The organism is Opitutus sp. GAS368 (assembly GCF_900104925.1).
GTDB lineage: Bacteria > Verrucomicrobiota > Verrucomicrobiia > Opitutales > Opitutaceae > Lacunisphaera.
The window spans coordinates 453,911-508,910 of record NZ_LT629735.1 but is presented as its reverse complement, the minus strand read 5'-3'; the positions used below and the strand labels follow the sequence as shown (position 1 = coordinate 508,910).

Genomic DNA, 55,000 nt, shown 5'->3' with positions numbered 1-55,000 from the left:
TGAAAATTACTTTGATGCGATATATTACTATGTCAAAGCAAATAATTGGAACTGCAATGTAGGAGCCTATTTACAGGCGATATTGATGTGCTTCAAGCAATTGCGTCTGATCGCCTGCAAGCAGACTCATACAACAGAAATCAAGCCTGATCGATTTTCTGAATCCGGGCGAGATGCCGGCCGCCTTCAAAAGCGGTTGAAAGCCAGACTTTGACGATCTTCAGCGCTTCTTCTTCGCTGACCGTGCGCTGACCGATCGAAAGACAGTTACCGTCGTTGTGCGAGCGATTCCAGATCGCGACCTGTTCGTTCCAACAGAGGCCGCAGCGCACGCCCTTCACGCGGTTCGCGACGATGGCCTCGCCGTTGCCCGAGCCGCCCAGCACAATGCCGCGCTCGACGTCACCCCGGGCGACCGCCTCGGCGACCGGCCGGATGAAGTCCGGGTAATCGCACGGCGCATCCGAGTTGGTGCCGCAGTCCTTCACGGTATGCCCCTCGGCGAGCAGCTGGGCCTTGATCTTCTCCTTGTAAGCAAAGCCGGCGTGATCGGAGCCGATGGCAATGGTGAATTTTTTCATAACGTCTTTAGGAAAACCGAACACGGTTGGGTTGCGACTGTCGTTATTCCGGCCACCTTTGCCTTCCGCAAACCAAAATCCCGCCATGCGCCCCCTGCTCCTCGCCGTATGTCTCGTTTCGGCCGCCCTGCTGGCGGCTTGTTCATCCACCCCCGACTCCCGCATCGCCCGGAGCCAGGCGGCCTTCAACCAATACCCCTCCGCCGTGCAGCAGAAGATCCGCGCCGGCGAAGTCGACGTCGGCTTCACGCCCGAAATGGTGCTCCTCGCCCTGGGCGAGCCGGCGCGGCAATTCACCCACCAGTCAGAGACGGGCACGGCCGAGATCTGGATCTATCATGACAACGGTCCGCGCTTCAGCTTTGGCATCGGCGTGGGCTCGTTCGGCCGCCACTCGGCCACCAGCGTCGGGGTGAGCTCTTCCACCGGCGGCTACGATCCCGAGGAGAAAATGCGCGTCGAGTTCCGCGACGGCAAGGTGACCGCCATCGAATACGTGAAGCGCTAGTTTAAGCATGTAGGGTCGGCGCTTGCGCCGACCTCGTGCAGGAGGTTGCCGCAAGCAGCGACCCTACAAATCAATCCGCGTCGATCACCCGCAGGAACGCCGCCGTGTCGGCGAAATTGGCGAATACGGCGGTGGGCGCATGCGCGGCCAGTTCGGCCACGCTGAAACGGCCGGTGGCCACGCCAATCGTCCGCGCCCCGATGACCTGACCGCACTCGATGTCGTGCGGGGTATCGCCGATGATGAAGGTGTTGGCGGGGTCGAACTCCACGGCATGGCGCTCCTTGGCGCGGCGCAGGGCGTGCGGGCCGAGATCGTTGCGCCGCGGGCTGTCGTCGGCGAAAGCGCCGAACTCAAAGTAGTGCCAGACTTTGTAGTGGGTGAGCTTGAACTCCGCGCCGCGGCGCAGGTTGCCGGTCAGCAGGCCCTGGGCGAGGTCCTGGCGGTGATGCAGTCTCTCCAGCAGTTCCAGCACGCCGGGCAGCACCTGGCCCTGTTTGCCGTCGCGCAGCTCCTGCGGCAGCAGCTCGAGGTAGGTCTCCAGGTAGTCGTGGGAGTTCTGCGGCGTATCGGGCAGGCCGACGTGCCGGAAAACCTCGCCGGTGATCCAGCTGTCCGTGCGGCCGGCCCAGTCGATCCGGCCGAGGTCACAAGTCACGCCGAAGCGCTTGGTGAGCGCCTTCTCCATGGCCCGCACGCCCGCGCCGTGCGAGACGATGATCGTGCCGTCAATGTCCCAGAGGATGAGTTTCTTCACGGATGTCGGGAGGGAATGCATCTGCGGGCGGGCGGCAAGCGCGATATGCCGCCGCGAGGGCCGTGGCCGGGCCGGCGCGGATGATTCCCTTCCATTCCGTTACGAAGTCCCCGTAACGGCCGCTGGTGAAATCCGTCAAAATGGATAACACTCAATCAAGGAATCCTATGAAAACACTCGTTTGCACCCTGGCCCTTGCGGCCGGATTTGTTCTCGCCGGTTGCTCCACTCCGGCAACCCGTATCAGCCAGAATCCGGCGGCGTTCGACCGGGCCACGCCGGAGCAACAGAGTCTCATCAAGCAAGGCAAGGTAGGCATCGGCTTTGACGAGAGTCTGGTCCAGCTGGCCTTGGGCGTGCCCGACCGCATCACCGACCGGACCTCGGTCCACGGCAAGACGGTCACCTGGCACTACGTGGATTACGAAACCGATGAGGGCATGCTTCTCTACCGCGGCTGGTATCATCGCGGATTCTGGGGCGGACCCTACGCCTATTACGCCGACTTTCCGAACCGCCGGGCGCGCGACCACTTCAAGGTCATGTTCAGTGAAGGCAAGGTGGTCTTGATCGAGGAGGAAAGGTAAGCGGCCGCAAGAAAGGCATCGCCCGCGAGAAAGGCGCCGGAAGGAGCCTGCGCCATCACGGTTACATGCCGTGGATGGCGCTTTTGCTGACGGCGAGGCCGGCTTCCTTGATCGCCTCGCTCATCGTGGGATGGGCGTGGATCGTGCGGCCGAGGTCCTCGGCGCTGCCGCCGTATTCCATGTGGGTGACGATTTCCGAGATAAGCTCGCCGGCGTTGGCGCCCAGGATCTGCGCGCCGAGGATCTTGTCCGTCTTGGCATCAGCGATGATCTTCACGTAGCCGTCCGTGGCATCGGCGGCGATGGCGCGGCCGTTGGCGGCGAAGTTGAACTTGCCGATGTTGACCGCGATGCCCTGGGCCTTGGCCGCATCCTCGCCGAGGCCGACGCTGGCGACCTCGGGGTGCGTGTAAACGATGGCGGGAACGAGATCCCAATTCACATGGCCGGCCTTGCCGGCGATCCACTCGGCGACGGCGGCGCCGTCCTCCTCGGCCTTGTGCGCGAGCATCGGGCCGGCGACGACGTCACCGATGGCCCAGATGTTCTTGGCGGTGGTGCGGAGATGGGTGTCCACCTTGACGCGCTTCTTCTCGTCGAGTTCGACGCCGGCCTTGTCGAGGCCGAGCGAATCGGTGTAGGGGCGGCGGCCGACGGCCACGAGGACCTTGTCGGCGGGGAAGGAGAGCTTCTCGGTGCCGCGCTCGGCCGTCAGGACACCCTTGGCGAAACCGGTGACCTTGGCGCCGACCTCGATCTTGAGGCCCTGCTTCTGCATGAGGCGCGTGAAATTGCGGACGATGTCGTCGTCGTAGGTGGCGATGATCTTCGGCAGGAACTCGACGACGGTCACGTCGGCGCCGAGGCGCGACCAGACCGAGCCCAGCTCGACGCCGATGACGCCGCCGCCGACCACGATGAGCTTCTTCGGCACCTCGGGAAACGCGATGGCGTGGTCGCTCGAGACGACGATCTTGCCGTCGAACTTCATGAACGGCAACTCGACCGGCGCGGAACCGGTGGCGATGACGATGTTCTTGGCCGTCACTTCGGTCACGCCCTTCTCGCCCTTGACGGCGACGGTGGTGGCGGAGGTGAAAGCGGCTTCGCCGGTGAGAACGGTGACCTTGCGGGCCTTGGCCAGCAGGGTCAGACCACCGGTGTTCTTGGCGACAACCTCGTCCTTGCGCTTCAGCATCGTCGGGAGGTCGATCTCGACCGAGCCGAGCTTGATGCCATGGGCGGCGGCGTGGATCTTGGCGAAGGCGACGTGTTCCGAGGAGTGGAGCAGGGCCTTGCTCGGGATGCAGCCGACGTTGAGGCAGGTGCCGCCGAGGGTGGCGCGTTTCTCGATGAGCGCGACCTTGAGGCCGAGCTGAGCGGCGCGGAAGGCGCACACGTAACCGCCGGGGCCGGCGCCGATGATGACGACATCGTAGGAGTCCATGGTTTGAATCGTTCTCGTTCTCTTACTCATTCTCTTTCTCGGGATCGTTCAGGAGAGAGAACGATCAGGAGAACGAGAAAGAGAACGATTTGGTTAGGCACCGATCAGGATGCGGGCGGGATCCTCGATGGCCTGCTTGACCTTGACGAGGAACGTGACGGCCTCCTTGCCGTCGACGAGGCGGTGGTCGTAGCTGAGGGCGAGATACATCATCGGGCGGATGACGACCTGGCCGTTGACAGCGACCGGGCGCTCGTTGATGGCGTGCAGCCCGAGGATGGCGCTCTGCGGGGCGTTGAGGATGGGGGTCGAGAGCATCGAGCCGAAGATGCCGCCGTTGGTGATGGTGAAGACGCCGCCCTCGAGGTCGGCGAGGGTGATCTTGCCGTCGCGGGCCTTCTTGGCGGCCTCGCCGATGGCCTTCTCGATGTCGGCCATGCCGAGCGTGTCGCAGTTGCGGATGACCGGGACCATGAGGCCCTTCTCGGTCGAGACCGCCATGCTGACGTCGAAGTAGTGGTTCTGGACGATGGTATCGCCGTCGATGCGGGCGTTGACGGCCGGCACTTCGCGGAGAGCGTGGACGACGGCCTTGGTGAAGAAGCTCATGAAGCCGAGCTTCACGCCGTTCTTCTTCACAAAGTCGTCCTGGTATTTTTTGCGCAGGTCCATGACCGCGGACATGTCGACCTCGTTGAAGGTCGTGAGCATGGCGGCCTCGTGCTGGGCGGAGACGAGGCGGCTGGCGATGGTCTGGCGCAGCTTGGTCATCTTCACGCGGGTCTGACGCTCGCCGGTCGCGACCGGGGCGGGGGCGGGCTTCGGCGCCGGCGCCGCGGCCGGAACAGGAGCGGGAGCGGCGGGTTTTTCGCCGACAGCGAGCATGTCACCCTTGGTGACACGGCCGGCCTTGCCGGAGCCGGCGACGGAAGCGGGATCGATGCCGGTTTCGGCGGCGATACGGCGGACGGCGGGGGATTGCTCAGCGGACTTGGCCGCGACCGGAGCGCCTTCCTTCGCCGAGGCTTCGGAGGGTGCTGTCGCAGGAGCGGCGACAGAAGCAGACTCATCGATTGAGGCCACAATTTGGCCGATCTTCACCTCGGTGCCAGCGGTGACCTTGAAGGTGATCTTGCCGGCGACCTCGGCGGTGCCCTCGGAGGTGATCTTGTCCGTCTCGAGTTCGAAGAGCGGCTGGTCTTTCTTGACGACGGCACCATCGGCGACGTGCCACTTGGACAACACGCCGGACGTGATGGATTCGCCCATCGGGGGGATTTTGACTTCAATGGCCATGGGGATGAGGGGGAAGTGCAGGAGGGGCTTTACGCCCCGATGGGATTGGTGCCGCGCCCGGGTCGGGGCGTAAAGCCCCTCCTACAGGCAAGCAGGGAGTTTGGTTTTAGAGGGAAAAGGCTTTCTTGAGGAAGGTGGCGAGCTGCATGCGGTGCAGCGCGAGCAGGCCGACGGCCGGCGAGGCGGCGGCCTCGCGGCCGGCATAGATCGCCTTGCGACCGAAGAGTTCCTCGAGGTGCGGGGCGATGTAGGTCCACGCGCCCATGTTCTGCGGCTCCTCCTGGCACCAGATGAGGCGGGCGTCGCGGCCGTAGTCATCGGCCAGCTCCGCCAGACGGTCGCGATGCAGCGGGTAGAGCTGCTCGACGCGGATGATGGCGGTGTTCTCGACCTGGTTCTTTTCGCGGTAGTCGATGAGGTCGTAGTAGACCTTGCCGGAGCAGAGGATGAGGCGGTCGCATTTTTTGGACTCGATCGGGTCGTCGATGATCTCCTGGAAGCCGCCGGTGGTGAAGTCGGCGAGCCTCGACACCGCGCCCGGGTGGCGCAGCAGGGACTTGGGCGACATGATGACGAGCGGCTTCTTGAACTCGCGCTTCATCTGACGGCGCAGGACGTGGAAGAGCTGCGCGGGCGTGGTGAGGTTGGCGACCTGGATGTTGTTCTCGGCGCAGGACTGCAGGAAGCGCTCGAGGCGGGCCGACGAGTGCTCCGGGCCCTGGCCCTCGTAGCCGTGTGGCAGGAGCAGCGTGATGCCGCTGGTGCGCTGCCACTTCGACTCGCCGGCGGCGATGAACTGGTCGAGGACGACCTGGGCGCCGTTGGCGAAGTCGCCGAACTGCGCCTCCCAGATGCAGAGCATGTCCGGGTAGTCGAGGGAATAGCCGTAGTCGAAGCCGAGCACGGCGGCCTCGGAGAGCAGCGAGTTGTAGACGCAGAACTTCGCCTGCTGGTCGGAGATCGTGTTAAGGGCGGTGAATTTTGCGTCGGTGTCGGTGTCGTTGAAGACGGCGTGACGGTGCGTGAACGTGCCGCGCTCGCTGTCCTGGCCGCTGAGGCGGATCGGCGAGCCGTCGAGCAGCAGCGTGCCGAAGGCCAGCGCCTCGCCCATGCCCCAGTCGTAGGGGCCGCCGTGCTTGTGCGCCTCGGCGCGGCCGTCGATGAAGCGCTTGATCTTGGCGTGGACCTTGAAGTCGGCCGGCACGGTGGTGAGCGCCTTCACGACCTGGTCGAGCGTGGCCGCGCTGACGGCGGTCGTGACCGGCGCGTGCGTGTAGGCCGGCTGGAAGACGGCGGTCGAGCCCTTGAACGGGTCGGTCGCGACGGTGTCGGCGGCGGCCGCGGCCTTGCGCTTCTCGGCCTTGGCGGCCTCGCGGGTCTTGGCCTTGACCAGGTTGTCGTCGAGCGCCCCGGAATACTCCGTCCGGATCGCGTCGCCCTCGGCCGGCGTGATGGAGCCCTCGGCGACGAGCTGCTTGGTGTAGATGGCGGAGACCAGCTCGTGGGCGGCGATCTTTTTGTAGAGCGTGGGCTGCGTGAAGGACGGCTCGTCGGTCTCGTTGTGGCCGTGCTTCCGGTAGCAATACATGTCGATGAACACGTCGCGCTTGAACTTCACGCGGAAGTCCACCGCGAGCTGCGCGACCATGCACACGGCCTCGGGATCGTCGCCGTTGACGTGGAAGATCGGGGCCTCGACCAGCTTCGCGATGTCCGTGCAGTAGCGCGTCGAGCGCGAGTCGGACGGGTCGGTGGTGAAGCCGATCTGGTTGTTGATGACGAAGTGGACGGTGCCGCCGGTGCGGTAGCCGGGGAGCTGGGAGAAGTTGAGCGTCTCGGCCACGATGCCCTGGCCGGCGACAGCGGCGTCGCCGTGGATGAGCACGGGCATGACCTTGCGACGCTCCTTGCTGTCGCCGCGGATGCGCTGGCGGGCGCGGGCCTTGCCCTCGACGACGGGGTTGACGATCTCGAGGTGCGACGGGTTGGCGGCGAGGCGGACCTCGACCTTCGCGCCGGTGGTGGTCGTGAGGATGGACTCGTAGCCGAGGTGATACTTCACGTCGCCGTCGCCCGCGACCGTGTCGGGGATGTAGTTCTCGGAGAACTGCTCGAAGAGCTGGTCGAAGGACTTGCGCAGGATGCTGCAGAGGACGTTCAGGCGGCCGCGGTGGGCCATGCCCATGACGATCTCCTCGATGCCCGACTCGGGACAGTGGTCGATGATGGCGTCGAGCGCCGCGATGGTCGTCTCGCCGCCCTCGAGGGAGAAGCGCTTTTGGCCGACGTATTTCGTGTGGAGGAATTTCTCGAACAGCTCGGCCTTGTGGACCCGGCGGAGGATGCGGACCTTGAGCGGCTTGGTGAACTTCGGCTGGAGGCGGGTGGACTCGATGCGTTCCTGGAGCCAGCGGCGGGCGTCCTGGTCCTGGATGTGGGCGTATTCCACGCCGACGTGGCCGCAGTAAATCTGGTGCAGCGCGGCGAGGATGTCGCGGAGCTTCATCTGGCCGCCACCGGCGAAATTGCTGACGTCGAAGACCGTGTCGAGGTCGGCGTCGGACAGGCGGAAGTGGCTCAGGGCCAGCTTGGGAGAGGGCGGGGGCGCGTCGCTGAGCGGGTCGAGGTGCGACTGGATGTGGCCGATGGCGCGGTAGGCGTTGATCAGGTAATAGACGCCGGCTTGCTTGGAGGCGTCGATGACCGCGCCGGACGGGGCGCTGGTCGGGGCCTGCCCGTTGCTGCCCAGCGCGAAGCCCTGGAAGAACGCGCGCCACGTCGGGTCGACGGAGTCGGGATTGTCGAGCCAGCGCTGGTAGTATTCCTCGATCACGCCGGCATTGGCGCGTTCGGATACGGTGACGGGATTCATGGAAATAATGGTTGAAGAGTCGTCGGGGGATGACGGCTTGCCTATCACGCGGGGTAATAGTAAGCGTGGGACATGAATGGGAGCATCGGCGGTCCGCAGAGACAAGGTGATTCAGGCCCAGAGGGCGGAGATGAAAGGGGAATAACGCCGGCCCAAACCACTGTGTAAGATAATTTAATTCCACACCCTAAAATGACCGAGACCAAAATCAAAGCAGCGCTTATCCAGCTCCATGCTGGGATTAAGAATTCTGATGGGCCGGCCATCTCCGCCGCCCTGACGGAGATCGAGGCCCTCCACTCGGCGCACCGGGCGGAACTGCACCCGCAGCTCGAGCATTTCCTGTCCGGCCGCAGCTACGCCAAGGCATTGGCTTATCTGGGCGGGGTTGATCAGCTGTCGGCCAAGCCGGCGTCGCCGCCTGGAGGTTGTGGGAGAGGGGGTAAGGCGTGAGCTTTGCATTTTGTAGGAGCCTGCTTGCAGGCGATGATGTTGAATCGCCTGCAAGCAGGCTCCTACACTAGCCTTGTTGGAGGGCCCGTCTCCTGACGGGCCGCGGCCCACGGGGACGCGGGCCCTCCACGAAACACCCCAACATGAGTTCCTCCGACAAGATTTCCACCGACGGCGGCCAATCACTTGGCTCCAATCCGTTCGCCAGCCTGAATCCAACCGGATTGCCCTCGAAGCCCGTTGCGCCAATCGCCAATCCGCAATCCGAGGTCCGCAATCAAAAGAACCGCGGCCGGGTCGACTTAAAGCGCACCACGGCCGGGCGCGGCGGCAAGACCGTGACGCTCGTCACCGGCTTCGTCGGCATCGGCCTGCCCGAAAAGGAGTCGCTCGCGAAGAAGATGCGCAACGCCTGCGGCTGCGGCGGCACGGTGAAGGACGGCGACATCGAGATCCAGGGCGACCAGCGCGAGAAAATTGCCGCGATCCTGACCGAGGCCGGCTTCCGGCCGGTGTTCGCGGGAGGCTGACTAAGAAACCCACACCGGATGCGTCATCGTTCCTATGAATAAGACCATGCTCACTCTCGCGTCCTTTGTATTGGTGGGCGCGGTGTTAGCTGATATCAGGGTTTATGTGCCGAAGGAGAGCGGAGACAGTGACATCGGTTTCGCTGATGCGACCGATGCCATGGCACATGCCTTCGCTACGGTCGATAGATTTGAGATTTACGAGGGCTGGCCGCGCGTAACCGTGAACGCCAAGAACATTCTGACCAGCCAACCGCAGGACGCACCGCCGCTTGAAATCGATGGCGAGTTATTCTACCAGCAGGCGCAGAAGCCGGCTGAGGGTGATGTGCTAACCTTGCGACGTCTAACGGGAGTCAAGTTATTGCGGCCGTGGCATGGAGTGAAACTTTGTGGCGGTTTCCATGCCGACTTTGCGGTGCGCTTCGAGTTGGAGGACGATATTTATAGCATCCTTTTCTGCTTTGGCTGCCATGAGGCGCGTTTAGTGCGGGCGCAAAGCGCCCGCAGTATGAAGCAAACAAAAGCGGATTTCAGGCTGACCACTGATCTTGCACCGGAACTATTCAACGAGTTGAGAGCGCTGCTGCTCAAATACCGGAAGCACGATCTCGTTCGGTCCTGAGGAATCAGGCCGCCAGCCCCGCTGCCAGCGCCAGCGCGGCTTTCGCGCGGTTCATGATGTAGAGGTGGTAGCCGGGGGCGCCGTGTGCGACGAGGTCGCGGATCTGCGTGACGGCCCACTCGTTGCCGACCGACTCGACGATCTCGGGCGCCTCGCCGGCGGCCTCGAGGCGCTTGGTGAGTTTGTGGGGCAGCGTGGCGCCGCACATCTCGGTGAAGCGCTTGATCTGCTTCAGCGACAGCACGGGCATGATGCCCGGCACGATCGGCACCCGGATGCCGCGGGCGCGGCACTTTTCCACAAAGCGGTAATAGACGGCGTTGTCGAAGAAGAGCTGCGTCGTGATGAACGCCGCGCCGGCGTCGACCTTGCGCTTCAGGTTGTCCAAATCGATCTCGAGCGACGGAGCCTCGGGATGTTTTTCCGGGTAGCCGCCGACACCGAGGCAGAAGTCCGCGTGGCGTGCCTTGAGCAAGGCGACGAGGTCGCTGCCGTAACGCAGGCCGTCCTGGTAGGGCACGAACTCGGTCTGGCCCTTCGGCGGGTCGCCACGGAGGGTCATGATGTTGCGGTAGCCACCGGCATGGAGCTGGTCGGCGACGCCGTTCAGCTCCTCGCGGGTGTGGCCGACGCAGGTGAGATGGGGCATGACCGTGAAGCCGATTTCGGTGCGCAGCAGCCGGCTGACCTGGGCGGTGCGTTCGCGCGTGCTGCCGCCGGCGCCATAGGTGACCGACACGAAGTCGGGCGCGATGCGCTTCAGGGCCAGGGCCGTCTGGCGCAGCGTCTCGACGCCGGCGTCATCCTTGGGCGGGAAAAACTCCAGCGAGCGCAGCGGGCGCTGCTGCACGAAGAGCTCGGAGATGGGCCGGTCGGCGGTCATTCAGCAATCAATGCATCCGAATTCGATGATACGTGTAAAGCCCCGATTGCGTCTTACTTGGCCGGCCCGGCCGGGACCGTGGCCTCGAGGATTATATGTGTCTCGGTCTCGGCCACGGGCTTGAGCGTGAAATACGGCGCCCGCCACCGCGCATGGGCCTGCATGAAGCTCGCGCTTGCGCCGGTCTTGCCGAGCACGAGGTAGCGCAGGCCGGACTTCCGCCAGCGCTGGGCGACTTCCTCGGGCTTGAGTTTCTCGTCGAACAGCCAGGCGACCTCGGGGCTCCACAGCGGCGCGACCTCCGTGCTGATCGCGGCGAAAACCCGCGGCAGGCCTGCGTGGTCGGAGAGAATCCGGCGCCGCTCGGGCAGGGGCTGGACCTTGGCGAGCAGGGCGGCGTTGACGTTGCGGACGACGGTGGGGAATTGCGCCACCGCGCCCGGCCATTCGCGCGGGGCGATGCGGTAGGGATTTTCCGGGAGCACCAGGGTCTTGGGCAGCGATTCAAGGAGCACCAGGGCGACGCCGGCGGCCGCATACCGGGCCGCGGCGGGATGCTGCACCCAGAACGCCAGGCCGTAGCTCGCGACGACCGCAAGCAGCGCGAATGCGGGACTGAGCACACGGAGCGAGTAGAACAGCCCGCCCGCCGTGTAGAAAACCGAGACAAACCAAAGCGCAAGCGAGAGGACCACGAAGACGGCCACGATCCGCGCCTCGCGCAGGCGTTGGACGAGCAGCATGACCAGCGCGACCAGTCCGGCGACAGCCGGCAACGCCCACAACAGCAGGTAGCGGCCGAGGTCCTGCCAGCTGGCGATTGTGCCCAGCGCCAGGCTGGACGGGCCGCGCAAGGTGTCGTTCCAAGCCGTGAAGACCGGGTTTGCCTTGAAAAGACCGAGGATGTTCAGGCTGTAGACCGGATTGCCCGTCAACAGCCACACGCGCAGCGGCCAGGCAAGGGCCGCCGGCAGCGCCACCGCGGCGAGCAGCCACGCCTGCCGGCGCGGGGCCCGCAGCCACACCGTGGCGGCCACCGCGACGACCGGAAAGATGGCGCCGTATTCGCGCGTGCTGGCCGCGACGATGGCAAACAGACCCGCGAGCACGACCCAGCGGTTGCCGTTGTCGTCGCGCAGATGCGACAAACTCCAGACGAGGCCCGTCACGGCGAAGGCGGTCAGGCCCGTCTCCTGGCCCATGAGGACGGACCACGTCAGCAGCGGGCAAGCCGCAGCGAGCAACACCGCGCGGCGGGCGACGACTTCGCCGCCCCAGCGGCTGGCCAGCCGCCAGATGAGCTCGTGGACCGCGAGCAATTGCAGCGCGACGACCGGCGTGGTCCACAGCGCCTGGTTGCTGCCGCCGCACGCATAGGCCCAGGCGTAGAGGCTGGCGACGCCCGGCGGGATGCTCTCGGCCCAGAAGTAACGGACAAAATCCCCGCCACTGCGCGGTGGGTAAAAATCCAGCGAGCCGAACTGCAGCATCTGCTCGGCCAGCCAGCTCCAGCGGAACGTGACATCCGGTCCGTTCAGCGGCTGGAAACCGAGCCGGTAGGCGACGATCAGCCAGAACGCGGCGTAGAGTGGCAGCCACGCGCCCATCTGTTCGAAGCAGGCAAAGGACGAGCTGATCTGCGTGGTGCTTGGGCGCGCCGGCACGAGCCGGGCGAGCAGCGCCACGAGGCCGAGCCCGGCGGCGAGCGTGACCAGCGAGATGGCGGCGCCGGTCCACGCGAAAACCAGCACGACAACATACAACGTGGCGGCGGAAGTGGCGAAGGCCGCGGCCAGCGACCACGGCAGGCGCAGCGCGCGCAGCAGCATCGAGCCAGGCAGCAGCAAGCCGCCCATCAAGAGTGCCAGTCGCAGCGGGATCTCGAGGTAGGCGGGCAGGTGCATGCGGAGCCGGTCAGTTCGCCGCGGCGGCCTCGCGGGCCTTTTCCGTCTTCAACCGCAACTGGCCGCACGCCGCGTCGATGGCGTGACCCTTCTCGCGCCGCAGCGTCACCGACACGCCGCCCCGGTCGAGCACCTGGGCGAATTTCTCCTGCCGCGTGAGGCTCGGGCGCTTCCACGGCAGGCCCTCGACGGTGTTGTAGGGGATGAGATTCACGTGGGCGTGCAGGTCGTAGGCGATGTCGCGGAGCTTCCCGGCCTGATCGAGCGAGTCGTTGATATCCTCGATGAGGATGAACTCGAGCGTCACCATGCGGCCGTGCTTTTCGGAAAACTCGCGGATGGCGGGGATGAGTTCCTTGAGCGGCCACTTCTTGTTGATCGGCATGATCTGCTCGCGGACCTCGTCGGTGGCGCCGTGCAGGCTGATGGCAAGGCGGATGCCCAGCGGCTCGTCGGCGAGCTGCTTGATCTTCGGCACGAGGCCGGAGGTGGAGAGCGTGATGCGGCGCGCGCCGAAGCCGAGGCCCCACTCGGCGTTGAGGATGGTGAGGGCGCGCAGGATGGCATCGTAATTGTGCAGCGGCTCGCCCATGCCCATGACCACGAGGTTGTCGAAGGAGACGAGCTCGGCGTGGGCACGCGGCGTGCGGTCGTCCTCCTGCCGGCAGACCTGGATGAGCTGGTGGACGATCTCGCCGGCGGAGAGGTTGCGCTTGAGGCCTTCGAGGCCGGAGGCGCAGAACTTGCAGCCCATGGCGCAGCCGACCTGGGTGGAGATGCAGATCGTCTTGCGGGAATTCTCCTGGCCGACGCCAAGCTGGGGGGCGCGGATGATGACGGTCTCGATGAGGGACTTGTCGCCGAGCTCGAGCAGGAGCTTGTCGGTGACGTCCTCGGATTGCTTGGTCAGGACGAACTTGGTCGGCTCGAGCTCGAAGGTGGCGGCCAGCCAGGTGCGAAACGGGCGGGAAAGGTCGGTCATCTCCTCCCAGGTCTTGACGCGCTTCTTGTAGAGCCAGGTCAGGACCTGGCGCGCGCGGAATGCCGGGTGACCGTGCTCCTTGAGCAGCGCGGTGAGCGAGTCGAGGGTTTCGCCATAGATCGTGGGCCGGGCGGGCGTGTAGCGCATAAAAGCTGGAACGTGGGGGCGGCGGACGGAAAGGGGAGGAAATACGGGCCGAAAAGTCGGCGTTGCGGTCGGACTCTCAACCCTCAACCCTCAACTTTCAACCAATCTGATGAACCTCATCCACCGGCATATCTTCGCGAACGTCGTCCTGACGTGCGCTGCCGCCGTGGGGTTGTTTACCTTCGTGCTGATGCTCGGCAACGCCGTGAACGACCTGATGCCGCACATTATCGCCGGGCAGCTGGGGCTGGAGACGATGGTCTACCTGTTCGCGCTGATGGTGCCGGTCATGTTTTCCTATGCCCTGCCCATGGGCATGCTGACGGGGGTGCTGCTGGTGTTGGGGCGGATGTCCTCGGACCGCGAGATCACGGCGCTGCGGGCTTCCGGAGTGAGCGTGGCCTGGCTTTCGGCGCCCATCCTTTTTTCCGCGCTGCTGGGGGTGGGGGCCACGCTGGCGATCAATTTCGAGTTCATGCCGCGGGCCAAGGTGGCTTATGAGACACTGCTGGCGCAGGCCGTGGGACAGAATCCGCTCAGCTTCATCATCCCCAAGACCTTCATCCGGGATTTTCCCGACCGGATCGTCTATGTGGGCGACAAGCAGGGGGACCTGCTCAAGGACATCTGGATCTGGAATCTCGACAAACAGAAGCGGGTGATCAACTCCGGCCGGGCCACCACGGGCTGGATCCGCTTTGACGAGGCCAACAGCAAGCTGGTGCTCAGTCTCGACTACCTGCAGGCGGAGACCCATGACCGCCAGGATCCGGAAGACCCGGCGAAAGTTCGCAGCGGAGGGGCCACCGACCATGCCACCTTCGACCTGTCGCTGGGCAAGCTGACCGGCCGGCCGACGGTCAACGTGAAGGCGAAGTGGCTGACCTTTTCCCAGCTGATCGGAGAATGGCGGCGGCTGAAACAGCCCGACCCGACGGTGCCGGGGGACCAGCGCGTCAAACAACTGATGCGCGTCCAGGTCACCATCCACGAGAAGTTCGCCGCGGCGTTTTCGGTGCTCTCCTTCGCCCTCATCGCGATTCCGCTCGGCATCAGGGTCTCGCGCAAGGAGACCTCGGCCAATCTTGGCCTGGCCCTCACGCTGGCCATGGCGTATTATTTCGGGACCATCATGGTCGGCTGGGTGGACGGGCACCCGGCGCTGCGGCCCGACCTGCTGATGTGGCTGCCCAACCTCGGCTTCCAGGCGCTGGGTTTCTGGATGTTCTACAAGGTCGACCGGTCCTAGAAGGGCCGGCCCAGGCGGCGGTCAGTTTGAAAGAAAGTCCTTCACCTGATTAAGGGCGTTCTCGAACCGATCCAAGTCGGCCCGGGAAAGCACGTGGGTGAGGGTGGGGTGCCGGCTGTCCGAGATGATGAATTTCACTCCCGGCCCGGCCAACAGGATGATTGTGGCGGGATCGCTGGTGCCGCGTTCCTTCAGCGAACCGACTTCCGTCCAAGCATCGGCCTGGGCCTGCCGCGCCTTCTGCCAGAGCGCGAACAGGTCGGCGTATTCCTCCTTGTTGAAAGCAAAGGAAATCCGGGTCTGCGCGGCGATGCCGAGCAGACCGGTTTTGTTTTGCCCGCCCTTGTCCGGATCGTGATACGTCACCACGTCCAGCTTCTGCCCGGCGTCGGGAAAACTCGACACGGTCGTGAGCTGGCCCTTGGCCGGCAGGGGAGCGGGGAGCAGGATGAAGCCGAACGCCACCGCCAGGATCCACGTCAAGCCCGGCAGCCGCGTATGAGGTTTGAGCAGCATGTTCGTTCGGGGTTGAAGGATTTGTGCCCGCAAGGTCGGCCGCGGACAAGGGCAAAGCCGGGCGGTTCAGACCGGCGGCCCTTGCACGGCGAGCAAGCCGGAGCGGCCGTCGATGGAGCCCTGCTGCAGTTCGCAGGCGGGGATGCTGGCGCGCTGCGCCAGCAACTGCCGCGCGGCTTCCTCCAGTGACACCACGCCGACGCCGGCACCCGGGAGCGCGGCGAGCAATTGCCGGAAAATCCCGCGCCGGCCCAGGCCCTCGATCTCGGCGTGCAGCGTGAAGACATTGAGCGCATCCGGCCGGAGCAGGGACAGCAGGTGCGGCACGATGCGATCATCCGGAAATTCGGGGCGGCCCATCAGCTCGTCCACCGTGGGCAGGGTGGAGGGAATTTCCAGCGTGGCGAAGGTGCGGTCCCCGATGCGGGGAAAGAACGGGGCGGTGCCGCGGGTGTCGCTGGCGTAGAGCAGGCCGGCGCGGTCATAGGCGGCCCGGCTGTTGGCGTTGGCCTGCCAGCCGGCGGCGCCGGCCGTCACGGCCTCGGTGCCGAAGATACGCCGGAACTCCGTGCGCGCGGCCTCGAACTCGGCCGACACGGCCCCGGGGCTCATGGTATGGACGTAATCCTGCCAGCGGTAGTGGCTGTAGCAATGGATGCCGGTTTCGAAGCCGGCATCCCGCACGCTCCGGATCATGGCTTCGTTGCGCCGGCCGATGTGCGGGGCGGGCAGCAGCGTGCCGTTGAGCAGCGTGCGCACGCCGTAGAGTTCGACGATGCTAGTGCGCCCGACCTTTTTCAAAAAGCCCGGCCGGAAAACGCGCGTGATGGCGCGGCCCGTCTGGTCCGGCCCGAGCGAGAACAGGAACGTGGCCGGGACGCCCGCGGCCCCGAGGTCCGCCAGCAGGTTCGGCACGCCGAGCCGTGTGCCGCGGTCGGTGTCGACGTCGATCTTGAGGGCGAGCCGGAGGGCCATCAGGGATGCACCGCGCTCACTCGAGCGAGTAATCCTTGTGCGCGAGGTGGTAGTCGAGCGTCAGGCGGATGGCCGTCTTCAGGTCGACCTTGGGATTCCAGCCGAGCTGTTTCTTCGCGTGGGCGATCGAGGGCACGCGTTTCTGGATGTCCTGGTAATACTTGCCGAAATACTTGCCGGAGGAAACCTTGATGACCTTCGCGTTGGCGGCGTGCTCGCGGTATTCCGGATAGTGCTTGAAGGCGGCGATGATGTATTTCGCCAGCTGCGCCACGCTCACGTCGTTCCGCGGGTTGCCGAGGTTGAAGATCTGGCGCGAGGCCCGGCCGTTCTTGTTCTCGATGATGCGCAGGAGCGCGTCGATGCCGTCGTCGATGAAGGTGAAGGAGCGGCTTTGCTTGCCGCCGTCGACGAGCTGGATGGGCTTCTGGTAAATGACGTTCGAGATGAACTGCGTGAAGAGCCGCGAGCTGCCTTCCTTCTGCTCGAAGACGTTGTCGAGCTTCGGCCCGATCCAGTTGAAGGGGCGGAAGAGCGTGTAGTCGATGTTGTCGCGCACGCCGTAGGCGTAGATGACGCGGTCGAGGAGCTGCTTCGAGCAGGCGTAGATCCAGCGCTGCTTGTCGATCGGGCCGTAGACCATGTTGGTGGTCTCCTCGTTCAGCTCGCGGTCGGGCGACATGCCGTAGACCTCGGAGGTGGAGGGGAAGAGGATGCGCTTCTTGTATTTCGCGCACAGGCGGACGACGGCGAGGTTCGACTCGAAATCGAGCTCGAAGACGCGGAGCGGGTCCTTGACGTATTGCGCCGGGTTGGCGATGGCGACGAGCGGGATGACGGCGTCGCACTTCTTGACGTGATACTCGATCCACTCGTGGGAGATCATGACGTCGCCCTCGACGAACTTGAAGCGCGGGTGGCCGAGCGAGTCGCCCAGCTTGTGGTCGCCGACGTCCATGCCGTAGACCTCCCAATCCTTCTTCTTGAGGATCGCATGGGTGAGGGAGCTGCCGATGAAACCGTTGGCGCCGAGGATGAGGACTTTGAGTGGCATGGGATGGGTGGGTTAAAGTATCTGACCGGTTTGGAGCGCGGGGGCAAGTCCGCGCCATTCGGTGCGGGTGAATTCCAGCGCGCCGTCCCCGGTCGCGACGACCAGCGGGGCAACGGACAGGATCTCGCCGGGGCGGCCGTGCCGGCCGCGGGCCGCCGGGGAATCCGGCTCGGCCCACCAGAGCATGAGGCGCACGCCATTCACCTCGGTGAAGGCCCCGGGATACGGGTCGGTGACGGCGCGGACGAGGTTGAAGATCTGGCGGGAGGTCTGGGTCCAGACCACGCGACCGTCCTCGGGCGTGCGGCCGCCGAAGTAGGTGGCCTGCGACTCATCCTGCGGCGTTTCGGGCGCCGTGCCGGCGAGGAGTGCGTCGATCTGCCGCGCCAGCACGATCCGGGCGCAGGGAAGGACCTTCCGGAAGGCCTGCTCGGCGGTGTCGCGCGGGCCGATCGCAACACCCTCCTGGTCGACGATGGCGCCGGCGTCGGCGCTCTTGACCATCCGGTGCAGCGTCATGCCGATGCGCGGCTCACCGTGGAGGACGGCCCAGTTGATCGGGGCGCGGCCGCGGTATTTGGGCAGGAGGGAGCCGTGCATGTTCCAGGGACCGAGTCGCGGCAGGGCGAGAATCTTGGTCCCGATCATGTGCCGGTAATAGACCGACAGGATCAGGTCAGGCTGCAGCGCGGCGATGCGCTCGCGCCATTCGGGCGTGTTGACGCCGGCGGGGGTGAAGACCGGGATGACTTTCTCCTTCGCGGCGCCGGCGGGGGTCTTGAACCAGATTTTCTCGTGGGGGTTGTCTTCGTGCGTGATGAGCGCGACCACATTGTCGCCGCGTTCCAGCAGCAGGGAGAGGCACTCGTAGCCGACTTCGCTGTAGCCGAAGAAGAGTATCCGGGGTTTGCTCACGCCGCGGTTTCCAACACTTCCTTCACATGATACCGCTGGCGGGCGCGGACGACCTGGTAGGTGCGGCCGACGTACTCGCCGATCAGACCGATGCCGATCATCGCCACGCTAAGCAGGAAAAAGAGGATGCCGAAAAGGGTGAACACGCCGAACGTCTCGCGGTCGAGATCGAGCAGGAACCGCCGGTAGAACAGCAGCGCGACGAGCGCGAGGCTGCCTGCGGCGCTCAGCATCGAGAACATCGTGAAGTACTGCAGCGGTGCGATGGAGAAGCCGGTGATGAGGTCGAAGTTCAGCCGGATAAGGCTGTAGAAGGAGTAGTTCGAGACGCCGGCGTGCCGCTCCTCGTGCTTGACGCCGACCTCGCCGGGCTTGCTGGAGAAGCTGTAAGCAAGGGCGGGGATGAAGGTGTTGATGGCGCCGCTGCGCACGATGGCATCGGTGACCGCCCGGGAATAGGCGCGGAGCATGCAACCCTGGTCGGTCATCTGGATGCTGGTGGTCTTTTCGCGGACGAAGTTGATCACCTTGGAGGCATAGGTGCGGAAGAGGGAATCCTGCCGGTTCAGCCGGTAGCCGCCCACGTAGTCGTGGCCGGCGGCGATCTTTTCCAGCAGCTTCGGGATCTCCTCGGGCGGGTTTTGCAGATCGGCGTCGAGCGTGATGACGGTGGCGCCGCGCACGCGCTCGAACGCGGCCATGATCGCCATGTGCTGGCCGTAGTTGGCGTTGAAATCGATGACCCGGGTCACGTCCGGCCGGGCGGCGTGCTGGGCCTGGAGCAGCGCGAAGGAGCGGTCGCCGCTGCCGTCGTTCGTGAAGATGACCTCATAGGAGCGGCCGAGCCCGTCGAGCACCGGGTAGAGGCGGGCGAACAGCACGGGCAGGTTGAGTTCCTCGTTGTAGACGGGAATCACCACCGAGAGTTGGACGGAAGGGGCGGCGCTCATGATTTCCGGTGTTGTTTGAGCAAGGCGGTGAGTTCGGTGGCGACGCGGGCGACATCGGCGCCGGTCATCGCGGGGAACAGGGGCAGCGTGAGGATGTTGCGGCCGGCGTATTCGGCGTGCGGGTAATCGCCCGCCTTCCAGCCCAGCCGCTGGTAGAGCGTGAAGAGATGGATCGCGGGATAATGCACCCCGGTGCCGATGCCGGCCGCGTGCAGCCGGGCCATCACGTCGGCGCGTTTCACGGAGAGCCGCTCCTCGGGGAGCACGACTTGGAACATGTGCCAGTTGCTCTGGGTGAAGTCCGCGACGGGCAGACCGAGGCCGAGCGCGCGGGCCCCGAGCGCCTCGAACTGGGCAAAGTAGGCGCGCGCCAGCTCACGCCGCCGGGCGGTGAACAGGTCGAGGTGCGGCAGCTGGCCGAGGCCGACGCGCGCGGCGACGTCGGTGAGGTTGTATTTTCCGCCGACCAACGCGACGTCCATGCCGTCATGGCCGGAGCGGACGACACCCTGCAGGCGGTATTGCTCGGCGAGCTTCGCCTCGGCCTCGTTGTTCAGCACGAGGCAGCCGCCCTCGATGGTGGTGATGTTCTTGTTCGCGTGAAAACTGAAGGAAACGAAGTCACCGAACGCGCCGATGCGCCGGCCGGCCCACGTGCTGCCGAACGACTGGGCGGCGTCCTCGACGACGCGCAGATTGTGCTTTTTCGCGAGGGCGTGGAGCCGGTCGCGATCCACCGGCAGGCCGGCGAGGTCGACCGGGATGATGGCGCGGGTCGCCGGGGTGATCGCCGCCTCGACCAGGACCAGGTCGAGGCTACGCGTGACGGGATCGATGTCGACGAACACCGGCTTGGCGCCGACATCGAGGACGATGTTGCTGGTCGCGACCCAGGTCAGCGGCGTGGTAATGACCTCGTGGCCGGGGCCGATGCCGGCGATCCGCAGGGCGATCTCCATCGTGCAGGTGCCGGAGTTGAAGGCGCGCACCGGCCGACCGCCGCAATACTCGGAAAGCTTCGCCTCGAAGGCCTTCACCTGGGGACCGGACGTGATCCAGCCGGAACGGAGCACCTCGGCCACGCCGGCGATGGTCTCGTCGTCGATGGTCGGGCGGGTGAAGGGAAGGAAGGGGGCGGTGACTGGCGGGTTCAAAGTGGGGACAGAAGGGGCGGGCATGTCAGGGCTGGTTGCTGAAAAGATAATGGCTGCGGGTTTCGCCGAGCAAATAATAACGGAAAGCTCGATCGGCGAACAGTTCCGTCACCGCCTCCTTTTCCGCGACGACCCACAGGCGCACGGGTCCGGTCCAACGGCGGCGGAACTCGGCATCGTCGATGAAACGGCCGCTAGCCCGCGCGGCGGCATCCTCCTCCAGCTCCAGCTCGCCCTTGCCATCCACCACATCGACGACCCGGCCAGAGTAGTAGGCAAAGTCATGAAAGAATTCGTGGTAATTCACCACCCGGTCGGCGGGTTGCGCGCGGGCCTTGACGATGCGGGCCAGTTCGCTCGTGCCCGGCCGCTGGATGTCGGGCACGGCGAAGGTGAGCGTGGCGTAGAACAGCCCGGCGGTCACCGCCATGGCGCGCAGGGCGTGGATGGAGCTGCGACGGAGTTCAAGCCAGAGGGTCAGCGCGCCGCCGGCCAGGGCGATGGCGGCGAGGGCAAAAGCGTAGGGGCGCAGGGCCAGGGCCTGGATTGGATCGCGGATGATGCGTCCCGGATACAGCACGACCACCGCCAAGGCGATGCCGAGCAAGGCGCTGAACCCGGTGAAAAAGACCAATCCCGCCCGCAACCGCTTCGGGTCTTCCGTCCCCGGCCGGGCGAGCCACGCGCCGATGAGCACGGCGAGCGGCGGAAACACCGGCAGGATGTAAGGCGGAAGCTTGGAGTGGGATTTGCTGAAAAACAGAAAGATGAAGGCCGCCCAAGTGACGAAGAACCAGGCGTTGGCGTTTTCCTTGCGGGCGGTCCACCCGCCGGGCAGGGCTGCCCGGAGTGCCGGCCACAGAAAGCCGGTCCAGGGAAACAGCCCTGCAACCACAATCGGGATGAAATACCACCAGGGGCCGGGCCGGCTGGCCGCGGGGGAGGTGAAGCGCTCCCAGTGCTCATAGACAAAGTAGCGGTGCGCCCAGGTCTCGTTGCGCAGCGCGGCCAGCACGTGCCACGGCGCGGCCAGGGCCAGAAAAAGCAGCGCGCCGGTGGGGAGGTAAAACGGCCGCAACCGGCGCCACTGGTTGAACACCAGCAGCCACAGGAACATCACCGCACCGGTGACGAGAAATCCGATCAGGCCCTTGGTGAGCGTCGCCAGAGCCATGCTCGCGTAGACGCCGTAAAACAGCCAGCGCCGCCGCCCGCCCGCCGGTTCCTGCACCCCGAGGATGAAACAGAACAGCGCCGCGCTCATCAGCACCGACACCGCCATGTCGAGCAGGAGGATGCGTGCGAGGGCGAAGTAAAGCAGCGCCGTGGCCAGCACGAACCCGGCGGCCAGACCGGCGTTCCGGCCATACAGACGCCGGGTTGCCGCATAGGTTAGCAGCACGCCACCCAGGGCGAAAAGCGCCGGCACGGCCCGAATCGCCCACTCATTGGCGCCGAAGACGCCCTGGTTGGCGGCTACCGCCCAGTAGACCAAGGGGGGTTTCTCGAAATAGTTCACCCCATTCAAGCGGGGGGTCACCCAGTCGCCGGTGGCGAGCATCTCACGAGGGATCTCGGCATACCGGCTTTCGTCGGGATTGGGCAGGCTTGACGAACCCAGCCGCAAACCGAACAACCCCAAGCATAAGAGCCCCAGCAGCAGCATGTCTCGGCGGACGGAAGACGGAGTCGGGGCGGCCATGTGGTTTGGTTCCAGCAAAGACAAGCGTTGGGGTGAGTCACGCCGAATCCGGCCCGGTTGCGCGATGCAGAATCGGCTTGGTTGCTGACGGACGGTGATTTACACCGAGGTATGTCATGGGATTTCCCGGTAACTGGTCATCAGCCCCCACCGTCTCATGGGATGTGCCAGACTTTTGCACAACTCCATGGCTGATGAATCGTTCGACCTCGTCGGTTGTCTTGAACGGGTGCGCCGGCGCGACCAGGTCGCGGCCCGTCAGCTGGTCGAACATCTCTACCCGCTGGTCAGCCGTATCGTGCGCTCCCATCTGCCCCGCCGCGTCGCCGAGGAAGACCTCGCGCAGGACATTTTCCTGAAAATGTTCACGCGCCTTGAACAATACCAGGGCCACGTGCCGTTCCCGCACTGGGTCTCCCGCATCGCGGTCACGACGTGCATCGACCAGCTGCGCGCCCAGAAGCGCCGGCCGGAGTTCCGCTGGGCCGACCTGTCCGAGAACGAGGCCGAGGTGCTCGACAACGTGATCACCGACGAGCGCGATGTTCTGCCCGGCGACGCGCTCGCCGCCCGCGAACTCGTCCAAAAACTGCTCGGCCAGCTCAAGCCCGACGACCGCCTCGTCATCCAGCTGCTCGACCTCGAGCAAAAGACCATCGCCGAGATCAGCGCCCTCACAGGCTGGAACCAGACCCTCGTCAAGGTGCGCGCCTTTCGCGCCAGACGGAAATTGCAAAAACTTTTTCAAGAACTACAAAGCAAGGAGAAGTCATGAACCGATTCGACCACCACTGGCAGAAATTGATCGTCCTCGCCCGGCAGGCGCCCGTCGACGCCGGCACCGCCGCCCCGTATGGCTTCGCCACCCGCGTGGCCGCGCAGGGCTTCGCCCTGCCGCCGGCGCCGTGGCTGTCGCTCGGACGCTTCGCCCTCCGCGGCCTGCTCGTCGCGGCGGCCTGCAGCGTGGCGGCCGTCGTGTTCAACTTCGCGGAGTTCTCGACTGATCAGAGCGACATCTACGCCACCGGCACGACCGACACCGTCGTCGAGCTGCTCGACATCTCCTGATGAACAAACCCTGGAAAGTCATCGTCGTCCTGATCGGCATTTTTGCGGCCGGCGGGGTGACGGGAGGGTTTGTCACGCTGCGCTTCTTCAAGAACAAGATCCTGAACCGCCCGGTGCCCGAGGAGTGGGCCCCGCGGCACCTGAAGCGGCTGGCCGAGCGCCTGGAATTGACGCCGGACCAGCAGGAGCAGATCCGCCCGATCGTGCGCCGCAACATGGAGCAGCTGAACCGGGTGCGGAACCAGTCCATGACGGAAACCCAGGCGACCGTCGAGGGCATGCAGCGCGAGATCTCCGAGAAACTCACGGCCGAACAGCGCCTCAAGTTCGAACAGATGAACCGCGAGCTGCGCGAGGCGCGCGAAGCCCGGGAGAAGGCCGAGAAAGCCAGGCGCGCGGCCGAGCGGGCGACGGCCGAGAAGAACGGGGAAAAGGAACAAGGGGCGGAAAAGCCTCCCGGCAAGTGAGTTGATCTCCCGCATGGGCGCCGGAAACGGCGCCTTTTTTATTTTGGTTGCAGGGGGAGGGGGCCCACCTACGTTCCGCCTTGGCCAGGCGCCATGCATGGGCAGGCGCGTGAACCCCGCCAGGGCCGGAAGGCAGCAACGGTGACGACGTCCTACCAGTGCCGTGGAGTGCCTGGCCACTTTGTTTTCCCGCGCAGCGGGAAAACAAACCGCGCCGAAGTCCCCCCGGGACGAAGGCGGGTAGCGCCCGAATCCACTCAGACCACCGCCACCGTGTTTCGCAGCAGGCCGATGCCGGTGATGGTGATCTCCACGATGTCCCCGGCCTGCAGCGTGAACGAATCGGGCGGCACGACTCCGGTGCCCGTCAGGAGCATCGCGCCATGCGGGAAGGTCTGGCTGCGACACAGGTGACCCGCCAGCTCGGCGAAACTCCGTTTCAGCTGCCCGGCCGAGGTCTCGCCGGCGAACACGAGGTGTCCATCGCGCTGGATGGCGATGGCAATGGTCCAGCCGCGCGCGTCGGCTTCGGTCACGCCGAGCGTGATCCACGGGCCGAGGGCGCAGGAGCGGTCGTAGACCTTGGCCTGCGGCAGGTAGAGCAGGTTCTCGCCCTCGATGTCACGCGAACTCATGTCGTTGCCGATGGTGCAGCCCACGATTTGGCCGCGGGAGTTCAGCACGAGCGCCAATTCCGGCTCGGGCACGCTCCAGCGGGCGTCGCGCCGGATGCCGACCGGTTCACCCGTCGCGGCGACCTTCTCCCCGAGGGCCTTGAAGAAGATCTCGGGCCGCGCCGCGGCATAGACGCGGTCATAGGCCGTGGCACTGAAATCCGACTCCGCCATCCGCGCCGTCTTGCTGCGCAGGTAGGTGACGCCGGCGGCCCATACTTCCTGGCGCTCGACCGGGGCGCAGAGCGTGATCTCCCCCAGGGCGAATTGCGGCAGTTGCCCGCGGGCCGCTTGTTGCAGCAGCGCGACGGGATCCGCGGCCTCGAGCACGGCGTGCAGGGTGGTGAGCCCGGTGGGCGTCAGGTCGAGCACCAGCGCATCGTCCGTCACCAGTCCGAGGCGGACAGTGGGGCCACCCGATTTGAAACGACAGACTTTCATGGGGCGGGTGCGAATTTTGGCGGTGGGCCGGCGAAGGCGACAACTTTCCGCAGTAATCAGGAGCAACATTAGAACTGACCGTGTGCTATTGACGCGACTCGCCGCCCGCCACCAAGCTCCGGTGATGTCCGACCCCGACAGAGCGTCCGCCGCATTGGCGGTGCCGCCCGCCGCGCCCACGCGCGCCCGCTACTGGGTGGTGGTGTTTGCGGTCCTGCTGGCGGTCATCCTTTACGTGGATCGCATCGCGATCTCGCAGGCGGCACCCCAGATCGCGGGCGACCTGGGGCTTTCCGTTTCCCAGATGGGCTGGGTCTTCTCGGCCTTCACGCTGGCCTATGCGCTTTTTGAGATACCCGGCGGCTACCTCGGCGACCGGATCGGCCCGCGCCGGGTGCTGCTGCGCATTGTGGTGTGGTGGTCGTTTTTCACGGCGGCGACGGGCTGGGTGTGGAGCTGGTCGTCGCTTCTGGTGACGCGCTTCCTGTTTGGCGCGGGCGAGGCCGGCTGTTTCCCCAACCTGACCAAGGCTTTCAACGGCTGGCTGCCGCCGGTGGAGCGCTCGCGCGTGCAGGGCATCATGTGGATGAGCGCGCGCTGGGGCGGAGCCGCCACGCCGTTGCTGGTCTATGCCTGCCTGCATTACATGAACTGGCGGACCGCGTTCATGCTTTTCGGTCTGCTCGGCGTCGTTTGGGCGGTGGTCTTCCATTGGTGGTATCGCGACAACCCGCGGGAGCATCCGGCGGTTAACGCCGCCGAGGCCGCGCAGCTTCCCCCCGCCGAGGATTCCACCACCGGCCATGACGCGGTGCCGTGGAGCCGGTTCCTGCGCTCACGGACCGTGTGGTGCCTGGGGGGGCAATATGCGGCGCTGAGCTACGCGTGGTATTTCTTTATCACCTGGTTTCCAACCTACCTGCTGAAGGAGCGCGGCTTCGACGTGAAGCAGAGCGCGCTGCTGGCCGGCCTGCCGCTGGCGCTGGGTGGTTTCGGCTCGCTGGCCGCGGGCTGGCTTCAGCCCCGGCTCGCCCAGTGGCTGGGCGGTGTCCGGCGGGCGCGCTGCGGGCTGGGGGCGGGCGGCATGGCCGCCGCGGCGGTGCTGCTGGTGGCATCGACGTTCATCGCCAATCCCTACGTCGCGGTGATGGTCATCGCCTTGGTGAGTTTCTGCAACGACCTCACGATCCCGGGGGCGTGGACCACCTGCATGGACGTCGGCGGTCGGTGGGTCGGCACACTCGGCGGTGCGATGAACATGATGGGCAACCTCGGCGGCTTTCTGTCGCCGATCGTCATCGGCTACATCGTGCAGCGGACCAACAACTGGACGCTGGCCTTTCACGTGACCGCCGCCGTCTACCTGCTGGGCGCGGTCTTCTGGCTGATGATCGATCCCGTCACACCACTGGAACAACAGGTGAAGGACTGACATGACCGCTCCGGAAAACCCAAGCCGCAGTGCGTGGTCGTCGCGGACGGCGACGTGCTGGGCCCCGCATCGCCGGAAATCTTTGCGATCAAGACGCACGCCGCCGGTGCGGCCGGCAACCTGCCTCGGACCGACGATCAACTGCGGAACAGCCCGAGCGGCGACCTGTTCGGGCTGAGCCAGAACGCCGGCATGGGCTGGAATCCCGCCGAAGTGGGCCGGCGGGCCGCTGGGCAAGATCTTGGACGGCGATATCATCCGGATTGAACTCGATTGCCGCCGGCTCGAGGGTGCGGTGGACCTGGTCGGGGAGGGTGGCCGCCGGTTCACGCCCGGGGGGAGGGTGCGGCAGTGCTGGCGCACCGCACATCGCGGCCGGACCTGGCGCCGCACCCGGCGCTGCCGGACGGTGGGCGGCGTTGCAGCAGACCGGCGGCGGCCCGTGGAGCGGCTGCGTGTATGATGCGGATGCAGTCATCACGGCGTTGGCGGGAAAGAAGTAACATCAGGCTCGCTTTTCTGTTTCTCTGACTTCTGATTTCTGTCCTCTGTCATGTCCGGTTCCTACCAAGTCATCGCGCGCAAGTGGCGCCCCCAGACGTTTGACGACGTCGTCGGGCAGGACCACGTGGTCCGGACACTGAAGAACGCCATCGCCCGCAACCGCATCGCGCACGCCTACCTGTTCGTTGGCCCGCGCGGCACGGGCAAGACCAGCACGGCCCGCATCTTTGCCAAGGCCCTCAACGTCACGGGTGGCCCGAAGGCTGACTTCGACCCGAAGGATCCGATCGCCCAGTCCATCGCCGACGGCTCGTGCCTCGATGTCATCGAGATCGACGGCGCCTCGAACAACGGCGTCGAGCAGGTCCGCGAGCTGCGCGACACCGTCCGCTACGCCCCGGCGCAGGGCAAGTTCAAGGTCTACATCATCGACGAGGTGCACATGCTCTCGACGGCCGCGTTCAACGCGCTGCTCAAGACGCTCGAGGAGCCGCCGGCGCACGCGAAGTTCATCTTCGCCACCACCGAGGTGCAGAAGGTGCTGCCGACGATCATTTCCCGCTGCCAGCGCTTCGACCTGAAGCCGATCCCGACCGAGCTGATCGTCCAGCGCCTGAAGAAGATCGCCGTCGCCGAGAAGATCAAGGTGAGCGACGCCGCGCTCGGCAGCATCGCCCGCATGGCCGACGGCGGCATGCGCGACGCCCAGTCCATCTTCGACCAGATGATTTCCTTCTGCGGCAACGAGGTCGGCGAGGCCGACGTGCTCGATGTCTACGGCTTGGTCGCGGCGGACAAGATTGCCGCGCTCGCCGCCGCGCTCGCCGCCGGCGACCACCGGAAGATCGTGGAGATCGTGGACGAGTGCGACGAGAACGGCCGCGACCTCTACCGGCTGCTCGTCGACGTGCAGGCGAACGTGCGTGGCGCCTTGCTCGCGGCCATCGCCAAGGGCGGCAGCAGCGACGCACTCGGTTCGCCCATGACGACCGAACAGCTTACCCGCCTGCTCGACGGCCTGCGCGAGGGCGAGAATGGCGTGAAGCACGGCCTGTCGGAGAAGATCAATTTCGAGGTGGCGTTGCTCAAGGCCGTCGAGGCCAGCCGCGCCCGGGCCATCGACTCGCTGATCAAGGAGATCGCGACGCTCGCCGACAGCCTCCCCGAGGACGGCTCAAAAAAAAACGACTGACGCGGGCGGCTGAGGCGCCGAAGCAGGAGGAGGAATCTGTAGCGGCGGTCTATGACCGCCGGTCTGACGATGACGGCGGTCATAGACCGCCGTTACAGGCGCAGCCTTCGGATGCCCCGGCGGGTCCATCGTCCGACGAGGAAGCGGCGTTTCTCGCCCAGGAGCGCGAGATGGGCATCGTGACGCCGGCGTTGATGCACACGGAAAGTCCGCCGGAGGAGAAGGGCGACCTGCCGCCCATGGAGGATCTCGTGAAACGGATTCCGGCGCCGGCGCGCGAGGCTTTGGAGGAACTGTTCCGCGCCCGCTTCGTGACGGTGAAGCGCATGCCGCAGTCGGCGCTCAAGTAGTGCCCGGTAATTTGTAACGTATTACGTTACAAATTACCGACCGGCCAGTGGTCGCCGAGCGGTGACAGGCCGTCGTGCGCCCGGGCATAGAGGTAGGTCTGGGCCGAGCTCGCGAGCGGGTTGGGGGCAAGGACGACGTCAATCCGCCCGTAGAGTCCCTCGTCGAGGCCCTCGAGTTTGTCCAACTCGGCCAGGCAGGTGTCATCCACCACCCAGAGTTCGCCGGTCACCCCGGCGGTGTCGCCCGGCGCGCGGACCATGCCCGGATAGTCGCCGAGCGAATAGAGCGTGAAGCCCGGCACGGTGCGGGCCGTCCCGAGGAAACGCTGATGGGCGACGAAGGCATGGTTGGAGCCGCCGCGCTTCAGGGTGCCGTAAAGAAAAACGGTGGTCATGGGGCCAGCGCCTCGACGACCAAGGCGGTGATGTTGTCCCGGCCGGCATTGGCGAGCGCGGTGTCGATGAGCCGCTGGGCCACCGGCAGGTCCGAGGCGGCGCGGACGATCTCGTTGAGCTGGCGATCCCACAGGCCCTCGGTGAGGCCGTCGGAGCAGAGCAGGTAGCGGTCGCCCGGCGCGCAGGGCAGGGCGCCGAACTGCGGGTCGATGAACTGGTGCTCGGCTCCGAGCGCCTGATTGAGCAGGTTGCGCATCGGATGCTCGCGGGCCTCGCGCTCGTTGATGCGGCCGTTGCGGCGCAGCCAGCCGACATGGCCGTGGTCGTTCGTCAGCTGGTGAATACCGCCGCCCGGCGGCAGGTGGTAGATGCGGCTGTCGCCGATGTGGCCGAAGTAGATCCAGCCCGGGGTGAACCAGGCGAGGCTGAGCGTGGTGCCCATCCCGCGGCACTCTTCGTAGGACTGGCCGAGCTTCAGCAGGTCGTAGTGGATGGCGCCGAACAGCTCGCGCAGGGTGGCGTCGTAGCCGCTCGACAGGCCCGGGACGGCGAGGCGGAAGCCCTTGGGCAGGAGATGGGTGATCTTGTCCTTCGTGATGCGGCTGGCGAACTCGCCGGAGTTGGCGCCGCCCATGCCGTCGCTGACGGCGAACGCGAAATCGGTGCGGAGCGACGAGGCTTCGCCGGTCTTGCCGAGATAGCGCACCTCCCGGCCGTCGAATTCAAGGGCGAGAAACGTGTCCTCGTTGTTCGTGCGGACGTGGCCCCGGTGGGTCAGGCCGGACCAGCGCAACGTAGGGGCGGACGGGCGGGCGCCGCCGGGAGTTTCGTCGAGGATAGCGGCGAACTCGAAATCGATGATGCAGAACCGTCCGTCGGTCGGTCGATAGGTGATGTTGCGGATCTCGGGATCGTCATGACGCACGCCAAAGGTCTCCAGCTCGGCGAACAGCTCCTTGAGGCGTTCCGGGTTGACCTGCTCGACGCGCGAGCCGCAGTTGGTCGTGATGATCTTGAGGCCGGGCTCGTCCGCCTCGATCAGGCGCGGGACAAAGCCGCAGCCCCGCTGCTCCAAGTGCCGGAGGACGCGCACCTCGTTCTCGAACCGGGCGTAAGCCTGCGGGCCGCGGAAGGTCTTGTGGACCAGACCGTCGTAACCGATGCGAACCAGGGCGCGCTGCGTGTTCTTGACCTCGTGCATGGGTGGTAAGGGTGCCCGATATGTTGTAGGTCGGGCTTTACGCCCGACATCACGGGGTGTCGGGGATAAACCCCGACCTACAGGTGAGGCATCACGGACGATTCAGGCCCCACCGCAGGTGGCAAGAGCGCGCTGCGCCGGACCGATAGCCGCGTCAAGGCCAGTCACTTGTAAAAGCCGAGTCATGTGAGGAAAATCTCGTTGCTTCTGGCATATGAGGTGCTGATTTGGGCATCCAGTTTTGTGGGGCATGAGCCGGCGAGCATTTTCGCCGGCTGATGCTTCAAACCCCAACAAACCACCCGAAAAAAACCATGGCTAAATACAAACTGGAATACATCTGGCTGGACGGCTACACGCCGCTGGCGAGCCTGCGGAGCAAGACGCAGATCAAGGAATTTGCCAGCTTGCCGAAGCTGTCCGAGCTGCCCGTCTGGGGCTTCGACGGCAGTTCGACGCAGCAGGCCGAAGGCAAGAGCTCGGACATCGTGCTCAAGCCGGTGGCGTCCTTCCCGGACAGCACGCGCAAGAACGGGGTGCTGGTGATGTGCGAGTGCTTCCAGCACACCGGGGTGGCCAGCCCCTCGAACTCCCGCGCCACGATCCCGGATGACCCGGACACCTGGTTCGGCTTCGAGCAGGAGTATTTCTTCTGGAAGGACGGCGCGCCGCTCGGCTTCCCCGTCGGCGGGTTCCCCGGACCGCAGGGCCCGTATTACACCGGCGTCGGCTACAAGAACGTCGGCAACATCGCCCGCGAGATCGTCGAGAAGCACATCGATATCTGCCTTGATGCCGGCATTAATATCGAGGGCATCAACGCCGAGGTGGCGAAGGGCCAGTGGGAGTTCCAGATCTTCGGCAAGGGCTCCAAGAACGCCGCCGACCAGATGTGGGTCGCCCGCTACATCCTCGCCCGCCTGGGTGAAAGCTACGGCGTGGACATCGAGTGGCGCTGCAAGCCGATCCTGGCCCCCTTCCAGCAGCCGCTGGACTGGAACGGCTCGGGCATGCACTCCAACTTCTCGACCAAGTATATGCGCGAGACCGGCGGCAAGGAATACTTCGAGAAGCTGATGGCGGCCTTCAACCAGTATCGCGACGAGCACATCGCCGTTTACGGGCCGGAGAACCACCTCCGGCTCACCGGCCTGCACGAGACGCAGTCGATCGACAAGTTCAGCTACGGGGTGGCCGACCGCGGCGCGTCGGTCCGCGTCCCGCACAGCTTCATCAACGCCGGCTACAAGGGCTACCTCGAGGATCGCCGGCCGAACTCGGCGGCCGACCCGTATCTGGTCGCCGGCCGGATCCTCAAGACGATCCAGACCGTCCCGACCACGTAAGCCTGCGCCTCGTGCCACTTCCAGCCGCCCGGCCCCGCAAGGTGCCGGGCGGCTTTTTTTGTGCGGTGTTGAGCCTTAAGGTGGAACCCGGCCTCCGGACGGGTTTTCAGGAGCACACTCAAGCATCCAAGGCCACACTTCATCGTGCGTGCACAGATTCTTCCGGACCGGATTCAGCCGGAGATAAGCTGCCTTCTCCTCTAGCTCATCCCGGCGGCGTATCCGATGGTCGAAATAATTTCCCTGCCAGTGAATGCCCAGGTGCTTGGCTTGATATCCTTTCCAAGCGGCGATGATCGTGCCCATGTCCTTATCGTAAGGGAAGGTCAGGAGCGCGTGAAGATGATCGGGCATCAGCAGGAACAGGCGGCAGTTCCAGCGGCAACGCTCATGATAAAATCGAACGGAATCGAGCAAAGCGGAGCCTATCTTGGGATCGGTGAGGGGCAGAGTTTGACCTAGGTCCACGCTGATGCGGATATGATAAGTCGCACCAGTCTCTACCCAGGCGGGAGTTTGATGGGCGAGGCGGCCAGGATAGCTGGGCATCACGTTTTTTAACCCGTCCGGAGGCCGGGTTCCACCTTCCGAAGCGCCTTGTTCAAGGCGCACAAAAAAGCCGCGCCTCGCGGCGCGGCTTCGAGCGTGGACGGCAGATCGCTTACTTCAGCGCGGCGAGGTAGTTCTTCTCGGCGGCGTCCCAGTCGATCACGTTCCAGAAGGCCGTGATGTAGTCCGGGCGGCGGTTCTGGTAGTTGAGGTAGTAGGCGTGCTCCCAGACGTCGAGGCCGAGGATGGGCTTGCCTTCGATGCCGGCGACGGCCTTGCCCATGAGCGGGCTGTCCTGGTTGGCGGTCGAGCCGACGGCGAGCTTGCCGCCGTTGACGGTGAGCCAGGCCCAGCCGGAGCCGAAGCGCGTGGCGCCGGCCTTGGCGAAGTCTTCCTTGAACTTGGCGAAGCCGCCGAGCTCGGCGTCGATCGCCGCGGCGAGCTTGCCCTTGGGGGCGCCGCCCTTGCCCGGGCCCATGATGGTCCAGAAGAAGGAGTGGTTGCTGTGGCCGCCGGCGTTGTTGCGCACGCCGCCGCGGATGGCCTCGGGCACCTTGGACAGGTCGGCGATCAGGGCGTTGACGTCGAGCGCGGCGAGGGCCGCGTGATCCTTGAGCAGGTTGTTGGCGTTGGTGATGTAGGCCTGGTGATGCTTGCCGTGATGGATCTCCATCGTCTTCGCATCGATGTGGGGCTCGAGGGCGTTGGGGGCGTAGGGCAGTTTGGGAAGTTCGTATGCCATGATCGTGGTGGGTTGGATGAGAGGCGCTAAGGTTGCATGGGTGCTCCGCCGCGTCAACTGCCTGTCATGTCATTGTGTGACGGGATCGTCTGGAGGGTCGGCCTCCCGGCCGACCGCGGCCGGTCAGGAGACCGGCCCTCCAATTCAGTCCTCGCGCCGTTTCAGTTGGAAGTAGGCGCGGAGCAGCTCGAGGCAGGGTTTTTCCAGCACGCCGCGGGTGAGAACCAGGTGGTGGTTGACCTGGGGCAGGGCGTTGAGGTCGGTGGCGCCACCGAGGCAGCCCATCTTCGGGTCGGGCACGGCGTAGACGACGCGCTTCACGCGCGACATCAGCGTGGCGCCGGAACACATCGGACAGGGCTCCTTGGTGACGTAGAGCGTGGCCTCGTTGAGCCGCCAGTCGCCGATGGCCTTGGCCGCCTGGCCGAGCGCGAGGATCTCGGCATGCGCCGTGGGATCCTTGCTGCTGTCGCGCTGGTTGTGAGCGGCCGCGATGATTTCGCCGCCCAGCTCGATCACGGCGCCGATCGGCACCTCGTCCTGCTTCCACGCTTCGATGGCCTGATTGTAGGCCAGCCACATGTAAAAGTCGTCGTCCCGCTGCAGTTGCGACGGGAAGACCTTTTCAAACGGGCAGGGAAGGGTGGCGCGCGGGGAATCCATGGCGGTCGCGGAAAGCCTTGACTACGGAGTGATTTCCCCAGTTACAAGGGGCTTTTATCAGCCCTTCCTGCATGACCCAAACCAGCCAGCCCTCCTCCTCCAACCATGTCTGACGGCAAAGCGATCGAAGTTGAAGGCAGGATCACCACGGTGCTCCCCGGCACGATGTTCCGGGTGCAACTGACCAACGGCCACACCGTGCTGGCGCACATCTCGGGCAAGCTCCGCAAGCATTTCATCAAGATCGCCGCCGGCGACATGGTGAAGATGGAGATGAGTCCCTACGACCTCGACAAGGCGCGCATCACCTACCGCATCCGCGAGCAGAACGCCCCGCCGCCGGGCCCGCGCCGGCCGCGCCGCTACTGACGCGGTTTTTGTGGTAGGAGCCTGTTTACAGGCGATCTCGAGCGGTCGCTTGCAAGCAAGCTCCTACAGTTGCAGCGTTCTGCCGATATGAAAAAAGGGCGCGTTGATAAGATAGGAAAACTCATCGAGCTGGCGCCTTTGGATTTTCGTGACGGGATCGAGTCCTATCTGAGCAATCTTTCCCTTGAGCGCGGGTTGTCGGGCAACACCGCGGAGGCCTATTGCCGCGATTTAGTCCAGGCCGCATTGGCCCTGAAGAAGCAGGGCGCGGCGAACTGGCGCAAGGTGACCACGAAGCACCTCACCGCGTGGTTGCACGCGCTCAGCGACCAGGGACTCGCGGCGCCCAGTCAGGCGCGCAAGCTCACGGCGATCCGCATGCTTTACCGGCACCTTGTCACGGAACGGATCTGCGACGACAACCCGACGCTGCTGCTCGCCGGTCCGAAGATCCGCCGCAAGCTGCCGCAGACCCTCTCGACCGGCGAAATACAAAAGCTCCTCGCCGGCCCGACCGGCGCCGATGCCTACGCCATTCGCGACCGGGCGATGCTGGAGCTGGTTTACTCGAGTGGCCTGCGCGCGAGCGAAATCTGCGGGCTTACATTGCAGCAGGTGGATCTCGAGCACGGCTTTGTCCGGGTCTTCGGCAAGGGCTCCAAGGAACGCGTCGTGCCGCTGGGCGACAAGGCCCGTGACGCCGTGCAGATCTACCTCGGCTCCGCCCGCCCGCGCCTGGTGAAGCTGCGCACCGGCAGCGAGCTCTTCATCACCGAGCGGGGCAAGGCAATGTCCCGGAAAACCCTCTGGGTCATGGTCAAGACAGCTGCGGCGCGGGCGGGAATCGAGAAAAGCGTGAAGCCCCACTTGTTGCGCCATTCCTTCGCCACGCACCTGCTGGGCGGCGGGGCGGACCTCCGCGCCATCCAGGAGATGCTCGGCCACGCGAGCATCGGCACCACACAGATTTACACGGCCGTGGAATCGTCGCGCCTGCTGGACCAGCACGCCAAGCATCACCCGCGCAACAAACTGAAGGGCAAATAGCCGGTCCGGAGCATTGAACGGCATAACCGGATTGGTCGCGCTCCGGTCTTGGCAGCGGGCGATCGGGTGGGCTATATTCCGGCCATGTTACCACGATTCCTGTGCCTCATCCTGGCGGCCTTGGCGCTGTCTGCCTCCGCCGCTGACACCACGCCGGCTCGGAAGCGGGTCCTGGTCTTCTCCAAATCATCCGGCTTCGAGCACGAGGCCATCAAGTCCGTCCTGAAGGACGGCCGCCCCGGCTATGCATTCCCGGTCCTCGACGAGCTCGGTCGGAAGAACAACATCGAGTTCATCTTCTCCAAGGATGGCTGGCGCTTTACGCCGGAATACCTCGCGCAGTTCGACGCCTTCCTTTTCTACACGACCGGCGACCTCACCGTGCCCAAAAGCGATCCGCGGGGCGACGGTCTGCCGCCCATGACCCCGGCGGGCAAGGCGGCGCTCCTTGCAGCCGTGGCCGGCGGCAAGGGGTTTCTCGGCGTGCACAGCGCCACGGACACCTTCCATAGCGCCGGCCGCAACGACCACGTGCCCGAACGCTTCCTCGACGACGGCGCCGCGGCCGACGATTTCGTGAAGATGCTCGGCGGCGAATTCATCCGCCACGGCAAGCAGCAGGTGTCGAAGCTCACGGTGGCCGACCCGAAGTTTCCCGGCATGGCGGCGGTGCCCGCCGGCTATGCTCCGTTGGAGGAGTGGTATTCGCTGAAAAACTTCGCGCCCGACCTGCACGTCCTGCTCGTCCAGGAGACGGCGGGCATGACGGGCGACGAATACCAGCGCCCGCCCTATCCTTCGACCTGGGTCCGGATGCACGGCAAGGGCCGCGTATTCTACACCAACCTGGGCCACCGCGAGGACATCTGGACCGGCCCGGTCTTCCAAGCCGTGCTCACCGGTGCGCTCAACTGGGCGCTGGGCCGCGTGGACGCCGACGTGACGCCGAATCTCGCCACCGCCGCGCCCGGCGCCAACCGGCTGCCGGTCTACGTGCCGCCGGCACCCGCGCCTGCGGGAAAATAAGTCTCGGGCCCGGGCTTGTCTGGGCGGGTCGGACTGCTAGGTTCGCGCCATGAACGAAGTCCAGCTCCACATCGAGAACGTCCGCCAGGCCGCGGCCAAGATCACCGCCGCGCTTGGCAACCTGAAGCCGAAGATCGCCATCATCCTGGGCTCCGGCCTGGGCGGGCTGGCCAAGCAGGTGGAAGCGCCGGTGATCCTGGCCTACAAGGATCTCCCGGGCTTCCCGGTGCTGACGGTCGCGGGCCACGCCGGCCAGCTGATCATCGGCAAACTGAACGACGTGCCGGTGATCGTGCTGAACGGCCGCAAGCATTTCTACGAGACCGGCGACGCCTATCCGCTGAAGACGATGATCCGCGCCATGAAGGCCGCCGGGGTCGAGACGCTCTTCCTCTCCAACGCCGCCGGCAGCCTGCGCGCCCCCATCAAGGTCAGCGAACTCATGCTGATCACCGACCATATCAACTTCCTCGGTCTCAACCCGCTGGTCGGCCCGAACGACGACAGCTTTGGCCCGCGCTTCTTCCCCGTGGCTGACGCGTGGGACAAGGAGCTCGGCGCGAAGGTGAAGGCCGTCGCCCGGCAGAACGGCATCACGCTGCACGAGGGCGTCTATGTGGCGTTCCGCGGGCCGTCGTTCGAGACCCCGGCGGAGATCCGCATGGCGCAAGGGTGGGGCGGCGACGCCGTGGGCATGTCGAGCGTGCCCGACTGCCTCATCGCCCGCCATTGCGGCATGAAGGTCGTCGGCGTGTCCTGCATCACCAACATGGGCGCGGGCCTTTCCGATGAAAAACTCTCGCACGCTCACACCCTGGAGAACGCCGCCAAGGGGGCCGGGGCGTTCGAACGGCTGGTCTTGGCCGCCGTGAAGGTGCTCTGAACGGTCGTCGGCCTTAGCGCCGGTCCTCGAGTGCGAGGCGGACGGCCAGCGTGCCGAGCACGCCGCCCATGAGCCAGCGTTGCGTGCGCAGCCACCGCGGCCGCGTGGCAAAAAAGGCGGCGACCGTGCCGGCGGTCAGCACGATGCCAAAATTTACCGTGAAGCTGATGATCATCTGCGTCACCCCGAGCAGCAGGCTTTGCAGGAACACGTGGCCGTTTTCCGGATGAACGAACTGCGGCAGGATCGACAGATAGAGCATCGCGGCCTTGGGATTCAGCGCATTCGTGAGGAAGCCCATGCGGAAAAGCTTGGCGGGCGGGTCGGGTTCGAGCTGGCGCGGGGCGAAGGGGGAAGTGCCGCCCGGCTTCAACGCCTGCCAGGCCAGCCAGAGCAGGTAGGCGGCGCCGGCGTATTTGAGCGCGGAGTAGGCGAAGGGCACGGCCACAAAGACCGCCGTCAGGCCGACCGACGCGCAAAAGAGATGGAGCAGGAAGGCGGTCACCACGCCCAGCAGGGAGATGAACCCCGCCTTGCGCCCCTGGCAGATGGAGCGTGAGAGCAGATACATCATGTTGGGGCCGGGCGACAGCACCATGCCCAGCGCGGCGGCGGCGAAGAGGAGCCAGTCGTGGAGTGGAATCACGCCCGGAACGAAGCGGGGTTTTGCCGCGTCGGGCAAACGCGGAGTCGGGCCCAACCGGCACAGCGCCGCGGATTTTGCCCGGGCGGCTGCGGCGGACCGCGAAAGCTGGTGCGCTGACCCCAACGCGCTTCAGGATGTTCGCTCGCAAACCAGCGTGTTGGGGTCAACCCGCTCCACCCTCAAGCTGCCTGACTCGGGCTCAAATCTGCGAATACGGCTTGGGCGCGAGGAAACGGGACGTGTTCCGCGAGGTGTTGTCGGCGTAGCGCGGGTCGTTCTTCATGCTGGTCCAGCGCGGATCGGAACCGAATTTTTTCCAGCCGACGAGATGGGTGGCGAGGTCAGGACCGCTCGTGATGTAGCGCAGGTGCGGCAGGTCGGGGCCGGCCAGCGCCTGGCCGTAGAACACCGGGTTCATGCCGAGGTCCTTCATCAGGGGAATCTCGCCGTCGTTGAACATGGTCATCTTGCTCAGGGCCTTCAGCTCGCTGTGGCTTTCGTAGTCGCGCATCTCAAAGACCCGGGTCGGCACGCGGTCGCGGGAGAAGGCGGGCAACTCGAGCCGGGGCATGCCGGCGAAGGCCAGCAGCAGCCACGAATCGATACGCTCGAAGGCGGGGGCCGCCTTGGGCGCCTGCAGGTAGGCGGCACCGGCCGCCTGGACCGCCGGGTCGGCGTTCAGCGTGGCGCTGACCTGCACAAAGGAGTCGAGCGTGGCATGCGGAATCAGCACCCAGACGGGCGAGCCGGGCTTCGGCGTGGAGGTGGCGGTGTCCTTGTTGATGTCGAGCTCGGTGAAGACGCCGGTGTTCTTGACGCCCAGCTTGTCCAGTGCGGGCAACAACGCGCCCTCCAGGTAGGCATCGAGCAGGGTGGGGTTGGCGTCGGCCTTGAGCCGGGTGTCGGCCTTCAGGCGGTAGCAGCGCAGCTCGTAGTATTCGCGGCCGGGGGACTTGGGTGTCTCGGCGGAGAGTCGCGTCGCGAACGCGGCAGTAGCGGTGGCGGCGAGAGTGCCTTTCAGGAAATCACGGCGGGGTAGATTCATGGGGTTATTCGGGTTTGGTTTTGATCCAATGGGGATCGCGGCGGCAGTCGAGAACGGCTTTTACGCGGGCCAGTTCGTTATCGACGGAGTAGTAGATTGCAAAAGGGAAAGTCCTGACCAGCAGGCGATGGGAACCGAAGACTTGGCGGTGAATGCCGGCGTGGTGGACGAGTGAGTCGATGTCGGCGAAGAGCGAGTCGAGGAAGTAGTCGCCGAGTCCGGGTTGTTGCTTCTCATAGAAGGCAAACCCCAAGGCCAGATCCGCGATGGCGGACGGGAGGATTTCGACTTTCACCGCTGCGGTTTGCGCAGTTCTTTTTTGGCCGCTTCCCAGTCTATGTAGGTTTCCTTGCCTTCTTCGACGCGTTGCTCGCGCTGGCGGAGAACATCGCCGTGCCAGGCCGGCGATTCGAACTTTTCGGCATTCCGGCTCAGGTCCTGCCACAGCGCTTCCATGGCGCTCAGTTTCTCGGCTGTGGTCATGCGATCAAGGGGGAGAGATGCGTTCATGGGAGTTGGCCCGCTGAACAGCACGCTAGCCAAACCTCTCCGGTGGGCAAGCCCGGGTTACTATGGCGCCAGCGCCGGAACGGGCTGCTGCGGTTCCCGGCCGGGCCAGAAGGACAGGTTGCCCGTCATGATATAGGTGACCATGGCGGCCATGATGAAGACCGCCGCCACCCAGAAGAACGGGCTGTGGTGCATCCGCTTCCAGCGCGGGCCGTGCGGGGGATGTTGGGAACCGGCAGCGCCGCCGCCGTCCGGCTGAAATTTGGGATCATTCATGCGGGTGTAAGGACAGCCGTTGCCAGCCGAGGTCGCCGGTTATTTGGCTTTTCCCATGGGGCGTCCTCGCCCGCCGGACAGGGCGGCATCCTATGGCCCGCGCGGCTTTAACTCGAGGATGCGGCCGATCTTGTCGATGAGAGCGGCCGCATTGAATGGCTTCATCAAGGTGTCGCTCGCCCCGAGGGAAGCGAGTTGCGGAATAACGGCATGGTCGGCGGGCGAGGTGAGCATGAGCACCGGGATCGTTTGAAGCTCGGGGCTGGCTTTCAACCGGCTGAGCATTTCCACCCCGTTCATGACTGGCATGCTGATGTCGAGAAGGATGAGATCCGGCCGGGCCCGCTCAATGGCGAAGAAGGCGTTGAAGCCGTTGGCGGCTTCATTTGTCTCACAGTCGAATTTACCAAGAGCATCTCCCACCAGCAGGCGCAGGGCCTTCGAATCATCAACGGTGAGAATGGTGGGGCGCATCAGTGGATAAAATGAGAACAGGGCGCCCAGTTCCTTCGCGGCGCTGGCAAAAATCAGGCAGGGCAGCGCTGAAAGGGTCACCCCACCCAGGTGCGTGCATTGTAGAACATTTGCATCCAAGGACTATCTTCCGGCCAATCAGCCGGAGCCCAACTCATACAAGCCGAGCGGTGGACGCGTTCGGGGTGGGGCATGATGATCGTGACGCGGCCGGTGGTCGTCGTCAGGGCCGTCATGCCGAAGGGGGAGCCGTTGGGATTGAGCGGGTAGTGCTCCGTGACGTTGTGGCGGTTATCGACGAAGCGGGCGGCGACGAGGCCGGAGTTGCTGAAGACCTGCGCAGCGTGGGCGTCCTTGAACTCGGCATAGCCTTCGCCGTGGGCGACGGCGATGGGAATGACGGAGCCTTCCATGCCCGAGAAGAACAGGCTGGGGCTCTGCTCGAGCTTCACGCAGACGGAGCGGCCCTCGTAGCGTTCGGACTGGTTCTGCACGAAGCGCGGCCAGAGGTCGGCGCCGGGGATGATGGACTTCAGGTTGCTCATCATCTGGCAGCCGTTGCACACCCCGAGGCCGAAGGCGTCCTCGCGGGCGAAGAAGGCCTTGAACTCCGTCCGGGCGCGGTCGTTGAAGAGGGCGCTCTTCGCCCAGCCCTCGCCGGCGCCGAGCACGTCGCCGTAGCTGAAGCCGCCGCAGGCCGCGACGCCGCGGAAATCCTTCAGGCTGACCCGGCCGCTGAGGATGTCGGTCATGTGGACGTCCACGGCCTTGAAGCCGGCACGGGTGAACGCCGCCGCCATCTCCACCTCGCCGTTGACGCCCTGCTCTCTCAAAATCGCCACGGAGGGGCGATTTTTCGAAGTGACAAGTGACAAGTGGGAAGTGCCAAGGGACGAGTCCGATCCTTGGGACTTGTTACTTGCTACTTGATCCTTGCCGTAGGCGAACGTGATCTTCGGGGTCATGCCCGGGTCGGTCTTGTCGAGTCGGAGCGCATGCTCCTGGTCGGCGGCGCCCGGGTTGTCGCGCATGCGGGCGATGCGGTGGGTGACGTCGGACCACCAGCCACGCATCGTGACGAGGCTCTCGTTGAACAGCTCCTTGCCCGACTGCTTCACACGGAGAGCGTAATGGGAATTCAGCGTGCCGAGGCGGGAGACGCAGGCCTTGAGGCCGTTCTCGCGCAGGGCCAGGTAGACATCGTCGAAGTCCGCCTCGCGGATCTGGATGACGGCGCCGAGCTCCTCGTTGAAGAGGGCGGCGAACGGGTCGTGCAGGTGCGGAATCTCGATGTCCACGCCGGTGTGGCCGGCGAAGGCCATCTCGGTGACTGTGGCCAGCAGGCCGCCGTCGGAGCGGTCGTGGTAGGCGAGAATTTTGCCGGCACGGCCGAGCTGCTGGATGACCTTCCAGAAATTCTTCAGGTCGGCGGGATTGTCCACGTCGGGCGTGGCCTGGCCCATCTGGGAGACGGTTTGTGCCAGGATCGATCCGCCGAGGCGGTTCTTGGAGCGACCCAAATCAATCAACAAGAGGACCGTATCCCCAATAGGTCCGGAAATTTCACAGGAGGTAACTGAGGAAACAGAGGAGGAGCCAAGGTCTTGGGATTTCTCCGTTTGCTCCGTTGCCTCCTGTGCAATTGGATCGTATTTCAGCTGCGGGGTCAGCGTGAGGCGGATATCGGCGACAGACGCGAAGGCCGAGACGATGAGCGAGATCGGGGCGGTAATGCGCTTCTGGTCCGGGCCGTCGTGCCAAACGGTGGACATGCTCATCGAGTCCTTGCCAACCGGGATGGTGATACCGAGCGCAGGGCAGAGTTCCAGGCCCACGGCCTGCACGGCCGCGTAAAGGTCGGCGGCGTCGCCCGGGACGGCGGGCGCGGCCATCCAGTTGGCCGAGAGGTTAACCTTGCCGAGGTCGCCGATCTGGGCGGACGCGAGATTCGTGAGCGCCTCGCCGACGGCGAGGCGGGCGGAGGCCGCGGCGTTGTTGATGGCGACCGGAGTGCGCTCGCCCATGGCCATGGCCTCGCCGGTGTAGACGTCGTAGCTCGCGGCGGTGACGGCGCAGTCGGCGACGGGCACCTGCCACGGGCCGACCATCTGGTCGCGGGCGATCAGGCCGCCCAGCGAGCGGTCGCCGATGGCGATGAGGAAGGTCTTGTCGGCCACGGCCGGGTGCGAGAGCACGCGCCGGGCCGCCTCGAGGATCGTGACGCTGCGCAGGTCGAGCGGGTATTGCGGGCGCGACAGGGAGGTTTCCTTGCGGTGCATGCGCGGCGGTTTGCCGAGCAGGACCTCGAGCGGCATGTCGATGGGGGTGGTGGCGGACTGGGGATCCTTGACGACGAGCTTCTTCTCCTCGGTGGCCTCGCCGACGATGGCGAACGGCGCTCGCTCGCGCTCGCAGAGCTCCTTGAACAGGGCGAGGCGGTCCATCGGGACGGCAAGGACGTAGCGCTCCTGCGACTCGTTGCACCAAATCTCCAGCGGGGACATGCTCGGCTCGTCGTTGGGCAGCGAGCGCAGGTCGAACCTGCCGCCGCGGCCGCCGTCGTTGACGAGTTCGGGCAGGGCGTTGGAGACGCCGCCGGCGCCGACGTCGTGGATGAAGGAAATGGGATTGTCCGGACCGAGCGCCCAGCAGCGGTCGATGACCTCCTGGCAGCGGCGTTCCATTTCCGCGTTATCGCGCTGGACGCTGGCGAAATCGAGGTCCTCGCTGCCGTGGCCGCTGGCCATGGAGCTGGCCGCGCCGCCGCCGAGGCCGATGAGCATGGCCGGCCCGCCGAGGACGATGAGGCGGTCGCCGGGGTTGATCCGGCCTTTCTGGACGTGCTCGCCCTTGATGTTGCCGAGGCCGCCGGCGAGCATGATGGGCTTGTGGTAGCCTCTCAACTCCGTCGAGGAAACCTGAGACCTGAAACCTGAAACCTGAGGGTCCGGAACCGCCGAGGGGACCTCGGCCTCGAAGGTGCGGAAGTAGCCGTTGATGGCGGGGCGGCCGAACTCGTTGTTGAACGCGGCGCCGCCGAGCGGGCCCTCGAGCATGATGTCGAGGGCGGAGACGATGCGGTTGGGTTTGCCGTGATCCTTTTCCCAGGGCTGCACGGCGCCGGGCAGGCGAAGGTTGGAGACGGTGAAGCCGACGAGGCCGACCTTGGGCTTGGCCCCGCGGCCCGTGGCACCTTCGTCGCGGATCTCGCCGCCTGAGCCGGTGGCGGCGCCGGGGTAGGGCGAGATGGCGGTCGGGTGGTTGTGCGTCTCGACCTTGCAGAGCAGGTGGATGTCCTCGTCGTGCGCGGCGTATTCGTGGGTGCGCGGGTCGGAGTAGAAACGGCCGCCGCGGGTGCCGGTGAGGACGGCGGCGTTGTCCTTGTAGGCGGAGAGAATGCCTTCGTGGTGCAGCTCGTAGGTATTCTTGATCATCTGGAACAGCGACTTGGGCATGGCCGCGCCGTCGATTTCCCAGGTGGCATTGAAGATCTTGTGGCGGCAATGCTCGGAGTTGGCCTGCGCGAACATCATCAGCTCGACGTCGCTCGGGTCGCGCCCGAGCCGGGTGAACGCTGCGAGCAGGTAGTCGATCTCGTCCTCTGCGAGGGCCAGGCCGAGGTCGAGGTTGGCGCTGACCAGGGCGGCGCGGCCGAGCTGGTGCACCGGCAGGGTCTTCAGCTGGCGGGCCGGTTCGTGTTCGAACAGCAGCTCGCAGGCGGCCAGGTCGCCGAAGACAACCTGGGTCATGCGGTCGTGGAGCCGCGCCCCGAGGACGTGCAGCTGGCCGGAATCGAGACTGGTGAGGGGGAAGGGCAGGGCGGTGCCGCCGACATCCACCGTGTAGGCGATGACGCGCTCGATGCGCTTGATGGCGTCCAGCCCGCAGATGTGCGCGATGTCGGTGGCCTTGGAAGCCCAGGGGGAGATCGTGCCGGGGCGCGGGGCGACAATCTGCACGACGCCGTGGAGACGGGCGACCTCGCGGGTCGGGCCATAGGTGAGCAGCTTGTCCAGGAGGCTGCGCTCGGCCGCGGTCAGCTCGCGGGCCAGGTCCACGACGTGCACAAACTCGGCGGCGAGGGCGACCGCGGGGATACCGGCCGAGGTGAGGTCTTGGAGGAGCTTCGCGAGGCGGAAGGAGGAGAGGGCAGGTGAGCCGCGGAGGATCAGCATGGTCTGAATGGGGATACTCGCAAACCAGCCCGGCGCGTCAAGAAGGCGAAGGGAAAGACCGCAGGAATTAACCCGGGGATGACACGGATGAACGCGATGCAAGCAGACATTATGACCGCAAAAAGGCGCAAAAAGCGTTTAGTGGTGCAGACGATACTGTTCCGAGCACCTATCGGCGCCTTGTGCGCTGCATGCGCCCCGGGTTTTTTGCGACTTTTTGCGGCTAAAAAATGCCTTGGGGTCGGGGTATGATGGAGAAAGCCGTTGACGAATCCGGGGAGCTGGGCCCATTAAACATCTTTAATGCCGTGACTCGCCAGAATCACCCATCGCCCACCACCAAATCATCGGCCGGGCGTAGTGTGTTTGCCGAGGTTTCGCTTCGCGAGAACCACGGACAAACACCGGGCAGCCAGCTCAGCCGCAGCGAAGGCTGCGCGACTGATCCCGGGCTGACAGCAGCCAGCAACAGGAAGGCCGCAACGGTGAGCGGCGATTGGAGGAAGCAGGCATGAGCGAGTTTCTCACCCACGAATGCGGCATTGCCCTGGTCCGGCTGAAAAAGCCGCTGGCCTACTACCAGGAGAAATACGGCACGCCGCTCTGGGGCTTCCACCAGCTGTTCCTGCTGATGGAGAAGCAGCACAACCGCGGCCAGGACGGCGCGGGCGTAGCCTGCGTGAAGTTCGACGTCCCGGCTGGCGAGCCCTACATGTTTCGCGAGCGCAACGTCGACACCAACCCGCTCGACAAGATCTTCCAGGCCCTCTTGACCCGCTACAACGGGCTGGTCGGCGACGGTGCCATCCACCCGGAATTCCCCGACACGGCGAAGAAGAAGTTCGATTTCTGCGGCGAGCTCTACCTCGGCCACCTGCGCTACGGCACCTCCGGCGGCTACAACCTGAGCGCCTGCCACCCGTTCTTCCGCCGCAGCTCGTGGCCGACCCGCAACCTGATGCTCGCGGGCAACTTCAACCTGACCAACACCGGCGAGCTCAACGACAGCCTCATCGCCATCGGCCAGCACCCCATCTTCGCCACCGACACCCAGGCCATCCTCGAGCGGATCGGCTTCTGCCTCGATGACGAGCACGAGCGCCTCTACCGCGCCCTGCGCGGCGAAAGCCTGCCCGGCGCCGAGATCTCCCGCCGCATCAACGAGGAGATCGACCCCGCCCGTGTGCTCCGCACGGCCTCGGCCAACTGGGACGGCGGCTACTCGCTCGTCGGCGTGTTGGGCAACGGCGACGCCTTCGTCGCGCGCGACCCGTCGGGCATCCGCCCCTGCCACTGGTTCGAGAACGACGAGGTCGTGGCCTTCGCCTCCGAGCGCGCGCCGCTTTGCACGGTGTTCGGCCTCGACGCCACCGAGGTCCGCGAGGTCGAGCCCGGCTGCGCCGTGATCATGAAGAAGGGCGGCCGCGTGGCCACCGAACGCATCAAGCCCGCGCTGCCGAAGACGCAGTGCGCCTTCGAGCGCATCTATTTTTCGCGCGGCAACGACGCCGACATCTACCGCGAGCGCAAGGCCCTCGGGGCCGGCCTGGCCGGCCAGATCTGGAAGTCCATCGGAGGCGATCTGGCCAACTCCGTCTTCAGCTTCATCCCCAACACCGCCGAGGTGGCCTACTTCGGCCTGATGAGCGAGTTGCGCTTCCGCCGTCGCGCCGAGGTCAAGCAGACCCTGCTCGACGCCGCCCGCGCCGGCAAAATCGACGAGGCGCTGGTGGACGACCTGATCCTCAACAACTGGCCGCGGGGCGAGAAACTCGTCACGAAGGACGTCAAGATGCGGACCTTCATCAGCCAGGAGAAGTCCCGCAACAACCTCGCTTCGCACGTCTACGACGTCACCTACGGCGTCGTGCAGCCGGCGGACAGCCTCGTCTGCGTCGACGACTCGATCGTGCGCGGCACGACGCTGCGCCGCTCGATCCTGCGTATCCTGAAGCGGCTCAACCCGAAGAAGATCATCATCGCCTCGACGGCGCCGCAGATCCGCTATCCCGACTGCTACGGCATCGACATGTCGGAGATCGGCAAGTTCATCGCCTTCGAGGCGGCCATCGCCCTGCTCAAGGAACGCGGGCAGAGTGCGCTCATCGAGGAGGTCTACTGCCTCTGCCGCGAAGAGCTGAAGAACCCGGGGCCCGAGCCGGTCAACCATGTGCGCAAGATCTACGAGCCGTTCACCGCCGAGGAGATTTCGCAGCGCATCACGCAGCTGGTCTCGCCGAAGCCCAACGGCTGGAAGGGTGGGATCGAGATCATTTTCCAGTCGATCGAGAACCTGCACAATGCGCTGCCCCACCACACCGGCGACTGGTATTTCACCGGCAAATACCCGACGCCCGGTGGCTACCGCGTCGTGAACCAGGCCTACGTGAATTACTTCGAGAAGGCGGAAGGCCGGAGCTATTAACCCCGCGGATTACGCCGATGAACGCGGATAGAAAACATATCTCCGATACCTGTCATTCTGAGCGTAGCGAAGAATCCAGCAGGGTATGCGCTCGCGGGAATCCTGCTGGATCCTTCACTTCGTTCAGGATGACAATCCTGGTGTATCCGCGGGTGTCTGCGTAATCCGCGGAGATTCTTCCTCATGTCTCTCTCCTACGAAAGTTCCGGTGTCCGCTACGATCAGCTCGATGCCTTCAAGCGGGCCTGCCAGCAGGCCGCGCGCGGCACGGCCGGCGAGCTCGCGGCCCACGGCTATGCCGAGCCGGCAACGACCCGCGGCGAGAGCGCCTACCTGATCGAGGGCAAGGATCACTTCCTGGCGCACGTCGAGGAAGGCCTCGGCACCAAGAACCTCGTGGCCGACGCCGTCTACGTCGCCAGCGGGAAGAATTTCTACCGGGAGATCGCCATCGATACGGTCGCGACCATCGTCAACGACCTTATCACCTGCGGTGCGCGGCCGATTTCCGTGGCGATGCACGCGGCGGTGGGCGACTCGGGTTGGTTCTCCGACGCGGCGCGCATGCAGGCGCTGGTGGACGGCTGGGCCGAGGGCTGCCACCAGGCCGGCGCGGTCTGGGGTGGCGGCGAGACGCCGACGCTCAAGGGCATCGTCAATCCCGCCACCATCGTCCTGGCGGGTTCCGCCATCGGCAAGATCGAGCCGAAGTCCCAGCGCATTACCGGCGACGTGCAAGACGGGGACACCATCATCTTTCTCGCTTCGACGGGGGTGCAGACCAACGGCCTCAGTCTTTGCCGGCTCATCGCGGACAAGCTGCCGCAGGGCTACGCGACGCCGGTCGGGCATGGCGACAACCGCACCTACGGCGAGGCGTTGCTCGCGGCTTCGGCCATCTACGTGGATTTCGTGGTCAAGTGCCAGCAGGCCGGCGTGAAGCTCAACTACGTGGCGCACGTGACCGGCCACGGCTGGCGCAAGCTGATGCGGCTCGAGGAACCTTTTGTCTATGAGATCACCGAGCCGCGTGCGATTCCGGCGCTGTTCAAGTTCCTGATGGAGGCCGGCCCGATCGAGCTGCGCGAGGCCTACGCAACCTTCAACATGGGCGTCGGTTTCGCCGCCTACGTGGCCCCGTCGGCCGTCGAGACCACGCTCGCCGCCGCCAAGGCCGCGGGTCACGAGGCCTGGGTGGCAGGCAAGGTGAAGAAGCAGGGCGGCCGCAAGGCGGTCACGATCCCGTCGCTCGGCTTGGGCTACGAAGCGGACACGCTGCAGGTGCGGTGAATTTCCGAACCGTAGGAGGGGCTTTATGCCCCGATGGGAATGATGCCGCGTTCGGAATCGGGGCGTAAAGCCCCTCCTACAGCGCAGAAAAATACAATTACCCGCCGAAGCACTCGAGGTATTTCACCCCGGCGCCGGTGTTGAAGAGGACGACGGATTCATCGGGGCCGACGGTCTTCGTGGCGAGCAGGTGCTTGAGCGCGGCGTAGGTGGCGGCGCCCTCGGGCGCGACGAACAGGCCCTCCGCCGCGCCGACCTCGCGCACACCGGCGATCATCTCTTCATCGGTGACGGCCACCGCGCCGCCGCCGGACTTCCGCAGAATGTCGAGCATGATGAAGTCGCCGATGGCCTTGGGCACCCGCAGGCCGGAGGCCTTGGTCGAGGCGCCGATATGCTCGGCGGCGAATTTCTCGCCGGCCGAGAAGGCGCGGACGATGGGCTGGCAGCCGCTGGCCTGGACGCTGAACATCCGCGGGCGCTTCGGCCCGATCCAGCCGAGGCGTTCCATCTCGTCAAAGGCCTTCCACATGCCGACGAGGCCGGTGCCGCCGCCCGTCGGGTAAAGCACGACGTCGGGCAGAGTCCAGTCGAGCTGCTCGGCCAGTTCGTAGCCGAGGGTCTTCTTGCCCTCGACGCGGTAGGGTTCCTTGAGGGTGGAGACGTCGAACCAGCCCTCGGCGGCCTTGCGCTTCGCGACCTCGGCACCGCAGTCGGTGATGAGACCGTTGATCAGCGTGACGTGCGCGCCCAGCTCGCGGCATTCGATGACGTTCGCCCTGGGCGTGTCGGCCGGCATGAAGATGTGCGCTTCGATGCCAGCCCGGGCGGCGTAGGCGGCGAGGGCGCCGCCGGCATTGCCGGCGGAGGGAGCGGCGAGTTTTTTCAGGCCGAACTGCTTCGCCATCGAGACGGCGGTGCTCATGCCGCGCGCCTTGAAGCTCTGGGTCGGGTTGAGCGACTCGTCCTTGATGAAGAGCTTCGCGAGACCGTGTTTCGCTGCGAGTCGCGGAGCGGACAGCAGAGGGGTCAGGCCTTCGCCCAGCGTGACGATGTCAGCGTCGGAACGCACCGGCAGCACCTCGCGGTAGCGCCAGAGGGATTTCACGCGGGCGGCGAGGGCGGCCTTGGTCAGGGTGCGTCCGGCGGCGGCGAGGTCGTATTGCGGGTAGAGCGGCTTGCCGCAGGCGGTGCAGACGTTCTGGGGGACGGAGGCGTCGTGCTCCTGGGCGCAGGCGGTGCAGGCGAGGTGGGTGAGATGCACGACGGAGAGCAGAACACGCTTTGGCCGCCGGATGCAGGCACAAAAAAGCCGGCCCGTGGGGGGCCGGCTTGGAAAAAGCGAGGAAGCTTATCAGCCCGAGCGGCTGACCGTCGAGGGATCGATCGGCTGCGGCGTGGTAGTGGGCGGCGGCGTGGTCGGAGGCGGTGTGGTGGGCGGCGGCGTGGTCGGAGCGGGAGTTGTCCCGGTGGCTTGGTTGACCTGAGTTGTCGTTGTCTGCTGCTGCGTCGCGGTCGTGTTCGCCTGCGAGGCAGTCGATTGGGCCGTTGTGGCGGTTGTGGCCGCGGTGGACTGAACATTGCTGCTGTTGGCCACATTGGTCACGGCATTGACATTGCTGCCAGTCGTGGTGGCGACCGCAGCAGCGACCGAAGCGACCGAAGTGTTGGAAGCCTGGGCGACAGAAGCCGCCACGGTGGCCTGAGCATTCACACTCACGCCGCCTGGGGTTGAATTCGCCAGGGAAGTTGCCACCGCCGAGGCAATCGCGTTCGCCGAGGCTGGCACGGTCGCCGCAACGGAAGCCGCAATATTTGCGGCCGCTTGGACGCCAGCGGTGCCGCCTCCGTTGGAGGTCGAAGCCGCCGTGGTGACAGATGAGGCGATTGCGGCCGCTTGCGTCGGGGCAACGGCCGCCGTGGAAGCGGCAATTTGTGCCGCAGCGGCGGGGGCCGCCGTGGTGGCCGTGGAGGCGATGGCCGCGGCTTGAGACGGCGCACCCGTTGTAGCAGCTGCCGCGATAGTCGAGGCGGCAGCAGATACGCTGGCGGCCGTGGCGCCGGGGGCCGCGGCCGCCGTCTGCACGGCGGCTTGGACGACCGCGGTGGTCTGGGCCGGCGCATTGGCGGCGGCGGTCTGGATTACCGCCGATGTGGCGTTGGGGACGGAAGCCACGGTCGTCTGAACGACGGCCGACAATTCTGATTTGGCGGTGGCGGGATCAACATTAAAAGCCCCGGGATTGTTTGCGACGACGGCCACGGCGGCGGTGGCGATGGTCACGGCGTGTTCGACGACCGCCTGCTGGGCGGCGGAGAGTGCCGATACCGGTTGCGCGCCGCCACCGTTGGCAGAAAGCGAGACCTGACCGGCGGAAATCGTTACCGGGATCTGACCAGGTGCGGAGATTGAAACCGAGCCCGTTCCGGTCACGACGGTGTAATTCACACCGGCAACATTGACTGTGAATACGGTGCCGCGAGCCGCCGCAACCCCCTTCGGGGTGCGCACGCCGTAATCGTTGATGGCTCTCTTTTTGGGATCAAGAGACGAGACCAGGTTACCCGACTTGAGGTTCAACAGCGCACTCTGCTTCGTAATCGTCTCGCCATCCTGGTTGATCGACAGTTTCTCCAGTTCGACGTTGGTGTTGGGCTTGATGGTGGCGACGGCGCCGCCCATCGGCTGGATATACACCTCAGTGCCCGCGCCAGTAATGACGGTGGCACCTTCCGGGAGTTCTTCGTCGAGCTTTAGCGACCGCGGGGTCGACTCGCCTGGCATCAGGACTTGCGCGTTATCACCGGTGATTTTCAGCACCTTTGCCTGCGTCTTTGTCTCAGCCGCCAAGGCCTTGGAGCTACCAAGCGCGAGAAAGGCTGCGATAATGAGGAAAGTAGTTATTTTTTTCATGTTATTTGCTGCGTTAGTGCGAGTCATTAGCAAATAGAGTGCCGAACCCATTGTTCAAGCAGTTATTCATATTGCTGTAAAATCTCCCGAGGATTGCGGCTATGGCATGAGCCGAGGCTGCTATTTTTCCTTCATGACATAGACCCCGTCCCAGTCTGCCGCGGGAGGGTGGGCCGCGTAATGGGCGGTGATGTCGAGGAATACGAGAGAGGGGTTGGAGGACACGCCAGGCGTCTGGCCGGGCAGGTTGGGCTCCAAGGCCGCACTGCGCCGGAACAGGGTCTCCGCCCCCGCCCAGTCGCGCTCATAGTAGCGGGCCAGTCCCTGGCTGAAGAGGGCGAGGCACTCGTGGGTGGTCGGCGTCACGTGCTCCTTCAGCCCGACAATCTCATGGATGGGCACCGCCTGGGCACGGCCCTTGACCACGATCCGGCCGAGCGGGCGGAAGACCACCCGGTCGCCGCCGTGCTGCTCGCAGGCCGCCTTGGTCGCCTCGCTGCACATGGTGTAGGCGCCCCAGCTCTTGGCGCCGGATTCCATGCGCGCGGCGAGGTTCACGTCGTCGCTGGTCATGGTGTAGCTGAACCGGGTGCGGCTGCCCATGTTGCCGACCACGGCGACCCCGGAGTTGAGGCCGATGCGCGAGCGCATCTGACGCACGGTCAGCGGCCATGTCTCGCCTTGGGCGGCCCAGCGCTGGCGCAGGTCCTCCAGCGCACGCTGCACCCGCAGCGCGGTCACGCAGGCGCGGTAGGCGTGGTCGGGCAGGGCGATGGGTGCGCCGAACATCGCCACGACGGCGTCGCCGATGTATTTGTCGAGCGTGCCGCCCTCCTCCTGGATGATGTCGGTGCAGACGGTGAGGTATTCGTTCAGCAGCTCGACCAGGCGCGCCGCCGAGAGTTTTTCCGAGAAGGTCGAGTAACCCTGGATATCGCTGAAATACGCGGTGATTTCCTCCTGGTGTCCGCCCAGCTCCGGCATCTGGCCGCTCTTCACCATCCGGTCCACCAGCTGCGGGGAAAGGTAGGCGCCGAACATGCCCTTGATGGCCTGCCGACCGCGCTGCTCCTCCAGGATGCGGCGGCCGATGACGATGAACTGCAGTGCGGCGAAACCCGCCAGGGGCGGCACGAGCGGCACCTGCCAGTTGCCCCACACCCACGCCCAGACGGCAGCCGACGTGTAGCTGACGATCCCCAGCACGGCGCCGCCGCAAAGCACGATGACAGACCTGTCGGCCATCACCGCCAGCCCGAGCCAGCCCAGCAGCAGGGCGAGGGACCAGACCAGGGCGGGCGGCACCGGGCGAACGTAGTCCTCGTTGAGGATGTTGTTCACGATGTTGGCGTGCACGAGCACGAGTGGGGAATAGGCATTGCGCTGGGTCGGGCCGGCGTCGGCCTTGCCGGTGACAGTCTGGCCGACGAACACGATCTTGCCGGCGATGTTGGGCGGCTTCGCGGCGTTGGGAGTCTTGTCGACGTGGTAGGCTTGGATTTTCAGGAGCATTTCCCGGTAAGTGTGCGTCGGGAAATCAAAGCGCGTTCCGTCGGCTTCTTGGTCGAAGCGATAGTTGATCGTGTAACGTCCCGTGGCGGAGATAGGGATGCGGCGTTCGCCGCCCTCGACCGGCAGGTAGATGCCGTCACCGGGCCGCACGCGGACCTTCTCCGGCGGGATGTGGTAGAAGCACATCACGGTCTGCAGGGCGAGCGAGGGGAAGACCTGGCCGTCCAACCGGATCACCAGCGGCACCTCACGGATGACACCGTCCGTGGTGCGCGGCGCGTCGGCGAAACCATAGGGCGCGATAGCCTTCAATGCAGGGAAGGGCACGAGGGCGTGCCGGTCGCTGTAGAGCTGGCTGATGTCACCCTCGATGTGGGTGAGCGGGCGGGTTGGGCCCACCGGAGGCGATTCGTATTCGGGCGGGTCAGAACTGGTCACCGCCGCGGTGACGACCTGCACACCCGAGTCAACGGCCGCTTTTGTGTCGCGGCCCATGGCGGCGTCACCCTCGCCCTCGCGCCGGGCGTCAAGGATGACGTCCCACGAAATGACGGCGGGCTTTTCCACGGCGAGGAACTTGTTGAAGTTACCGTGCCATGCCCGGTCGGGCGGCCAGGGCGTCAGGTTGGCGTCGGTGTCATCCTCAAAGAGCACGATGACGAGGCGCGGATCGGGCGGCGGCTGGGAGTAGGCGCGGAACTGGGTGCGCCAGTCCAAGGTGTGCCATTCGGCCTGCTGCACGACGCCCAGATAGTGATCCGCGAGCCACGCCAGGCCGAAACACACCAACGGCGCCCACCAGATCTGGCGGAAGGTCTTGCGGGCGTGGCTCAACATCGCGGCGGCATCATGGCGAGGGCGGCGCGCCCGAGCCAAGCGATTTCTGGCCCGGGTGAGGTGGAACGCGTTGACCCCAACGCGTTTTGAGGGCCAAGCGCGCTGGGGTCAGCGCGCTTGGCCTTATTTCGAGTTCAGCGCTGGCGCCAGCTGCCGCGCGACAGGCCGCCGAACTTGCGCGGGGCGGGCTGACCGCCACCACCGCCGTGACCCTGACCCGGCTGGGCCGGGCGCGGGGCCTGACCCTGACCTTGCGGACGGGGTGGCTGCGGCGCGTGGCCTTGCGACTGACGTGGCTGGCCGCCGCTGTGACCACCACCATGGCCGCCGCGATTGTGCTGCTGCTGGGCGCGGCGGGGATCGACGTAGCGCGGACCGGCGGACGCACCGATGGTCGGGGCGGAGTGGTAATCGAAACCATCGAGCTTCAGCTGCGGCACTTTCTGGCCGATGAAACGCTCGATGTCGCGGATCTCGCCGGCCTGGTCGGGCGTGGTCAGCGTGAAGGCGTCGCCGACGGCGGCGGCGCGGCCGGTGCGACCGATGCGATGGACGTAATCCTCGGGGTTGGCCGGGATGTCGTAGTTGATGACGTGCGAGACGCCGGCGACATCGATGCCGCGGGCGGCGATGTCGGTGGCGACCATCACCTCGTATTTGCCGGACTTGAAGCCCTCGAGGGCCTCGACGCGCTGCGACTGCGAGCGGTTGGCGTGGAGGACGGCGACGGAGTGGTTGGCGGACTTGAGCTTGCGGGCGATCTTGTCGGCGCCGTGCTTGGTGCGCGAGAAGATGAGGCAGCTGTGAAAATCCGTCTTCTCGAGCAACGCGGTGAGCAGGTCGAACTTCTTGAGCTGCGAGACCGGGTAGAACGCGTGGGTGACGGACTTGTTGACCGTGCGGGCGACGCCAATCTCGACGCGCGCTGGGTTGCGCAGGGCGAAGCGGGCGACTTCCTCGATCTCGGGCGGCACGGTGGCGGAGAAGAACAGCGTCTGGCGCTCACGCGGGCACATCCCGATGATCTTCTTCACGTCCTTGACGAAGCCCATGTCGAGCATGCGGTCGACCTCGTCGAGGATGAGGATCTTGAGGTTGTCGAGGCGGAGGGTCTTCTCCTGAAGGAAGTCCATCAGGCGGCCGGGCGTGGCGATGACGATGTCGGTGCCGGCCTGGATTTCGCTGCGCTGGCGGCCGTAGCCGACGCCGCCGTGGACGACGGTGGCACGGAGGTCGGTGAAGCGGCCGAAGTCGCGGAAGGCGGTCTCGACCTGGGCGGCCAGCTCGCGGGTGGGCTCGAGGACGAGCACGCGCGGGCCGCGGATCTCGTGCTTGCCGAGGCGGGCGAGGACGGGGAGGGCGAAGGCGGCGGTCTTGCCGGTGCCGGTCTGGGCCGAAGCGATCAGGTCGCCGCCACTGAGCACGACAGGGATGGCCCGCAGCTGGATGGGCGTCGGGTCAACGTAGCCCATGGCCTTGACACCGTTGATGAGGGCGGGCGGCAGCCCGAGCTTGGAAAATGGCATAGCGGGCCATTACCCCGGCAACCGGGGCACAAAGCGAGGCTAATCCTCGTCGACCCGGATGGGCAGGATGACGAACGGCATGTTGGCCAGGAAGAAGCGCCGCTGCAGGGTGAAAACGGTGTGGTTGTGCAGCCAGCGGGTGAGCCGCGTCTCGCGGGTGAACAGGAGCTGGCCGGCGAAAAAGACATGGTTGGGGTAGGCCTCCGCGGCCTGCCGGGCCAGGGCCAGGACCTCGCCGACCAGGTCGTGGCCGATGGTGGTGTAACTCTCGCTGCCGTAGCCGCGGGCCTTCGCCCATTTCACATAACGTGCGGCCTCCGCGGCGGTGTGGTGGCGCAGGGCCTCGATGTCGGCCGCACCCTTGAAATTACCGGCGTCCACCGCGCCCACCTGGACAAAGGCGTAGTTGCGGAACGTGTCGCCGAACATGCGGGGCACATGCAGCAGCGTGTGGAGCCCGAGGCCGTTGTAGCCGTTCACGAGGATGACGGCGGTGCGGGCCTTGGGGTTGGGCGGGGCGGCCAGCACGCGGATCTCGGGCACGTGCAGGTCGGCGGCCTCGACGATGGCGTCCAGCCGGCGCAGGTGCAGGCCGACGTTCAGGTAGTGGCGCCGCACTGCGTAGGCGGCGGCGATGAGCAGGCCGGTGATGACGATGGTGACCCAGCCGCCTTCGGTGAACTTCTCGAGGGTGAGGGAAATCAGGATGAAGAAAGTCAGCGCGAAACCGAAGCCGTTGATCGCGAGCTTGCGCTGCCAGCCGGGTTCCACCGCGCGCTCCTGCCACCAGTGGACCACCATGCCGAGCTGCGACAGCGAGAAGGTGATGAAGACGTTGATCGAGTAGAGCACGACCAGCAGGTCGACCGAGCCCTTGGTGAAGGCCATCATCACGAACGCCGCGGCGCCCATGAGCACCAGGCCGTTCTGGGT

At 65.5% G+C, this 55,000-nt stretch carries 55 protein-coding genes and 1 other RNA gene (2 of these 56 cut by a window edge); 22 read left to right on the top strand and 34 right to left on the bottom strand.

All coding sequences use genetic code 11. From position 1 onward, the window contains the following. Nucleotide 1 carries a 1-nt sliver of a MarR family transcriptional regulator gene (locus BLU29_RS02205; protein ID WP_091054945.1) on the bottom strand. 443 nt of this gene lie to the left of the window's left edge, so a 1-nt sliver of its 444-nt coding sequence is all that appears in the window; only part of the start codon is in view: it crosses the left edge, with 1 base visible at nt 1; its stop codon lies beyond the left edge, outside the window. 139 nt (nt 2–140) lie between these two features. Beyond that, nucleotides 141–581: a ribose 5-phosphate isomerase B gene (rpiB, locus tag BLU29_RS02200; RefSeq protein ID WP_091054944.1), complete on the bottom strand. Its 441-nt coding sequence runs from the start codon at nt 579–581 to the stop codon at nt 141–143. Between the two features lie 85 nt (nt 582–666). Here rpiB and BLU29_RS02195 point away from each other — a divergent pair, with 85 nt between their 5' ends. Continuing rightward, nucleotides 667–1,089, top strand: coding sequence for a hypothetical protein (locus BLU29_RS02195; protein ID WP_091054943.1), 423 nt, complete (start codon nt 667–669; stop codon nt 1,087–1,089). A 70-nt stretch (nt 1,090–1,159) separates the two neighbouring features. On the opposite strand, the gene BLU29_RS02190 is transcribed toward BLU29_RS02195, so the two are convergent. Then, nucleotides 1,160–1,846 (bottom strand): HAD family hydrolase, encoded by a 687-nt coding sequence (locus tag BLU29_RS02190; RefSeq protein WP_091060846.1) that lies wholly within the window; start codon nt 1,844–1,846, stop codon nt 1,160–1,162. 167 nt (nt 1,847–2,013) lie between these two features. On the opposite strand from BLU29_RS02190, the gene BLU29_RS02185 reads away from it, so the two are divergent. Continuing rightward, entirely contained in the window at nt 2,014–2,433 is a 420-nt protein-coding gene (locus BLU29_RS02185; RefSeq protein ID WP_091054942.1) for a hypothetical protein, read from the top strand. Between the two features lie 61 nt (nt 2,434–2,494). Here BLU29_RS02185 and lpdA read toward each other — a convergent pair whose 3' ends face one another. From lpdA to BLU29_RS02170, 3 genes are all read right to left on the bottom strand, one after another. Continuing rightward, the gene (lpdA, locus tag BLU29_RS02180) at nt 2,495–3,880 is read right to left on the bottom strand and encodes a dihydrolipoyl dehydrogenase (protein WP_091054941.1); all 1,386 of its coding nucleotides are present in this window, start codon (nt 3,878–3,880) and stop codon (nt 2,495–2,497) included. Nucleotides 3,881–3,973: 93 nt separating this feature from the next. Beyond that, entirely contained in the window at nt 3,974–5,176 is a 1,203-nt protein-coding gene (gene odhB, locus BLU29_RS02175) for a 2-oxoglutarate dehydrogenase complex dihydrolipoyllysine-residue succinyltransferase (protein ID WP_091054940.1), read from the bottom strand. Nucleotides 5,177–5,282: 106 nt separating this feature from the next. Next, nucleotides 5,283–8,048, bottom strand: coding sequence for a 2-oxoglutarate dehydrogenase E1 component (locus tag BLU29_RS02170; RefSeq protein WP_091054939.1), 2,766 nt, complete (start codon nt 8,046–8,048; stop codon nt 5,283–5,285). Between the two features lie 192 nt (nt 8,049–8,240). Between BLU29_RS02170 and BLU29_RS02165 the strand changes: the two genes are divergently transcribed. The 3 genes from BLU29_RS02165 (at nt 8,241) to BLU29_RS02155 (ending at nt 9,656) form a co-directional block, all read left to right on the top strand. After that, nucleotides 8,241–8,501, top strand: a complete 261-nt coding sequence (locus tag BLU29_RS02165) for a hypothetical protein (RefSeq protein WP_197677750.1) — start codon at nt 8,241–8,243, stop codon at nt 8,499–8,501. A 143-nt stretch (nt 8,502–8,644) separates the two neighbouring features. Further along, the gene (locus tag BLU29_RS02160; RefSeq protein ID WP_091054938.1) at nt 8,645–9,031 is read left to right on the top strand and encodes a translation initiation factor; all 387 of its coding nucleotides are present in this window, start codon (nt 8,645–8,647) and stop codon (nt 9,029–9,031) included. Nucleotides 9,032–9,065: 34 nt separating this feature from the next. Continuing rightward, complete coding sequence (locus BLU29_RS02155; RefSeq protein ID WP_091054937.1) at nt 9,066–9,656, top strand: hypothetical protein; 591 nt, start codon at nt 9,066–9,068, stop codon at nt 9,654–9,656. Between the two features lie 4 nt (nt 9,657–9,660). Here BLU29_RS02155 and metF read toward each other — a convergent pair whose 3' ends face one another. Genes metF through rlmN form a run of 3 tightly spaced genes read right to left on the bottom strand, consistent with a single transcriptional unit; the run spans nt 9,661 to nt 13,572 of the window. Further along, nucleotides 9,661–10,539, bottom strand: a complete 879-nt coding sequence (gene metF, locus BLU29_RS02150; protein WP_091054936.1) for a methylenetetrahydrofolate reductase [NAD(P)H] — start codon at nt 10,537–10,539, stop codon at nt 9,661–9,663. 53 nt (nt 10,540–10,592) lie between these two features. Further along, nucleotides 10,593–12,443 carry a glycosyltransferase family 39 protein gene (locus tag BLU29_RS02145; protein ID WP_091054935.1) on the bottom strand — a complete coding sequence of 617 codons (1,851 nt, stop codon included), beginning with the start codon at nt 12,441–12,443 and terminating at the stop codon, nt 10,593–10,595. A 10-nt stretch (nt 12,444–12,453) separates the two neighbouring features. Further along, a complete protein-coding gene (gene rlmN, locus BLU29_RS02140; protein WP_091054934.1) occupies nt 12,454–13,572 on the bottom strand; it encodes a 23S rRNA (adenine(2503)-C(2))-methyltransferase RlmN in 1,119 nt (372 codons plus the stop codon). A 109-nt stretch (nt 13,573–13,681) separates the two neighbouring features. Between rlmN and BLU29_RS02135 the strand changes: the two genes are divergently transcribed. Next, entirely contained in the window at nt 13,682–14,821 is a 1,140-nt protein-coding gene (locus BLU29_RS02135) for an LptF/LptG family permease (RefSeq protein WP_091054933.1), read from the top strand. A gap of 21 nt (nt 14,822–14,842) precedes the next feature. On the opposite strand, the gene BLU29_RS02130 is transcribed toward BLU29_RS02135, so the two are convergent. From BLU29_RS02130 to BLU29_RS02100, 7 genes are all read right to left on the bottom strand, one after another. Further along, nucleotides 14,843–15,337 carry a hypothetical protein gene (locus tag BLU29_RS02130; RefSeq protein ID WP_091054932.1) on the bottom strand — a complete coding sequence of 165 codons (495 nt, stop codon included), beginning with the start codon at nt 15,335–15,337 and terminating at the stop codon, nt 14,843–14,845. A gap of 66 nt (nt 15,338–15,403) precedes the next feature. Continuing rightward, complete coding sequence (locus BLU29_RS18730) at nt 15,404–16,312, bottom strand: polysaccharide deacetylase family protein (RefSeq protein WP_091054931.1); 909 nt, start codon at nt 16,310–16,312, stop codon at nt 15,404–15,406. Between the two features lie 16 nt (nt 16,313–16,328). Further along, nucleotides 16,329–17,366: a bifunctional UDP-4-keto-pentose/UDP-xylose synthase gene (locus BLU29_RS02120; RefSeq protein ID WP_091054930.1), complete on the bottom strand. Its 1,038-nt coding sequence runs from the start codon at nt 17,364–17,366 to the stop codon at nt 16,329–16,331. A gap of 12 nt (nt 17,367–17,378) precedes the next feature. Beyond that, a complete protein-coding gene (locus BLU29_RS02115; RefSeq protein ID WP_091054929.1) occupies nt 17,379–18,281 on the bottom strand; it encodes a formyltransferase in 903 nt (300 codons plus the stop codon). Next, nucleotides 18,278–19,231, bottom strand: coding sequence for a glycosyltransferase (locus BLU29_RS02110; protein ID WP_091054928.1), 954 nt, complete (start codon nt 19,229–19,231; stop codon nt 18,278–18,280). Before BLU29_RS02110 ends, BLU29_RS02115 begins: the two co-directional genes overlap by 4 nt. Further along, entirely contained in the window at nt 19,228–20,409 is a 1,182-nt protein-coding gene (locus BLU29_RS02105; RefSeq protein WP_091054927.1) for a DegT/DnrJ/EryC1/StrS aminotransferase family protein, read from the bottom strand. Before BLU29_RS02105 ends, BLU29_RS02110 begins: the two co-directional genes overlap by 4 nt. Nucleotide 20,410: 1 nt before the next feature. Further along, nucleotides 20,411–22,087, bottom strand: coding sequence for a phospholipid carrier-dependent glycosyltransferase (locus BLU29_RS02100; RefSeq protein WP_091054926.1), 1,677 nt, complete (start codon nt 22,085–22,087; stop codon nt 20,411–20,413). A gap of 187 nt (nt 22,088–22,274) precedes the next feature. On the opposite strand from BLU29_RS02100, the gene BLU29_RS02095 reads away from it, so the two are divergent. From BLU29_RS02095 to ffs, 4 genes are all read left to right on the top strand, one after another. Beyond that, complete coding sequence (locus BLU29_RS02095) at nt 22,275–22,862, top strand: RNA polymerase sigma factor (RefSeq protein ID WP_091054925.1); 588 nt, start codon at nt 22,275–22,277, stop codon at nt 22,860–22,862. Next, entirely contained in the window at nt 22,859–23,155 is a 297-nt protein-coding gene (locus BLU29_RS02090) for a hypothetical protein (protein ID WP_091054924.1), read from the top strand. The genes BLU29_RS02095 and BLU29_RS02090 overlap by 4 nt, the downstream gene beginning before the upstream one ends. Beyond that, nucleotides 23,155–23,622 (top strand): hypothetical protein, encoded by a 468-nt coding sequence (locus BLU29_RS02085; protein ID WP_091054923.1) that lies wholly within the window; start codon nt 23,155–23,157, stop codon nt 23,620–23,622. The genes BLU29_RS02090 and BLU29_RS02085 overlap by 1 nt, the downstream gene beginning before the upstream one ends. Before the next feature lie 82 nt (nt 23,623–23,704). Beyond that, nucleotides 23,705–23,803: signal recognition particle sRNA small type (gene ffs / locus BLU29_RS02080), an RNA gene on the top strand. Between the two features lie 76 nt (nt 23,804–23,879). Here the strand turns inward: ffs and BLU29_RS02075 are convergent. Continuing rightward, nucleotides 23,880–24,737 (bottom strand): fumarylacetoacetate hydrolase family protein, encoded by an 858-nt coding sequence (locus BLU29_RS02075; RefSeq protein ID WP_091054922.1) that lies wholly within the window; start codon nt 24,735–24,737, stop codon nt 23,880–23,882. Nucleotides 24,738–24,861: 124 nt separating this feature from the next. On the opposite strand from BLU29_RS02075, the gene BLU29_RS02070 reads away from it, so the two are divergent. The 4 genes from BLU29_RS02070 to BLU29_RS02055 all read left to right on the top strand — a co-directional run bounded on the left by BLU29_RS02070 (nt 24,862) and on the right by BLU29_RS02055 (nt 28,215). Further along, nucleotides 24,862–26,169 (top strand): MFS transporter, encoded by a 1,308-nt coding sequence (locus tag BLU29_RS02070; RefSeq protein WP_091054921.1) that lies wholly within the window; start codon nt 24,862–24,864, stop codon nt 26,167–26,169. A gap of 33 nt (nt 26,170–26,202) precedes the next feature. After that, the gene (locus tag BLU29_RS02065) at nt 26,203–26,436 is read left to right on the top strand and encodes a hypothetical protein (RefSeq protein WP_091054920.1); all 234 of its coding nucleotides are present in this window, start codon (nt 26,203–26,205) and stop codon (nt 26,434–26,436) included. Between the two features lie 286 nt (nt 26,437–26,722). Further along, nucleotides 26,723–27,865: a DNA polymerase III subunit gamma/tau gene (dnaX, locus tag BLU29_RS02060; RefSeq protein WP_091054919.1), complete on the top strand. Its 1,143-nt coding sequence runs from the start codon at nt 26,723–26,725 to the stop codon at nt 27,863–27,865. Between the two features lie 170 nt (nt 27,866–28,035). Further along, the gene (locus tag BLU29_RS02055; protein ID WP_091054918.1) at nt 28,036–28,215 is read left to right on the top strand and encodes a hypothetical protein; all 180 of its coding nucleotides are present in this window, start codon (nt 28,036–28,038) and stop codon (nt 28,213–28,215) included. A gap of 26 nt (nt 28,216–28,241) precedes the next feature. Here the strand turns inward: BLU29_RS02055 and BLU29_RS02050 are convergent, their stop codons facing one another. Both BLU29_RS02050 and BLU29_RS02045 read right to left on the bottom strand, forming a co-directional pair. After that, on the bottom strand, nt 28,242–28,610 hold the full coding sequence (locus tag BLU29_RS02050; protein ID WP_091054917.1) for a gamma-glutamylcyclotransferase family protein: 369 nt from the start codon (nt 28,608–28,610) through the stop codon (nt 28,242–28,244). Next, complete coding sequence (locus BLU29_RS02045; protein ID WP_231962293.1) at nt 28,607–29,812, bottom strand: protein phosphatase 2C domain-containing protein; 1,206 nt, start codon at nt 29,810–29,812, stop codon at nt 28,607–28,609. The genes BLU29_RS02050 and BLU29_RS02045 overlap by 4 nt, the downstream gene beginning before the upstream one ends. A gap of 314 nt (nt 29,813–30,126) precedes the next feature. On the opposite strand from BLU29_RS02045, the gene BLU29_RS02040 reads away from it, so the two are divergent. Beyond that, nucleotides 30,127–31,158: a glutamine synthetase beta-grasp domain-containing protein gene (locus BLU29_RS02040; RefSeq protein ID WP_091054916.1), complete on the top strand. Its 1,032-nt coding sequence runs from the start codon at nt 30,127–30,129 to the stop codon at nt 31,156–31,158. 75 nt (nt 31,159–31,233) lie between these two features. On the opposite strand, the gene BLU29_RS17800 is transcribed toward BLU29_RS02040, so the two are convergent. The 3 genes from BLU29_RS17800 to BLU29_RS02025 all read right to left on the bottom strand — a co-directional run bounded on the left by BLU29_RS17800 (nt 31,234) and on the right by BLU29_RS02025 (nt 33,112). Continuing rightward, nucleotides 31,234–31,707, bottom strand: a complete 474-nt coding sequence (locus tag BLU29_RS17800; RefSeq protein ID WP_157693560.1) for a transposase — start codon at nt 31,705–31,707, stop codon at nt 31,234–31,236. Nucleotides 31,708–31,819: 112 nt separating this feature from the next. Continuing rightward, nucleotides 31,820–32,449, bottom strand: a complete 630-nt coding sequence (locus tag BLU29_RS02030; protein ID WP_091054914.1) for a Fe-Mn family superoxide dismutase — start codon at nt 32,447–32,449, stop codon at nt 31,820–31,822. A gap of 144 nt (nt 32,450–32,593) precedes the next feature. After that, the gene (locus BLU29_RS02025) at nt 32,594–33,112 is read right to left on the bottom strand and encodes a nucleoside deaminase (RefSeq protein WP_091054913.1); all 519 of its coding nucleotides are present in this window, start codon (nt 33,110–33,112) and stop codon (nt 32,594–32,596) included. A 105-nt stretch (nt 33,113–33,217) separates the two neighbouring features. On the opposite strand from BLU29_RS02025, the gene infA reads away from it, so the two are divergent. The 4 genes from infA (at nt 33,218) to BLU29_RS02005 (ending at nt 36,437) form a co-directional block, all read left to right on the top strand. Continuing rightward, on the top strand, nt 33,218–33,481 hold the full coding sequence (gene infA, locus BLU29_RS02020; RefSeq protein WP_091054912.1) for a translation initiation factor IF-1: 264 nt from the start codon (nt 33,218–33,220) through the stop codon (nt 33,479–33,481). 87 nt (nt 33,482–33,568) lie between these two features. Next, nucleotides 33,569–34,528, top strand: coding sequence for a site-specific tyrosine recombinase XerD (gene xerD / locus BLU29_RS02015; RefSeq protein WP_091054911.1), 960 nt, complete (start codon nt 33,569–33,571; stop codon nt 34,526–34,528). Between the two features lie 84 nt (nt 34,529–34,612). Further along, entirely contained in the window at nt 34,613–35,554 is a 942-nt protein-coding gene (locus BLU29_RS02010; RefSeq protein ID WP_091054910.1) for a ThuA domain-containing protein, read from the top strand. A 49-nt stretch (nt 35,555–35,603) separates the two neighbouring features. Continuing rightward, nucleotides 35,604–36,437, top strand: coding sequence for a purine-nucleoside phosphorylase (locus BLU29_RS02005; RefSeq protein WP_091054909.1), 834 nt, complete (start codon nt 35,604–35,606; stop codon nt 36,435–36,437). Between the two features lie 13 nt (nt 36,438–36,450). On the opposite strand, the gene BLU29_RS02000 is transcribed toward BLU29_RS02005, so the two are convergent. The 7 genes from BLU29_RS02000 to purL form a co-directional block, all read right to left on the bottom strand. Beyond that, the gene (locus BLU29_RS02000; RefSeq protein WP_091054908.1) at nt 36,451–37,083 is read right to left on the bottom strand and encodes a LysE family translocator; all 633 of its coding nucleotides are present in this window, start codon (nt 37,081–37,083) and stop codon (nt 36,451–36,453) included. Between the two features lie 199 nt (nt 37,084–37,282). Beyond that, complete coding sequence (locus tag BLU29_RS01995) at nt 37,283–38,128, bottom strand: NIPSNAP family protein (RefSeq protein WP_091054907.1); 846 nt, start codon at nt 38,126–38,128, stop codon at nt 37,283–37,285. 4 nt (nt 38,129–38,132) lie between these two features. Next, nucleotides 38,133–38,423, bottom strand: coding sequence for a hypothetical protein (locus tag BLU29_RS01990; protein WP_091054906.1), 291 nt, complete (start codon nt 38,421–38,423; stop codon nt 38,133–38,135). Beyond that, nucleotides 38,420–38,638 carry an addiction module protein gene (locus tag BLU29_RS01985; RefSeq protein WP_172830189.1) on the bottom strand — a complete coding sequence of 73 codons (219 nt, stop codon included), beginning with the start codon at nt 38,636–38,638 and terminating at the stop codon, nt 38,420–38,422. The genes BLU29_RS01990 and BLU29_RS01985 overlap by 4 nt, the downstream gene beginning before the upstream one ends. 60 nt (nt 38,639–38,698) lie before the next feature. Next, nucleotides 38,699–38,914, bottom strand: coding sequence for a hypothetical protein (locus tag BLU29_RS01980; RefSeq protein WP_091054904.1), 216 nt, complete (start codon nt 38,912–38,914; stop codon nt 38,699–38,701). 90 nt (nt 38,915–39,004) lie between these two features. Continuing rightward, nucleotides 39,005–39,469: a response regulator gene (locus BLU29_RS01975; RefSeq protein WP_091054903.1), complete on the bottom strand. Its 465-nt coding sequence runs from the start codon at nt 39,467–39,469 to the stop codon at nt 39,005–39,007. Then, nucleotides 39,466–43,563 carry a phosphoribosylformylglycinamidine synthase gene (gene purL / locus BLU29_RS01970; RefSeq protein WP_091054902.1) on the bottom strand — a complete coding sequence of 1,366 codons (4,098 nt, stop codon included), beginning with the start codon at nt 43,561–43,563 and terminating at the stop codon, nt 39,466–39,468. The genes BLU29_RS01975 and purL overlap by 4 nt, the downstream gene beginning before the upstream one ends. Before the next feature lie 248 nt (nt 43,564–43,811). On the opposite strand from purL, the gene BLU29_RS17795 reads away from it, so the two are divergent. The 3 genes from BLU29_RS17795 (at nt 43,812) to BLU29_RS01960 (ending at nt 47,278) form a co-directional block, all read left to right on the top strand. After that, a complete protein-coding gene (locus tag BLU29_RS17795; protein WP_157693559.1) occupies nt 43,812–44,078 on the top strand; it encodes a hypothetical protein in 267 nt (88 codons plus the stop codon). Then, complete coding sequence (locus BLU29_RS01965) at nt 44,075–45,988, top strand: amidophosphoribosyltransferase (RefSeq protein ID WP_091054901.1); 1,914 nt, start codon at nt 44,075–44,077, stop codon at nt 45,986–45,988. The genes BLU29_RS17795 and BLU29_RS01965 overlap by 4 nt, the downstream gene beginning before the upstream one ends. Before the next feature lie 183 nt (nt 45,989–46,171). After that, nucleotides 46,172–47,278, top strand: a complete 1,107-nt coding sequence (locus BLU29_RS01960; RefSeq protein WP_091054900.1) for an AIR synthase related protein — start codon at nt 46,172–46,174, stop codon at nt 47,276–47,278. Nucleotides 47,279–47,375: 97 nt separating this feature from the next. On the opposite strand, the gene BLU29_RS01955 is transcribed toward BLU29_RS01960, so the two are convergent. The 5 genes from BLU29_RS01955 to BLU29_RS01935 form a co-directional block, all read right to left on the bottom strand. Then, nucleotides 47,376–48,542: a threonine synthase gene (locus BLU29_RS01955; RefSeq protein WP_197677749.1), complete on the bottom strand. Its 1,167-nt coding sequence runs from the start codon at nt 48,540–48,542 to the stop codon at nt 47,376–47,378. A gap of 90 nt (nt 48,543–48,632) precedes the next feature. Continuing rightward, a complete protein-coding gene (locus BLU29_RS01950; RefSeq protein WP_172830188.1) occupies nt 48,633–50,192 on the bottom strand; it encodes a FecR domain-containing protein in 1,560 nt (519 codons plus the stop codon). Between the two features lie 120 nt (nt 50,193–50,312). After that, entirely contained in the window at nt 50,313–52,541 is a 2,229-nt protein-coding gene (locus tag BLU29_RS01945) for an adenylate/guanylate cyclase domain-containing protein (RefSeq protein ID WP_091054897.1), read from the bottom strand. A 134-nt stretch (nt 52,542–52,675) separates the two neighbouring features. After that, complete coding sequence (locus tag BLU29_RS01940) at nt 52,676–54,067, bottom strand: DEAD/DEAH box helicase (RefSeq protein ID WP_172830187.1); 1,392 nt, start codon at nt 54,065–54,067, stop codon at nt 52,676–52,678. Between the two features lie 39 nt (nt 54,068–54,106). Further along, nucleotides 54,107–55,000, bottom strand: partial view of an APC family permease gene (locus BLU29_RS01935; protein ID WP_091054896.1) — the 3' portion only. It continues 1,068 nt past the right edge of the window; only the last 894 of its 1,962 coding nucleotides appear in the window; its start codon lies beyond the right edge, outside the window; it ends in the stop codon at nt 54,107–54,109.

Bases quoted from the DNA above. Each gene is read 5' to 3' on its own strand.
- BLU29_RS01985 (WP_172830189.1), bottom strand. From the start codon at position 38,638: ATGAACGCATCTCTCCCCCTTGATCGCATGACCACAGCCGAGAAACTG.
- BLU29_RS02135 (WP_091054933.1), top strand. From the start codon at position 13,682: ATGAACCTCATCCACCGGCATATCTTCGCGAACGTCGTCCTGACGTGC.
- BLU29_RS02030 (WP_091054914.1), bottom strand. From the start codon at position 32,449: ATGGCATACGAACTTCCCAAACTGCCCTACGCCCCCAACGCCCTCGAG.
- BLU29_RS18730 (WP_091054931.1), bottom strand. From the start codon at position 16,312: ATGGCCCTCCGGCTCGCCCTCAAGATCGACGTCGACACCGACCGCGGC.
- BLU29_RS02040 (WP_091054916.1), top strand. From the start codon at position 30,127: ATGGCTAAATACAAACTGGAATACATCTGGCTGGACGGCTACACGCCG.
- BLU29_RS17795 (WP_157693559.1), top strand. From the start codon at position 43,812: ATGATGGAGAAAGCCGTTGACGAATCCGGGGAGCTGGGCCCATTAAAC.
- BLU29_RS02050 (WP_091054917.1), bottom strand. From the start codon at position 28,610: ATGACCACCGTTTTTCTTTACGGCACCCTGAAGCGCGGCGGCTCCAAC.
- BLU29_RS02155 (WP_091054937.1), top strand. From the start codon at position 9,066: ATGAATAAGACCATGCTCACTCTCGCGTCCTTTGTATTGGTGGGCGCG.
- lpdA (WP_091054941.1), bottom strand. From the start codon at position 3,880: ATGGACTCCTACGATGTCGTCATCATCGGCGCCGGCCCCGGCGGTTAC.
- BLU29_RS02070 (WP_091054921.1), top strand. From the start codon at position 24,862: ATGTCCGACCCCGACAGAGCGTCCGCCGCATTGGCGGTGCCGCCCGCC.
- BLU29_RS02095 (WP_091054925.1), top strand. From the start codon at position 22,275: ATGGCTGATGAATCGTTCGACCTCGTCGGTTGTCTTGAACGGGTGCGC.
- BLU29_RS02045 (WP_231962293.1), bottom strand. From the start codon at position 29,812: ATGCACGAGGTCAAGAACACGCAGCGCGCCCTGGTTCGCATCGGTTAC.
- BLU29_RS02165 (WP_197677750.1), top strand. From the start codon at position 8,241: ATGACCGAGACCAAAATCAAAGCAGCGCTTATCCAGCTCCATGCTGGG.
- rpiB (WP_091054944.1), bottom strand. From the start codon at position 581: ATGAAAAAATTCACCATTGCCATCGGCTCCGATCACGCCGGCTTTGCT.
- BLU29_RS02105 (WP_091054927.1), bottom strand. From the start codon at position 20,409: ATGCCCGCCCCTTCTGTCCCCACTTTGAACCCGCCAGTCACCGCCCCC.
- BLU29_RS01950 (WP_172830188.1), bottom strand. From the start codon at position 50,192: ATGAAAAAAATAACTACTTTCCTCATTATCGCAGCCTTTCTCGCGCTT.
- dnaX (WP_091054919.1), top strand. From the start codon at position 26,723: ATGTCCGGTTCCTACCAAGTCATCGCGCGCAAGTGGCGCCCCCAGACG.
- rlmN (WP_091054934.1), bottom strand. From the start codon at position 13,572: ATGCGCTACACGCCCGCCCGGCCCACGATCTATGGCGAAACCCTCGAC.
- odhB (WP_091054940.1), bottom strand. From the start codon at position 5,176: ATGGCCATTGAAGTCAAAATCCCCCCGATGGGCGAATCCATCACGTCC.
- BLU29_RS02055 (WP_091054918.1), top strand. From the start codon at position 28,036: ATGGGCATCGTGACGCCGGCGTTGATGCACACGGAAAGTCCGCCGGAG.
- BLU29_RS02170 (WP_091054939.1), bottom strand. From the start codon at position 8,048: ATGAATCCCGTCACCGTATCCGAACGCGCCAATGCCGGCGTGATCGAG.
- BLU29_RS01980 (WP_091054904.1), bottom strand. From the start codon at position 38,914: ATGAATGATCCCAAATTTCAGCCGGACGGCGGCGGCGCTGCCGGTTCC.
- BLU29_RS02010 (WP_091054910.1), top strand. From the start codon at position 34,613: ATGTTACCACGATTCCTGTGCCTCATCCTGGCGGCCTTGGCGCTGTCT.
- BLU29_RS17800 (WP_157693560.1), bottom strand. From the start codon at position 31,707: ATGCCCAGCTATCCTGGCCGCCTCGCCCATCAAACTCCCGCCTGGGTA.
- BLU29_RS02120 (WP_091054930.1), bottom strand. From the start codon at position 17,366: ATGCCACTCAAAGTCCTCATCCTCGGCGCCAACGGTTTCATCGGCAGC.
- BLU29_RS01940 (WP_172830187.1), bottom strand. From the start codon at position 54,067: ATGCCATTTTCCAAGCTCGGGCTGCCGCCCGCCCTCATCAACGGTGTC.
- metF (WP_091054936.1), bottom strand. From the start codon at position 10,539: ATGACCGCCGACCGGCCCATCTCCGAGCTCTTCGTGCAGCAGCGCCCG.
- BLU29_RS02185 (WP_091054942.1), top strand. From the start codon at position 2,014: ATGAAAACACTCGTTTGCACCCTGGCCCTTGCGGCCGGATTTGTTCTC.
- BLU29_RS02110 (WP_091054928.1), bottom strand. From the start codon at position 19,231: ATGAGCGCCGCCCCTTCCGTCCAACTCTCGGTGGTGATTCCCGTCTAC.
- BLU29_RS02145 (WP_091054935.1), bottom strand. From the start codon at position 12,443: ATGCACCTGCCCGCCTACCTCGAGATCCCGCTGCGACTGGCACTCTTG.
- purL (WP_091054902.1), bottom strand. From the start codon at position 43,563: ATGCTGATCCTCCGCGGCTCACCTGCCCTCTCCTCCTTCCGCCTCGCG.
- BLU29_RS02160 (WP_091054938.1), top strand. From the start codon at position 8,645: ATGAGTTCCTCCGACAAGATTTCCACCGACGGCGGCCAATCACTTGGC.
- BLU29_RS02005 (WP_091054909.1), top strand. From the start codon at position 35,604: ATGAACGAAGTCCAGCTCCACATCGAGAACGTCCGCCAGGCCGCGGCC.
- BLU29_RS01995 (WP_091054907.1), bottom strand. From the start codon at position 38,128: ATGAATCTACCCCGCCGTGATTTCCTGAAAGGCACTCTCGCCGCCACC.
- BLU29_RS02085 (WP_091054923.1), top strand. From the start codon at position 23,155: ATGAACAAACCCTGGAAAGTCATCGTCGTCCTGATCGGCATTTTTGCG.
- BLU29_RS02100 (WP_091054926.1), bottom strand. From the start codon at position 22,087: ATGGCCGCCCCGACTCCGTCTTCCGTCCGCCGAGACATGCTGCTGCTG.
- BLU29_RS02090 (WP_091054924.1), top strand. From the start codon at position 22,859: ATGAACCGATTCGACCACCACTGGCAGAAATTGATCGTCCTCGCCCGG.
- BLU29_RS01945 (WP_091054897.1), bottom strand. From the start codon at position 52,541: ATGTTGAGCCACGCCCGCAAGACCTTCCGCCAGATCTGGTGGGCGCCG.
- infA (WP_091054912.1), top strand. From the start codon at position 33,218: ATGTCTGACGGCAAAGCGATCGAAGTTGAAGGCAGGATCACCACGGTG.
- BLU29_RS02130 (WP_091054932.1), bottom strand. From the start codon at position 15,337: ATGCTGCTCAAACCTCATACGCGGCTGCCGGGCTTGACGTGGATCCTG.
- BLU29_RS02025 (WP_091054913.1), bottom strand. From the start codon at position 33,112: ATGGATTCCCCGCGCGCCACCCTTCCCTGCCCGTTTGAAAAGGTCTTC.
- xerD (WP_091054911.1), top strand. From the start codon at position 33,569: ATGAAAAAAGGGCGCGTTGATAAGATAGGAAAACTCATCGAGCTGGCG.
- BLU29_RS01960 (WP_091054900.1), top strand. From the start codon at position 46,172: ATGTCTCTCTCCTACGAAAGTTCCGGTGTCCGCTACGATCAGCTCGAT.
- BLU29_RS01965 (WP_091054901.1), top strand. From the start codon at position 44,075: ATGAGCGAGTTTCTCACCCACGAATGCGGCATTGCCCTGGTCCGGCTG.
- BLU29_RS02075 (WP_091054922.1), bottom strand. From the start codon at position 24,737: ATGAAAGTCTGTCGTTTCAAATCGGGTGGCCCCACTGTCCGCCTCGGA.
- BLU29_RS02195 (WP_091054943.1), top strand. From the start codon at position 667: ATGCGCCCCCTGCTCCTCGCCGTATGTCTCGTTTCGGCCGCCCTGCTG.